General features: G+C 66.6%; 59 protein-coding genes and 1 tRNA gene (1 of these 60 running past the window's edge). 35 read left to right on the top strand and 25 right to left on the bottom strand.

Annotation, left to right across the window (positions count from 1 at the left end; genetic code table 11):
* Nucleotides 1-373, top strand: partial view of a two-component system response regulator gene (locus ACIRON_RS17045; RefSeq protein WP_402993635.1) — the 3' portion only. Its footprint begins 266 nt before the window's first position; only the last 373 of its 639 coding nucleotides appear in the window; its start codon lies beyond the left edge, outside the window; it ends in the stop codon at nt 371-373.
* 16 nt (nt 374-389) lie between these two features.
* Here ACIRON_RS17045 and ACIRON_RS17040 read toward each other — a convergent pair whose 3' ends face one another.
* The 4 genes from ACIRON_RS17040 to ACIRON_RS17025 all read right to left on the bottom strand — a co-directional run bounded on the left by ACIRON_RS17040 (nt 390) and on the right by ACIRON_RS17025 (nt 3467).
* A complete protein-coding gene (locus tag ACIRON_RS17040; protein ID WP_091052544.1) occupies nt 390-626 on the bottom strand; it encodes a DUF6752 domain-containing protein in 237 nt (78 codons plus the stop codon).
* Between the two features lies 1 nt (nt 627).
* On the bottom strand, nt 628-2241 hold the full coding sequence (locus ACIRON_RS17035) for a class I SAM-dependent methyltransferase (RefSeq protein ID WP_402993633.1): 1614 nt from the start codon (nt 2239-2241) through the stop codon (nt 628-630).
* On the bottom strand, nt 2238-2669 hold the full coding sequence (locus ACIRON_RS17030) for an adenylyltransferase/cytidyltransferase family protein (protein ID WP_091052540.1): 432 nt from the start codon (nt 2667-2669) through the stop codon (nt 2238-2240). The genes ACIRON_RS17035 and ACIRON_RS17030 overlap by 4 nt, the downstream gene beginning before the upstream one ends.
* 198 nt (nt 2670-2867) lie before the next feature.
* Nucleotides 2868-3467, bottom strand: coding sequence for a hypothetical protein (locus ACIRON_RS17025; RefSeq protein ID WP_402993631.1), 600 nt, complete (start codon nt 3465-3467; stop codon nt 2868-2870).
* A 107-nt stretch (nt 3468-3574) separates the two neighbouring features.
* Here ACIRON_RS17025 and ACIRON_RS17020 point away from each other — a divergent pair, with 107 nt between their 5' ends.
* Both ACIRON_RS17020 and ACIRON_RS17015 read left to right on the top strand, forming a co-directional pair.
* Complete coding sequence (locus ACIRON_RS17020; RefSeq protein ID WP_402993629.1) at nt 3575-4357, top strand: alpha/beta fold hydrolase; 783 nt, start codon at nt 3575-3577, stop codon at nt 4355-4357.
* Nucleotides 4358-4529: 172 nt separating this feature from the next.
* Nucleotides 4530-5954 (top strand): DUF1254 domain-containing protein, encoded by a 1425-nt coding sequence (locus ACIRON_RS17015; RefSeq protein WP_402993627.1) that lies wholly within the window; start codon nt 4530-4532, stop codon nt 5952-5954.
* Between the two features lie 58 nt (nt 5955-6012).
* Here the strand turns inward: ACIRON_RS17015 and ACIRON_RS17010 are convergent.
* The 4 genes from ACIRON_RS17010 to ACIRON_RS16995 all read right to left on the bottom strand — a co-directional run bounded on the left by ACIRON_RS17010 (nt 6013) and on the right by ACIRON_RS16995 (nt 8454).
* Nucleotides 6013-6091, bottom strand: a tRNA-Gln gene (locus ACIRON_RS17010).
* A gap of 68 nt (nt 6092-6159) precedes the next feature.
* Nucleotides 6160-6843, bottom strand: a complete 684-nt coding sequence (locus ACIRON_RS17005; protein WP_402993626.1) for a type 1 glutamine amidotransferase domain-containing protein — start codon at nt 6841-6843, stop codon at nt 6160-6162.
* Nucleotides 6840-7781, bottom strand: a complete 942-nt coding sequence (locus ACIRON_RS17000) for an acetoacetate decarboxylase family protein (RefSeq protein WP_402993624.1) — start codon at nt 7779-7781, stop codon at nt 6840-6842. Before ACIRON_RS17000 ends, ACIRON_RS17005 begins: the two co-directional genes overlap by 4 nt.
* Nucleotides 7782-7875: 94 nt before the next feature.
* Nucleotides 7876-8454, bottom strand: coding sequence for a TetR/AcrR family transcriptional regulator (locus tag ACIRON_RS16995; RefSeq protein WP_402993622.1), 579 nt, complete (start codon nt 8452-8454; stop codon nt 7876-7878).
* A gap of 62 nt (nt 8455-8516) precedes the next feature.
* Here ACIRON_RS16995 and ACIRON_RS16990 point away from each other — a divergent pair, with 62 nt between their 5' ends.
* From ACIRON_RS16990 to ACIRON_RS16980, 3 genes are all read left to right on the top strand, one after another.
* Entirely contained in the window at nt 8517-9752 is a 1236-nt protein-coding gene (locus ACIRON_RS16990; RefSeq protein ID WP_402993620.1) for an NADH:flavin oxidoreductase/NADH oxidase family protein, read from the top strand.
* Between the two features lie 61 nt (nt 9753-9813).
* On the top strand, nt 9814-10077 hold the full coding sequence (locus ACIRON_RS16985; protein WP_091052528.1) for a GlsB/YeaQ/YmgE family stress response membrane protein: 264 nt from the start codon (nt 9814-9816) through the stop codon (nt 10075-10077).
* 104 nt (nt 10078-10181) lie between these two features.
* On the top strand, nt 10182-10742 hold the full coding sequence (locus tag ACIRON_RS16980) for a DUF1269 domain-containing protein (RefSeq protein ID WP_402993617.1): 561 nt from the start codon (nt 10182-10184) through the stop codon (nt 10740-10742).
* Between the two features lie 14 nt (nt 10743-10756).
* On the opposite strand, the gene ACIRON_RS16975 is transcribed toward ACIRON_RS16980, so the two are convergent.
* Genes ACIRON_RS16975 through ACIRON_RS16965 form a run of 3 tightly spaced genes read right to left on the bottom strand, consistent with a single transcriptional unit; the run spans nt 10757 to nt 12686 of the window.
* On the bottom strand, nt 10757-11563 hold the full coding sequence (locus ACIRON_RS16975; RefSeq protein WP_402993615.1) for an ABC transporter permease: 807 nt from the start codon (nt 11561-11563) through the stop codon (nt 10757-10759).
* Entirely contained in the window at nt 11551-12324 is a 774-nt protein-coding gene (locus ACIRON_RS16970; RefSeq protein WP_402993613.1) for an ABC transporter ATP-binding protein, read from the bottom strand. Before ACIRON_RS16970 ends, ACIRON_RS16975 begins: the two co-directional genes overlap by 13 nt.
* The gene (locus ACIRON_RS16965) at nt 12321-12686 is read right to left on the bottom strand and encodes a hypothetical protein (protein ID WP_402993611.1); all 366 of its coding nucleotides are present in this window, start codon (nt 12684-12686) and stop codon (nt 12321-12323) included. The genes ACIRON_RS16970 and ACIRON_RS16965 overlap by 4 nt, the downstream gene beginning before the upstream one ends.
* 61 nt (nt 12687-12747) lie before the next feature.
* Here ACIRON_RS16965 and ACIRON_RS16960 point away from each other — a divergent pair, with 61 nt between their 5' ends.
* Complete coding sequence (locus ACIRON_RS16960) at nt 12748-13269, top strand: helix-turn-helix domain-containing protein (RefSeq protein ID WP_402993609.1); 522 nt, start codon at nt 12748-12750, stop codon at nt 13267-13269.
* Between the two features lie 11 nt (nt 13270-13280).
* Here ACIRON_RS16960 and ACIRON_RS16955 read toward each other — a convergent pair whose 3' ends face one another.
* A complete protein-coding gene (locus ACIRON_RS16955) occupies nt 13281-14411 on the bottom strand; it encodes an aminopeptidase P family protein (protein WP_402993607.1) in 1131 nt (376 codons plus the stop codon).
* Nucleotides 14412-14587: 176 nt separating this feature from the next.
* Between ACIRON_RS16955 and ACIRON_RS16950 the strand changes: the two genes are divergently transcribed.
* From ACIRON_RS16950 to ACIRON_RS16905, 10 genes are all read left to right on the top strand, one after another.
* Nucleotides 14588-16036, top strand: coding sequence for an APC family permease (locus ACIRON_RS16950; protein ID WP_402993605.1), 1449 nt, complete (start codon nt 14588-14590; stop codon nt 16034-16036).
* Nucleotides 16033-16476 carry a hypothetical protein gene (locus ACIRON_RS16945; RefSeq protein WP_402993603.1) on the top strand — a complete coding sequence of 148 codons (444 nt, stop codon included), beginning with the start codon at nt 16033-16035 and terminating at the stop codon, nt 16474-16476. Before ACIRON_RS16950 ends, ACIRON_RS16945 begins: the two co-directional genes overlap by 4 nt.
* A gap of 7 nt (nt 16477-16483) precedes the next feature.
* The gene (locus ACIRON_RS16940; RefSeq protein WP_402993601.1) at nt 16484-17830 is read left to right on the top strand and encodes a dipeptidase; all 1347 of its coding nucleotides are present in this window, start codon (nt 16484-16486) and stop codon (nt 17828-17830) included.
* Between the two features lie 45 nt (nt 17831-17875).
* Complete coding sequence (locus ACIRON_RS16935) at nt 17876-17998, top strand: hypothetical protein (protein WP_402993599.1); 123 nt, start codon at nt 17876-17878, stop codon at nt 17996-17998.
* A gap of 19 nt (nt 17999-18017) precedes the next feature.
* On the top strand, nt 18018-19628 hold the full coding sequence (locus tag ACIRON_RS16930; RefSeq protein WP_402993597.1) for a recombinase family protein: 1611 nt from the start codon (nt 18018-18020) through the stop codon (nt 19626-19628).
* A gap of 1128 nt (nt 19629-20756) precedes the next feature.
* The gene (locus tag ACIRON_RS16925; RefSeq protein ID WP_402993595.1) at nt 20757-23120 is read left to right on the top strand and encodes an ATP-binding protein; all 2364 of its coding nucleotides are present in this window, start codon (nt 20757-20759) and stop codon (nt 23118-23120) included.
* Nucleotides 23121-23162: 42 nt separating this feature from the next.
* The gene (locus ACIRON_RS16920) at nt 23163-24200 is read left to right on the top strand and encodes a hypothetical protein (RefSeq protein WP_402993593.1); all 1038 of its coding nucleotides are present in this window, start codon (nt 23163-23165) and stop codon (nt 24198-24200) included.
* A 17-nt stretch (nt 24201-24217) separates the two neighbouring features.
* Nucleotides 24218-25288, top strand: a complete 1071-nt coding sequence (locus ACIRON_RS16915; RefSeq protein ID WP_402993591.1) for a phosphotransferase — start codon at nt 24218-24220, stop codon at nt 25286-25288.
* Nucleotides 25289-25292: 4 nt separating this feature from the next.
* Nucleotides 25293-26393: a DUF6923 family protein gene (locus ACIRON_RS16910; RefSeq protein WP_402993589.1), complete on the top strand. Its 1101-nt coding sequence runs from the start codon at nt 25293-25295 to the stop codon at nt 26391-26393.
* Between the two features lie 89 nt (nt 26394-26482).
* A complete protein-coding gene (locus ACIRON_RS16905) occupies nt 26483-27364 on the top strand; it encodes a hypothetical protein (protein ID WP_402993587.1) in 882 nt (293 codons plus the stop codon).
* 285 nt (nt 27365-27649) lie between these two features.
* Here the strand turns inward: ACIRON_RS16905 and ACIRON_RS16900 are convergent, their stop codons facing one another.
* The 5 genes from ACIRON_RS16900 to ACIRON_RS16880 all read right to left on the bottom strand — a co-directional run bounded on the left by ACIRON_RS16900 (nt 27650) and on the right by ACIRON_RS16880 (nt 30817).
* Nucleotides 27650-28219, bottom strand: coding sequence for a TetR/AcrR family transcriptional regulator (locus ACIRON_RS16900; protein WP_402993585.1), 570 nt, complete (start codon nt 28217-28219; stop codon nt 27650-27652).
* 24 nt (nt 28220-28243) lie between these two features.
* Nucleotides 28244-28588 (bottom strand): cytochrome C oxidase subunit IV family protein, encoded by a 345-nt coding sequence (locus ACIRON_RS16895; RefSeq protein WP_402993583.1) that lies wholly within the window; start codon nt 28586-28588, stop codon nt 28244-28246.
* Between the two features lie 5 nt (nt 28589-28593).
* Nucleotides 28594-29208: a cytochrome c oxidase subunit 3 gene (locus tag ACIRON_RS16890; RefSeq protein ID WP_402993581.1), complete on the bottom strand. Its 615-nt coding sequence runs from the start codon at nt 29206-29208 to the stop codon at nt 28594-28596.
* Nucleotides 29209-29221: 13 nt separating this feature from the next.
* Entirely contained in the window at nt 29222-30001 is a 780-nt protein-coding gene (locus ACIRON_RS16885; RefSeq protein ID WP_402993579.1) for a hypothetical protein, read from the bottom strand.
* Nucleotides 30002-30112: 111 nt separating this feature from the next.
* On the bottom strand, nt 30113-30817 hold the full coding sequence (locus ACIRON_RS16880; RefSeq protein WP_402993577.1) for a hypothetical protein: 705 nt from the start codon (nt 30815-30817) through the stop codon (nt 30113-30115).
* Nucleotides 30818-31043: 226 nt separating this feature from the next.
* Between ACIRON_RS16880 and ACIRON_RS16875 the strand changes: the two genes are divergently transcribed.
* The 3 genes from ACIRON_RS16875 to ACIRON_RS16865 all read left to right on the top strand — a co-directional run bounded on the left by ACIRON_RS16875 (nt 31044) and on the right by ACIRON_RS16865 (nt 33483).
* A complete protein-coding gene (locus ACIRON_RS16875) occupies nt 31044-31802 on the top strand; it encodes a hypothetical protein (RefSeq protein ID WP_402993575.1) in 759 nt (252 codons plus the stop codon).
* Between the two features lie 230 nt (nt 31803-32032).
* Complete coding sequence (locus ACIRON_RS16870) at nt 32033-32686, top strand: nitroreductase (protein WP_402993573.1); 654 nt, start codon at nt 32033-32035, stop codon at nt 32684-32686.
* 125 nt (nt 32687-32811) lie between these two features.
* A complete protein-coding gene (locus ACIRON_RS16865; protein WP_402993571.1) occupies nt 32812-33483 on the top strand; it encodes a Crp/Fnr family transcriptional regulator in 672 nt (223 codons plus the stop codon).
* Between the two features lie 55 nt (nt 33484-33538).
* Here the strand turns inward: ACIRON_RS16865 and ACIRON_RS16860 are convergent, their stop codons facing one another.
* Both ACIRON_RS16860 and ACIRON_RS16855 read right to left on the bottom strand, forming a co-directional pair.
* Nucleotides 33539-34276, bottom strand: a complete 738-nt coding sequence (locus ACIRON_RS16860) for a hypothetical protein (protein ID WP_402993569.1) — start codon at nt 34274-34276, stop codon at nt 33539-33541.
* Complete coding sequence (locus ACIRON_RS16855; protein ID WP_402993567.1) at nt 34276-35022, bottom strand: hypothetical protein; 747 nt, start codon at nt 35020-35022, stop codon at nt 34276-34278. The genes ACIRON_RS16860 and ACIRON_RS16855 overlap by 1 nt, the downstream gene beginning before the upstream one ends.
* A gap of 102 nt (nt 35023-35124) precedes the next feature.
* Here ACIRON_RS16855 and ACIRON_RS16850 point away from each other — a divergent pair, with 102 nt between their 5' ends.
* Complete coding sequence (locus tag ACIRON_RS16850; RefSeq protein ID WP_402993565.1) at nt 35125-35871, top strand: hypothetical protein; 747 nt, start codon at nt 35125-35127, stop codon at nt 35869-35871.
* 25 nt (nt 35872-35896) lie between these two features.
* Here ACIRON_RS16850 and ACIRON_RS16845 read toward each other — a convergent pair whose 3' ends face one another.
* On the bottom strand, nt 35897-37471 hold the full coding sequence (locus ACIRON_RS16845; RefSeq protein ID WP_402993563.1) for a phytoene desaturase family protein: 1575 nt from the start codon (nt 37469-37471) through the stop codon (nt 35897-35899).
* A gap of 127 nt (nt 37472-37598) precedes the next feature.
* On the opposite strand from ACIRON_RS16845, the gene ACIRON_RS16840 reads away from it, so the two are divergent.
* The 5 genes from ACIRON_RS16840 to ACIRON_RS16820 all read left to right on the top strand — a co-directional run bounded on the left by ACIRON_RS16840 (nt 37599) and on the right by ACIRON_RS16820 (nt 42101).
* A complete protein-coding gene (locus tag ACIRON_RS16840) occupies nt 37599-38327 on the top strand; it encodes a hypothetical protein (protein WP_402993561.1) in 729 nt (242 codons plus the stop codon).
* Nucleotides 38324-38665, top strand: a complete 342-nt coding sequence (locus ACIRON_RS16835) for a hypothetical protein (RefSeq protein ID WP_402993559.1) — start codon at nt 38324-38326, stop codon at nt 38663-38665. Before ACIRON_RS16840 ends, ACIRON_RS16835 begins: the two co-directional genes overlap by 4 nt.
* Before the next feature lie 27 nt (nt 38666-38692).
* Entirely contained in the window at nt 38693-39307 is a 615-nt protein-coding gene (locus ACIRON_RS16830; RefSeq protein WP_402993557.1) for a TetR/AcrR family transcriptional regulator, read from the top strand.
* Nucleotides 39308-39479: 172 nt separating this feature from the next.
* On the top strand, nt 39480-41120 hold the full coding sequence (locus ACIRON_RS16825; protein WP_402993555.1) for a GMC family oxidoreductase: 1641 nt from the start codon (nt 39480-39482) through the stop codon (nt 41118-41120).
* Nucleotides 41121-41291: 171 nt separating this feature from the next.
* Complete coding sequence (locus tag ACIRON_RS16820; RefSeq protein WP_402993553.1) at nt 41292-42101, top strand: hypothetical protein; 810 nt, start codon at nt 41292-41294, stop codon at nt 42099-42101.
* 4 nt (nt 42102-42105) lie between these two features.
* Here ACIRON_RS16820 and ACIRON_RS16815 read toward each other — a convergent pair whose 3' ends face one another.
* Entirely contained in the window at nt 42106-42750 is a 645-nt protein-coding gene (locus ACIRON_RS16815; RefSeq protein WP_402993551.1) for a TetR/AcrR family transcriptional regulator, read from the bottom strand.
* 76 nt (nt 42751-42826) lie between these two features.
* Between ACIRON_RS16815 and ACIRON_RS16810 the strand changes: the two genes are divergently transcribed.
* From ACIRON_RS16810 to ACIRON_RS16790, 5 genes are read left to right on the top strand one after another with little or no spacing between them, the layout of a single operon-like run.
* Nucleotides 42827-43630: a hypothetical protein gene (locus ACIRON_RS16810; protein WP_402993549.1), complete on the top strand. Its 804-nt coding sequence runs from the start codon at nt 42827-42829 to the stop codon at nt 43628-43630.
* Nucleotides 43627-44220, top strand: a complete 594-nt coding sequence (locus ACIRON_RS16805; protein WP_402993547.1) for a cytochrome c oxidase subunit 3 family protein — start codon at nt 43627-43629, stop codon at nt 44218-44220. Before ACIRON_RS16810 ends, ACIRON_RS16805 begins: the two co-directional genes overlap by 4 nt.
* Nucleotides 44221-44229: 9 nt before the next feature.
* The gene (locus tag ACIRON_RS16800) at nt 44230-44517 is read left to right on the top strand and encodes a cytochrome C oxidase subunit IV family protein (protein ID WP_402993545.1); all 288 of its coding nucleotides are present in this window, start codon (nt 44230-44232) and stop codon (nt 44515-44517) included.
* A gap of 30 nt (nt 44518-44547) precedes the next feature.
* Entirely contained in the window at nt 44548-45258 is a 711-nt protein-coding gene (locus ACIRON_RS16795; protein WP_402993543.1) for a hypothetical protein, read from the top strand.
* A 15-nt stretch (nt 45259-45273) separates the two neighbouring features.
* Nucleotides 45274-46020, top strand: coding sequence for a hypothetical protein (locus ACIRON_RS16790; protein WP_402993541.1), 747 nt, complete (start codon nt 45274-45276; stop codon nt 46018-46020).
* 52 nt (nt 46021-46072) lie between these two features.
* On the opposite strand, the gene ACIRON_RS16785 is transcribed toward ACIRON_RS16790, so the two are convergent.
* From ACIRON_RS16785 to ACIRON_RS16775, 3 genes are all read right to left on the bottom strand, one after another.
* Nucleotides 46073-46684, bottom strand: coding sequence for a TetR/AcrR family transcriptional regulator (locus ACIRON_RS16785; protein WP_402993539.1), 612 nt, complete (start codon nt 46682-46684; stop codon nt 46073-46075).
* Between the two features lie 107 nt (nt 46685-46791).
* Nucleotides 46792-47964, bottom strand: a complete 1173-nt coding sequence (locus ACIRON_RS16780; RefSeq protein ID WP_402993537.1) for a phosphotransferase — start codon at nt 47962-47964, stop codon at nt 46792-46794.
* 64 nt (nt 47965-48028) lie between these two features.
* Entirely contained in the window at nt 48029-49207 is a 1179-nt protein-coding gene (locus ACIRON_RS16775; RefSeq protein ID WP_402993535.1) for an acyl-CoA dehydrogenase family protein, read from the bottom strand.
* A 121-nt stretch (nt 49208-49328) separates the two neighbouring features.
* Between ACIRON_RS16775 and ACIRON_RS16770 the strand changes: the two genes are divergently transcribed.
* Complete coding sequence (locus ACIRON_RS16770; RefSeq protein WP_402993533.1) at nt 49329-50834, top strand: class I adenylate-forming enzyme family protein; 1506 nt, start codon at nt 49329-49331, stop codon at nt 50832-50834.
* A gap of 97 nt (nt 50835-50931) precedes the next feature.
* Here the strand turns inward: ACIRON_RS16770 and ACIRON_RS16765 are convergent, their stop codons facing one another.
* Complete coding sequence (locus tag ACIRON_RS16765) at nt 50932-52425, bottom strand: carotenoid oxygenase family protein (RefSeq protein WP_402993531.1); 1494 nt, start codon at nt 52423-52425, stop codon at nt 50932-50934.
* A 191-nt stretch (nt 52426-52616) separates the two neighbouring features.
* Between ACIRON_RS16765 and ACIRON_RS16760 the strand changes: the two genes are divergently transcribed.
* From ACIRON_RS16760 to ACIRON_RS16750, 3 genes are read left to right on the top strand one after another with little or no spacing between them, the layout of a single operon-like run.
* A complete protein-coding gene (locus ACIRON_RS16760) occupies nt 52617-53585 on the top strand; it encodes an ABC transporter ATP-binding protein (protein WP_402993529.1) in 969 nt (322 codons plus the stop codon).
* Nucleotides 53582-54331, top strand: a complete 750-nt coding sequence (locus tag ACIRON_RS16755) for a hypothetical protein (protein WP_402993527.1) — start codon at nt 53582-53584, stop codon at nt 54329-54331. The genes ACIRON_RS16760 and ACIRON_RS16755 overlap by 4 nt, the downstream gene beginning before the upstream one ends.
* Nucleotides 54332-54340: 9 nt before the next feature.
* Nucleotides 54341-54922: a TetR/AcrR family transcriptional regulator gene (locus ACIRON_RS16750; protein WP_402993525.1), complete on the top strand. Its 582-nt coding sequence runs from the start codon at nt 54341-54343 to the stop codon at nt 54920-54922.
* Nucleotides 54923-54928 lie beyond the last annotated feature (6 nt).

Here is a 54928-nt window from a genome sequence, read left to right as displayed (position 1 = left end):
GACCGCGAACGACTTCGACACCCATCTGGCCTATCGCGGCTACTCGACCGGCGCCGCCGACTTCCTCGCCAAGCCGTTCGACCCGTGGCTGCTGCGCGCGAAGGTGCAGGTCTTCGTCGACCTGTGGCACGCCAGCCGCAAGCTCAGCACCCAGGCGGACCTGCTGCGCCGGTCCCTGGACGAGCGCCGCGCGACGGTGCCCGGCCGGGTCGATGTCGACGTCGTCGCCGACCTCCGCTCCCGCCTCGCCGGTGTCGAGGAGGCGGTGGCCGACCTGGACGTCGGCGCCGACATGGGCCCCGGTGGCGATGCCCGACGTCGGCTCGGCCAGCGGATCGAAGACCTCAGGCAGGCCCTCGAAGCGCTGGGCTGAGTCAGACCAGAAGGAATCAGATCCTCGAGCGGTACTCCGCCAGGATCTTCTCCGCCTTCTCCTTGTCGGCGTCCTGCAGCGGGATGAGCAGCTCGGCGACCACGTCGGTCAGCTCGGCGACACGCCGGTTCAGCTGGCGCTGCTCCTGCACCTCGGCCTCGAGTGCCTCGATGCGGCGCACCAGCGAGGCACGCGTACGGGCCGCGTCACGGGCGCCGCGAGCGATGTTCTTGATGCCGGAATCGTCGGACATGTCAGTTTCCTTCTGCAGACTGCTGTGCCAGATTGTGGGGCGAAGGCCAGGAGGCGCGCAGCCGGGCGACCCGCGGCAGCGGGTCCTCGAACATGTCCCGGCCGTCGATGATCTCGAGGTGCTCGACCACACCGCCGGCCGCCTCGATCTCGGCCTGGACGAGCGTGGGGTCCACGCGGCGTACGAGACCTTCGGGCTTCGGCTCGGGCAGGTTCTCACCGGTCGCCGCGAACTCGAGGTAGAGCTTGCCGCCACCGGGACGCAGCGCCATCTTCGACAGGGTCCAGAGCTGGTGCCGGGCGGCCTTGTCGAGGCAGCCGACCAGGTCGCGGGCGTAGAGATGGTGGGGGTCGCGGGCCAGCCGCGCACCCAGCGTCAGCGTCGAACGGAGCTCGCCGAGGATGAGCTGGTCGGAGACCAGCGGAATCTTGTGGCGCTCGGCCCGGCGGCGTACGGCGGCCACCGCGGCCCGGGAGAAGTCCACCGAGTGCACCTGGTGGCCCTTGCGGGCGAAGAAGCGACCGTCACGCCCGATCGCTCCGGAGCCGAGGTCGACCACCTTCGCGTCCTCGGGCAGCTGCTTGAAGACCCACGTCGCGAAGTAGGACTGCTTGGTCTCCAGCTCGCTGCTGTGGGTGTTGTGGAACTCGGTCCAGAACCCCATGTCGGTGCGGAAACCGCGCAGCCAGCCGTCCAGGCGGCGTACGCCGGCGGGCGGGTCCGCGTACTTGAACGACGGGTCCGGGGTGCGCCACTTCGGGCCGTAGATGAAGGCCAGCATCTCCTCGGGCTCGGCGGGAGCCGGGAAGTCGTAGCCGTGCAGGTTGATCGTCGAGACCGGCACGATCGCCTCGCGGCGCAGCCGGCCGGAGCGGTTGCCGAGCTGGTAGAAGACCGGCTCGCCGTCCTTGTCGGGCACGTAGAACGCCACAAAGATGTCGATGTGCACCTTGCGGCCGTCCGAGACCTGGAGCAGCACCTTGATGTCGCCGCCGGACATCCGCAGGATGCTCCAGCCGCGCTCGCGCATGGTGCGCTCGATGGCGTACGACTCGGTGATGATGTCGGCGGGCACCGTGTGCTTGGAGAGGTAGCAGACGTCGGTGTCGGAGTCGTGGCCGAGCATCCGGCCCTCGCGGATCGCGCCGAGGAGCGCGCCGTAGTTGAGGTACGCCTCGACGCCGACCACGTCACGGAGGTCGGCGAGGACACGCTGGGTGCCGTCGAGGATCTCCGCGCGGATGCTCTCGTCGGTGGCCTCGAACGAGCGGGTCAGGTGACCGACCTTGTCGACGCTGAGCGGGTTGCCGCTGCCGTCGACGATCGAGATGTTGCCTTCACCGGACCCGAGAACGACCTTGTCCTCGAAGAGGACCTCGCCCTCGTAGTCGGCGATGGTGACCGTCGCGGAGCCGTCCAGGAACCGGGTGAGCACGGTCGGCCACGGCACCATGGTGCCTCCGTCGCCCCGGTGGCCGTCGCGGTCGGGAGTGAGGGACCAGACGTACTGGCCGTCGACGGAGAGGATCAGGACCGGCGTCGAGGAGTCCCGGACAAGGACCCCTTCGTCGGAGATCTCGAACTGTCCGCCAGGTGTGGGGGCACTGCCGGTCACGAGACCTGGGCATCCTCTCGCGCGATGGCCTTCCGCAGAGCGGTGCTGCTGGTCTGGAGCGTGTAGGGGAAGTAGACGACCTCGACACCGACCGACGCCATCTTCTTCTCGAGCGCGTCGCCCTTCTCGGTGCCCTTCCAGTCATCGCCCTTGAAGAGGTGGGTGAACCCGACCTCGCGCCAGGAGTCGACCTTGTCGGTGGTGCGCTCGGCGTAGACCGCGTCAACGATCCCGATCGCCTCGACGATCTCCAGCCTCTCGACGAGCGGGACGGTCGGGATGATTCCCTTGGTCGTCTCGCAGACCTCGTCGGAGACCACACCCGCGATCAACGTGTCGCAGCGCTCTCGCGCCTGGCGCAGCATGTTGAGGTGACCGATGTGGAAGAGATCGAACACGCCAGGTACGTAACCGATGATCGGCTCCATGCCCACGCTTCCTCCAAGTGTTTGTCGATTAGTTTGGGCGACTTTACACCCTGCTCCCCCACGACCTTGATACAGGCCAGTATCCATACCACCCTGCGCGTCCCCGCAATCACCAACGCGACACGCGGACGTATGCAGGAAGCCCGGCGACCTTACACGAAGATGAACGGCGCGTGGCCATCAATGACGAAGGCCGCGTCAGCCGGGCGGCATGACCCCCATGGCGACGAGAAGTCCGGGAAGGCCGAGGAACAGCAGCCCGAGGAGGATCGGGCCACCGAGCACCCCCAGGAGAATGGTGACCCTCGTGACTGCGTACCGCCGCAGGTAGGACACCGCGAGCACCCCGAATCCCGCGGCCGAGACGACCGATCCGAGGAGGTACGCCACAGAACGCGGGCCGAGGTCGGCCGGGTCGCCGCTCGCCCCCACGAGGATCGCACCGGCCTCAACCATGCTGCCGACCGCGTCGAGCGCGAGCGTCGCGAAAGCACCCCAGAGAAGCACCGACATGACCCATGGCGTCGCGAAGCGGATCGGACGAACGGCTACCGACAGCAGAGCCACCGCGGCGCCGAGCACCTTCAGACCCGTGACGGTCCAGTTCATGACCGAGAGCCCGACGGCGTACTCGGCGTAGCGGCCCTCGGCGAACCGATCGGTGACCTCGAAGGCGACGTTCGCCCCGGCGAACGCCAGACAGCCCAATGCCATCAGCACAGCGACAGCAACGACGGCAGGACTCGCGGCCCGCGCCGCGGGCGCCACCGGTCCCTTCTGGCTCGCGATCGTCGTCATGGTCCCGACGCTAGAATCTCGGCGCGCCGAGAACATCGGGGGATTCCCTACCTGAACCCGGGTCTCGGGGACGCCGACGACGTCGTCGAGCGCGCTACGGTCGATTCATGGACGTCGTCGAGATCGACGGGTTGCGCATCGCCTGCCGGCGGGCCGGAGACGGTCCCGCGGTCGTGTTCGTCCACGGCGGCGCCGAGGACAGCCGCTGCTGGACACCACAGCTCGACGCCCTCGCCGACGAGTTCACCGTCGTCGCCTGGGACGAGCCGGGCGCCGGCGGCTCCTCCGATGTGCCCGCAGGCTTCGAGCTGAGCGACTACGCGGATCATCTGGCCGGGCTGATCCGCGCCCTGGACATCTCTCCGTGCACCCTCGTCGGACTCTCCTGGGGCGTGACCGTCATCCTCGAGCTCTACCGACGCCGCCCTGAGGTGGCCCGGAGCCTGGTGCTCGCCGACGGCTACGCCGGCTGGCGCGGCTCGCTCGGCGCCGACGAGGCCGACGCCCGCCTCGCGGGCCTGCGAGACCAGCCGGAGGGCGCGTTCGACCCCACCCTGCCGGGCCTCTTCGCCGGCCCTCCCCCGGCCGACTTCGTGCCGTTGCTGGAGGCGATGTCGGCTGACGTACGCCGCCACAGCATGCTCACCGCCCTCACCGCGATGGCCCAGGCCGACCTGACCGACGTCCTCGCCACCATCCAGGTGCCCACCCAGCTCATCTGGGGCGCCCTCGACGCGCGCTCGCCCCTGTCCGTCGCCCACGAGTTCGAGCGCCGGATCCCTGGCGCCGACCTCGCCGTCATCCCCGACTGCGGCCATGTCAGCAACCTCGAGGCCCCGGAGGCGTTCAACGACATCCTTCGCTTCTTCCTCCGCCGCCATGGCGCATGAGTCGCACTCACACTCGTCCTGGACAGTCCTGGTTCGACCCACACCCCCACGCGGCCGGCGTCCCCCCGAACTGCTCCGGAATCACATGGTCCGGAACGGGTGAAGCGCATCGACTCAGGAGCCACACAGGCTTGCCCCCGGGACCAGACAGGCCGAGGTGAGGGGTGGAACAGTGGGCGACGAGAGCATGCTCGAGATGGCGCGGCGGAACATCGCGGCGCCCGACGTGGTGCCCTCACCGTTGGGCGACCTCGAGTTCTTCGACGGGGTGCCGCTTCCGGGGTCAGTCGAGACGATCTACGACCTGCTCGATCTCACCCGGGCGATCGAGGTCTACCTCAACACCATCCCGGGCGCCTCGCTCGTTGCGATGCGCAACGGGTTCCGCAGCGTCGGCCTCGACGGCAACACCATGCTCGGGTTCACCGACCCTCGCGCGAACTCGGGCTCGTTCTTCCTGACGCCGAACACCGCGACGACGTACGGCTCGATGTTCCTCGACCTCCGCGACGGCCCGCTGGTCGTCGAGAACCCACCGAACTCGCTGTGCGTGCTCGATGACTTCTGGTTCCGCTACGTCGCCGACCTCGGCATCGCCGGGCCCGACGAGGGCGCTGGCGGCAAGTACCTCTTCCTCCCTCCGGGATACGACGGCGAGGAGCCGGACGGCTACTACGTGTTCCGCACGCCGACGTACTCGAACTGGCTGGTCGTACGCGCCCTCGGCGGCGTCCCCGACATCAAGAAGGTTCGGGTCTATCCGCTCGCGCAGGCCGATGATCCGCCGGCGATGACCTACCTGAACATGGCCGATCTGACCCAGAACACCATCCACGCGAACGACTTCTCGTTCTTCGAGGAGATCGACACGCTCGTGCAGGAGGAGCCGGCCGACGCGCTTGATCCGGAGCGCGCGGGTCAGTGCGCCTCGATCGGGATCGTGCACGGCCAACCGTTCGAGCCCGACGAGCGGATGCGCGGGATTCTCACCCAGGCCGCGCCGCTCGCGGCCGCGATCGCCCGGGCGCTGGTCTACAAGCCACGCGACCCCGACGCGTACTACTACCCCGGCAGCAACTGGCTGGCCGCGTTCATCGGCGGCAGCTACGAGTTCGAGCGCAACCACGCCCGACTGCTGGACGCCCGCGCCCAGTTCCACTACTTCGCGACCGTGATCACGCCGGCGATGGCGCACGCCCAGGTGGGAGCGGGATCGGCGTACGCCTACACCGCGATGGACTCGACAGGCGCCTGGCTCGACGGCGGCCGGACCTACCGGCTCACCCTGCCCGCGGGCATCCCGGCGAAGAACTTCTGGTCCGTCGACCTCTACGACACCCAGACCCGCTCGCTGCTGGAGACCGACAACCCGTACCCGGCCCTGATGAGCCTGTCGAACACCGTCGCGACGAACGACGACGGCAGCGTCGATCTGTGGTTCGGCCCGACTGCACCTGACGGCCGCGAGGCGAACTGGATCCAGACCATGCCGGGCAAGTCGTGGTTCGCCATGCTGCGGCTCTATGGACCTCTGGAGGCGTGGTTCGACAAGACCTGGCGCCCCGGCGAGATCGAGCCTGCGGACGAAGTCAGCTGACGCGCTCGGACACCAGTCGGACGAGCGGCGTCAACGTGCAGGTCACAGTGACTTCCTGCTCCCCGGGTAGGAGTCGAACCTACGTCGCTAGTCCTGATTCAAAGTCAGGCGGGCCCTGCCGGCAGACCAACCGGGGAACGTACGCCGAAACGCACGGGACAACTGTAGACGGCAGGGCGCGTGCGCCGCGCACTGACGCTGCGAGTCAGAGGAGCGAAGCGACCTTCTTGGCGGTCTCCTTGGCCGACCCCGGGTTCTGGCCGGTGACGAGGTTGCCGTCGACGACGGCGTACGAGACGAACGGGAGCTTGGCCTTCTCGTAGAGAGCGCCACGCTTCCTGGCCTCCTCCTCGGCGTTGTAAGGCACGAGCTCGGAGACCCGGGCGAGGACCTCCTCCTGCCAGGCGAAGCCGGTCATCTTGCGGCCGGCGATGAGGTACGTGCCGTCGGAGAGGCGGGTGTTGAGGAGGCCGCAGTAGCCGTGGCAGACGGAGGAGACGATGCCGCCGCGTTCGAAGATCTCGCGGGTGATGCGCTGGAGACCCTCGCTGTCGGGGAAGTCGTACATGACCGCGTGGCCGCCGGTGAAGTAGATGGCGTCGTAGTCGGCGGAGTCGACCTGGTCGGGGCTGAGGGTGTTCTCCAGCAGCGCCATCCGGTCCGGGGAGGCGCGCCAGGCCTTGGCGGACTTGTCGTAGCTGGGGAACTTCAAGGCCCGCGGCTCGAGTGGCACCGCTCCCCCGGCCGGGCTGACGAGGGTCTGCTGGAAGCCGTGCTCCTCGAAGACCTCCCAGGCGTGGGTGAGCTCGGAGAGCCACAGGCCGGTCGGGTGGGACGGGTCGTCGTAGTGGGCGACGTTGGTGACGACGTTCAGGATGCGCTTGGTCATGCCCTGATCTCCCTCGACGGTTGGACTGATGTCGGCACGGGCATGTGGAGGGCGGCCTGGGCCTCGGTGGCGACGTCGAGGCGAAGCGTACGAATCGTCTTCAGCGACCTGATGTCGTCCGACATCCGGCCCTCGCCGAGCTCCAGCTCGACCCCGCGCGGCAGGCTGGCGCTGCCCGCGGCCAGCACGTTGGTCTGGTTGAGCGTGGACTGCCACCCCTCGCCGACCTTGGTGTAGGAGGTCAGCGAGGAGACCCGCTCGCCCGAGCGGAACGTGGTCTGCGCCGGAGTCGGTGCGGAGAAGGCGACGTCGACCCCGCCGGCGTCGTTGGCGACGCGCGCGGCGCTGGTCGAGGCGTCGATGTCCACGTCGAGCTCGGTCACCCATTTCGGGAAGCCGTAGCCGTCATGGCCACGGGCCTGCGCAATCTCGGTGTTGACCGGCAGCGAGAAGACGTACGAGTGCAGGTGGTCGTTCTTGAGGTCGGCGACGAGGTCGACCAGACCGAGCCGGCCGTGCCGCGCCGGGCGGACCGCGACGCCGACCGCGGCCTCGGTGTAGAAGTCGATGTCGCACACGTCGTAGCGGAAGAAGATGACCGAGGCGAGCCCGATCCCCGGGGCGAGCTCCAGCGGCTCGAGCTCCTCGGGCAGACGCTCCCGGATCGCCGAGGAGCGAGCGAGCATCGTCAGTCGCGCCGAGGACATCCGGTAGTAGAAGTTGGGCGTGTATGTCGGGCCGATCGGTGAGTCGATTCGAGTCTTCGCGAGCGAGCGGAAGAAGTCGACCCCGCTCACCCGCGGGTCACGAGCGATCTCGTCGAGGTCGGGGTTCATCCGGAAGCGGTCGTAGAACCCGCCCTGCGGGACCTGGACCGTACGCTCGCCCAGCTCGGCGCTGACCATCTGCTGTCGGGGCTGTTGCTCGGTGGCAGCCATCGAGACTCCTCCATGTTAACGATGCTTACATGGAGAGCCTACGAGGCAATGTAAGCAGCGTCAACACTGAGATGCGTGGCGAGCGCCACGCCGGCTACCCGGCGCGCACGGCGAGGATCGCGGCGAACGCGGTCCGTACGCGGTCGGCGACCTCATCGACCGACTCCGCCTGGAGCTTGCCGTCCATGTGGAGGTACGCCATCCCGTGCGCGAACGCCCACCCGGCCGAGGCGAGGGCATCCGCGTCGGCGTCCGGAAAGACTCTCGTCATCGCGAGCGCGAGCAGCTCATGGATCTCCGCGGCGGCCTCGACCCGCTCCTCGCTGCCGGTGTCGCAGGCGTTGCCGAACATCACCCGGAACAGCGCCGGACGGCGCAGCGCGAACTCGACGTACGCGACGGCGAACTCACCCAGATCGACAGCGGAGTCCGGGAGCTCTCGACCCTCGGTCAGGTCGGCCTTCAGGTCACGCAGCCCCTGGGCGGCCAGCGCGGACTCCAAGGCATCACGGTCCTTGAAGTGGCGATAGGGGGCCGTCGGCGAGACGCCCGCCTCGCGCGCGAGCGCGCGCAGCGAGAACGGCTCACCGTCCTCGAGCATGCGCATCGCCGCCGTCAGGAGCGAGGCCCTGAGGTCGCCGTGGTGATAGCCGCTCTTCTCGGAAGTTGACACTGCTTACATCCCTTTCTACGCTCATGTGAGCACCGTAAACATACCGCATCCAGGAGCAGTCCATGTCATCCGTCTTCGAGCAGTTCACCCTCCCCAACGGCTCCGTGCTCCCGAACCGGCTCGCCAAGGCCGCCATGGAGGAGAACATGGCCGCGGCCGGCCAGCTCCCCGACGCCTCCCTCGCCCGGCTCTACCGCCGCTGGAGCCAGGGTGGGGTCGGTCTCATCATCACCGGCAACGTCATGGTCCACGCGGAGGCGCTCACCGGACCCGGTGGTGTCGTCCTCGACGCGGAGGCGCCGCTCGCGCCCTTCCGCGAGTGGGCGACCGCCGCGAAGAGCGGTGGCGCGCAGGTGTGGATGCAGATCAACCACCCCGGCCGCCAGGTGCGCGCGGACATGCCCGGCATCGCCTGGGGCCCGTCGGCCGTACGTGTCGACCTCGGCAAGAACACCAAGCGGTTCGCCCAGCCCGTCGAGATGACCACGACGCAGATCGAGGAGACGGTCGCACGGTTCGCCGAGACCGCCCGCCGCGCCGAGGAGGCCGGGTTCGACGGCGTCGAGGTCCACGCCGCCCACGGCTACCTGCTCTCCCAGTTCCTCTCGCCGCTGGCCAACCAGCGCACCGACCGGTGGGGCGGCGACCTGGTCAACCGCGCCCGCCTGCTCCTCGACATCGTCCGCGCCGTCCGTGCCGTGGTCTCCCCCGGGTTCGCCGTCGCCGTCAAGCTCAACTCCGCCGACTTCCAGCGCGGCGGCTTCGACGCCGAGGACGCCCAGGCGGTCATCGAGATGCTGGCCCCGCTGGGCGTCGACGTCGTGGAGCTCTCCGGCGGCAGCTACGAGGCCCCGGCGATGACCGGACAGGCCGCGGACGAGCGGACCCAGGCCCGGGAGGCGTACTTCCTGACCCTCGCCGAGGACCTGGCCCGAACCAGCCCGCTGCCCCTGATGCTCACCGGCGGCATCGTCCGGCGCCCCGTCGCCGAGGAGGTCCTGGCCGGCGGCGTCGATCTGGTCGGCATGGGCAGCGCCCTCGCGGTCGACCCCGACCTGCCGAACACCTGGCGCCACGACGCCGAGGCCCGCGTCGACCTGGCGCCGGTCCGGATAGAGGACAAGGCCGTCGCCTCGGCCGCGAGCATGGCCCGCGTACGCCAGCAGCTGCGCCGCCTCGGTGCCGGCCGCCGCACCCGCCCCGGGATGGACCCCAAGCTCGCCCTGGCCAAGGAGACCCTCCTCCAGCGCCGCGCCCTGCGCCGCTACCGCACGTGGCTCCAGACGCGCGTTGCCTGACCCGTCGAGCAGTGTCGTTCAACGCCGGATAGAGAGCGTTTGGATGCGGTAGGTTGCCAATATGCTCATCATCGCGATCATCCTGTTCGGCATCGTGGCAGGCGGCGTGGCACAACTCGTTCTCGGTCGATCGATGAAGGAGATCGATTGGACCACCGCGGCGGTGACGGGCCTGCTGGGCTCCTTCGTCGGCGGCCTGGGGCTCAGCCTCGCGACCGGCAACGGCCTCGACCTCCACCCGACCGGGTTGATCGGGTCGATCCTGGGAGCCCTGCTCCTCACCTGGGCGTGGGGGTTCTGGCGCCGGTCGCGTCAGGGCCAGTGATCATCGGATCCTCCGGGCGGCACGCCCACCCCACCCGCTACGGGTGATGCCGCCGAGCCATGACCGTTCGAGAGTGGAACCTCAACCACCAAGGAGCGGATGTCATGGCAGACGAGACCAACCCCGACGTCGAGGTGAGCGCGGCCTCCGTGTCCGACGGCGCCTACACCCTCATCATCGCGGACTTCAGCGACACGGACATGGCGTTGGAGGCGTACGAGGCCCTCAAGTCGGCCGAGGACGGCCGCACCGTCGAGATCGAGGGCGTCATCGTGGTCAGGCGCTCGGCCGAGGGCAAGCTGGAGATCCAGAAGGCAACCGACCACAGCACGAAGTCAGGACTCAAGTGGGGCGTCGTCGGCGGCGTCGCGCTCGGCGTGATCTTCCCGCCGTCGATCCTCGGCAGCGCGGCAGTGGCCGGCGGGGCCGGAGCCCTCGTCGGAAAGCTGCGGCAGCGCCACCACAACCGCGAGATCGAGCAGAAGCTCGAGAATGCGATCACACCAGGACACTCCGGCCTGCTCGCCCTGGTCTCTGACCCCGGCGAGGTCAAGATCCGCAAGGCCCTCGAGCGTGCGGAGACCATCGTCGAGTCCACCGTCGCGAAGGTCGAGGCAGACGACATCAAGGCAGCAGCCAAGGAAGTCCAGGGCGGCCACGCCTGAGCGCCGGGCGTCGCTCAGGCGACGTCGCGGCGCAGCGACACGGCGGCAGCCAGGGCCGAGGAGGCCAGGGCGTAGCCGAGGAGCACGAGCGCACCCACCAACGGCGCTTGTACGACAGGGCCGTTCACGCCGGTCTCGGCCGCGATCATCTCCACCAGCGCGGTCGACCCGGTGAGCGCGGACGTGGCTCCACCCGGAAGGAACGGATAGACGATGTTGACTCCCGGGAGAATCATCATCAGGTTGTCCACGAAGTAGAAGTACCCCAAGGTGATCCCGATCGCGAGCAGCTGGTGCCGCGCGACAGCCCCGATGCCGACACCGAGCAGCATGTAGATGGCTGCGGCGGCGCCGTACCTCGCTGTGGTGCCGAGAATGGCACCGAGCCCGAGCCCGGGCTCGATCCCATGCGCGAAGGTCCCCGCATAGATCCCGGCGACCGCGGAGAGCGCCATGACCAGCCCGTACGCCAGGCCGAGACCCCCGTAGGCGATCAGCTTGGCCACCAGTACCCGGCCGCGATTCGGGACCGCGAGGAAGGTGGTGGCTACCGTGCGATGCCGGTATTCGCCGGTGATCGCCACGGTGCCGATCAGCGCAGGTACGAAGAGGGCTACGCCGAGAAGGCCCAAGACGCCGGAGACGCCCGCGGCCGTGTCCAACCCGGGCATCGGCGGGGTGGCGTTCTCCGGCCCGGTCAGGGCGACGAGACCGGTGAGCAGGCCCCCACACGCCGCCGCGGCCGCCAGCGTCCACAGGGGCAGTCGGGTCCTGGTCAGCCGGACCACCTCACCTCGGATCGCGTCCTTCAGCTGTCGCATGCCATCTCCTCCTCGATCATGCTCAGGTAGGCCTCCTCGAGCGAGGCGTGTTCACCGGTGAAGTCGCTCAGCGAGCCGGACCAGCGCGTACGGCCGCCCTCGACGAGCACCAGATCGTCGATGACCTGTTGCAGCTCGGTGAGCACATGACTGGACACCAGCACGGTCCCGCCGGCATCGGCGAAGGCTCGCAGCAGACGGCGCAGCCACACGATGCCCGAGGGGTCCAGGCCGTTGGTCGGCTCATCGAGGATCAGTCCGGACGGTCGGCCCAACAGAGCTGTCGCCAATGCCAGCCGCTGGCGCATCCCGGTCGAGAAGCCGCGGACTCGTCGGCGCGACACCGAGCTCAGGCCGGTCTCCTCGAGCACATGCTCGACCCGAGCGCCGGGTACACCGATCAGGGCGGCCTGAGTCTGCAGGTGCCCGCGCGCGGTCATCCCCGGATGGGCGCCGGCCAGGTCGCCGACGACACCCAGAACCCGGGACGGAGAGCTCAACGCACCGTAGGGCACCCCATCGATCGTCGCGGTGCCCTGATCCGCCCGGGCGAGTCCAGTGAGGATGCGCAAGGTCGTGCTCTTGCCCGCGCCGTTCGGCCCGATGAAGCCGGTCACCCGCCCCGGCCGGGCGACCAGATCGACCCCGGTCAGCGCCGACACCGATCCGAAGGACTTGGCCAGACCTTCAGCCCGCAGCGTGGGGCCGGACAGCACCTCACTCCCCTGCACCGCGACACCAGGGGCCGCAGCGGCACTCAAGACCGAGCCAGGGTGTCGAGCTTCGAGGCCAGCCCGACGGCCTCCGGATGGCTGACCAGCAGCTCGTCGAAGCCGGCACCGACCTCCCTGTCGCGCATCCGGATCCGCAGCAGGGGCAGCCCACGCGTCATCGAGACCAGCCTGCGGGTGCCATCGGGATGCCGGAAGGTGCCCAGCTTGCGAAGACCGGAGATCACCATGCCAGAACGCCAGCCCAAGATCTCAGAGCTCCAGCCCGGCAGCACCTCCACCGAGTCGACGGCACTGACCGCGACGGAGTAGCCCGCGCGGCCGACCATCAACCGCTCCCAGCCCGGAAAGGCCAGCATCAGCACGCCGTCCTGGACATTGAGGATGGTCATCTCATCTCCTAGAATATACTCAGATCAGGAACATTCTAAGAATGAGAATAATGGGAGCCAGATGCCTCCGCAAGGCAATATCTCTGAGGTCGTTGCCCATCCCGTACGACTGCGGGTCCTGCAGGCGGTAGGGGGTCGCGATCTGACCACCGCCCAACTCCGGGACCTGCTGACAGATGTCCCCCAGGCAACGCTGTATCGACACATCGCAACGCTCGTCGAGGCCGGCTTCCTCGCCGTGGCCTCGGAGCGGCGGGTGCGCGGCACGGTCGAGCGCACCTACACGCTGGGCGAGCGGATGGCTCACGTCGAGAAGGCCGAGCTGGCGACGCTCTCCGACGAGCAGATCCAAGCCGGTTTCCTCGCCTTCATCGGCGAGCTGCTTCGTACGTTCGAGGGTTCACTCGCACTCGGCGAGGTGACCCGCAGCCACATCGGGTTCGGCACGGGCGCGCTGTACGTCGATGAGGAGGACCTTGCGCGGATCCAGCAAGGATTCAACGACCTCATCGCCCCGTACCTCGGCGAGGCGCTCGGGAAACAGCGCGTGATGCTGTCCACGGTGCTCCTGCCCACCGAGTAGCGCCGTATGTCTCAGCCGACGACCTTCAGGGAGCGCTCGGTGTTGTTCAGACGTCGGCCACCCTCCTCGGTGACCGTGACGATGTCCTCGATCCGGACCCCGAACTCTCCGGGGAGGTAGATCCCGGGCTCGACGGAGAAACACATCCCGGGCACGAGCGGCTGCTCCTCGCCCTCGATCATGTACGGCGGCTCGTGCGTCGTGGTGCCGATGCCGTGCCCGGTGCGGTGGATGAACCGCTCGCCGTACCCGGCCTCCGTGATCACCTTTCGAGCGGCCCGGTCGATCTCCTGGCAGGCCACGCCCGGGCGTACCGCTTCGACTCCTGCCTGCTGCGCCGCGCGGACGACCTCGTGGACCTCGCGGATCAGCGCGGAAGGTTCGCCCACGCACACCGTGCGAGAGGTGTCCGAGCCGTAGCCGTACATCAGCCCACCGAAGTCGAGGACGACCGCGTCGCCGACCTCGATGGTGCGGTCGCCGGCCTCGTGGTGAGGGTTGGCGCCGTTCGGTCCCGAGCCGACCACCGTGAAGTCGACCTGCTCGTGCCCGGCCTCCCGCAGCAGGCGGGCCAGGTCGGCAGCCACGTCCGTCTCCTTCCGGCCGGCGAACCGGACGCCGAGGATCTGCTCGTAGACCGCGTCCGCGGAAGCACCGGCAGCTGCCAGCCGAGCCAGCTCCTTGGAGTCCTTCACCGCTCGCAGCATGGGAACGGCCTGCGTCAGCGACCGATAGGAGGATTCGGGCAACGCGCCCTGCAGTCCGAGCAGGTGCATCGCCCATGCGGAGTCGGCGATTCCCAACGTCGCATCGGCCGGGATCAAGGCGCTGGCGCGTACGAACGGATCCTCGCCGTCCGCCCAGTCGACGATCGAGAGGCCCGGTGCACCCACGGCACTCTCGACGTCCGGCCGCTCCAGGGTCGGCACCAGCAGCGTCGGCTGCCTGCCGGGAGCGAGGACGAGCACCGTCAACCGCTCGGTGATGGCCGTGGGCTGGTAGCCGGTGAGCCACACCAGGTCAGGACCGGGCGTCACGAGGAGCCCGTCCAGCCCCGCATCGGTCGCGTCGGCCACCGCACGGCTCATCCGAGCCGCGTAGTCCTCGGTCGTGATCGGCACTGGTGACTGCGTCGTGGTCATCGTGTCCTCCTGGTACGGACGATAACCACAGCGGGTCAGGCACGAATCATCCGTTGGGGATGATCCACCTGCGCGAGTGCCATTCCTAACCTGAGCCATCAGCGCCGTCGCTTTTGGCAAGGAGTGATGAGGATGTCCAGATCTTGCAGGATCCCCGCGCCGTTGCGGTGGTCACCATGAGCGCAGGGGACGCGGCAGCGGACCTGGCAACGCGAGCCAAGATCCCGCCCACCGCCTGGATCTCATGGGTGGCGCTGGCGATGATGACCACGAGCTCGGTCGCCAGCCTGCGGGCGGCCCCGACGATGGCGGTCTACGGCCTGGCCTGCGTCTTCTTGTACCTGCTCCCGGCCATCGTGTTCCTGCTGCCGACCTCGCTGGTCTCCGCGGAGCTCGCGTCGGGCTGGGAAGGCGGCATCTACAAGTGGGTCTCGGAAGGTATCTCCAAGCCGATGGGCTTCCTGGCGGTCTGGTGCCAGTTCGCCATGACGATCTTCTACTACCCGAGCCTGCTGGGGTTCGTGGCGAGCACCCTCGCGTACGTGTTCAATCCGGAGCTGGCCAGCAGTGGGGTGTGGACCGCGTGCGTGATCATCGTCGTGTACTGGTCCGGTGTCTGGATCTCCTCACGCGGCACCAAGGGAGTCGCGGGCCTCGCCAGCGGCGGCCTGATCATCGGAACCCTGATCCCGGGCGTCGTACTGGTCCTTCTCGGCATCGTCTTCCTCGGACAGGGCAACGAGTCCGCGGCGCCGATGACCGCCGAGAACATCTTCCCGGTGTGGGCCGGGCTCGCGAGCCTCGTGCTCATCGTCAACAACTTCCTCTCCTACTCGGGCATGGAGATGAACGCGGTTCACGTGTCCTCGCTGAAGGACCCGGGCAAGGAGTTCCCGAAGTCGATGTTCCTCGCCATGGGCCTGGTCCTGGCGATCTTCATCCTCCCGGCGCTGGCGATCAGCTGGATCGTGCCCGCTGAGGAGCTGTCCCTCACCGCTGGTGTGATGCAGGCCTTCGACGCGGTCTTCGCGAACTTCGGCTGGCAGTGGCTGACCCCGATCGTGGGCATCATGCTGGTCACCGCATCCCTCGGCGGCATGCTGACCTGGCTGGCCGGGCCGTCGAAGGGCCTGCTGCTGATCTCGCGCCAGGAGGGCTATCTTCCGCCCTTCCTGCAGCAGCTCAACAAGAACGGTGTCCAGCAGAACATCCTGGTCGTCCAGGGGCTGATCACCACCGTGATCGGTCTGGCGTACGCGTTGATCCCGGACGTGTCCAGCGCCTACTGGATCTTCTCGGTCATCACCACCCAGGTCTACCTGATCATGTACCTGCTGATGTTCGTGGCCGCGATCCAGCTGCGCCGTAAGCATCCCGACCACCCGCGCGGCTACCGCGCGCCCATGCTCGTCGGGATGTGCGGCGTCGGCTTCGCCGCCTCCCTGGCCGCCCTCCTGGTCGGCTTCATCCCGCCGTCGCAGTTCGCGTCCGGAAACTCCGGTCTCTACTTCCTCATCGTCGGCGGCGGCGCACTCGGGCTCGGGCTCCTCGTGCCGTTCTTGTTCTACCGCTTCCGCAAGCCGTCGTGGAAGCAGCCTGAGCCGCAGGAGGTGACCCCGTCATGAGCACCCCGATGGAGACGCAGAGCAAGCGCGAACGCAGCTGGATCTACATCACCGCCCTGGTCCTCCTCGGCGTCCTCGTCGTCGCCGGGCTGATCGCCTTCAACTCGGCCCGGGAGACCCGCAACGCCGAGGAGAAGGCCGACGAGCTGATCGCGGCCCTCGAGGACGCCGGCGCCACCGCCCCTGACAGGGACCAGATCGTGCGGGTCCTGGGCGAGGACGGTGGGGCGACCTGCGAGGACCCGAACGACGCGCTGAGCCGCTCCGTCCTGCTGGCGCAGCTCGCGAACGGGGCGACCGGCCCCGGATCGCGCCCGGTGGTCGCCGACAGCCGGGTCTTCCAGGGCCAGAAGCTGATCATCGAGATCTACTGCCCCGACGAGCTGGAGGAATTCAACGAGTTCGTCGACGATCTCGAGACCGATGACGTGGCGGGGTGAGCGAGAAATGGATCTGAGGGGCCGCATCGCTGACCTCATGCCCCGGGCGCGGGAGGAGCTGGCCGAGCTGGTCGCCATCAAGTCGGTCGCCGACCCGCGCCAGTTCCCGCCCGAGGAGTGCCACCGTGCCGCGCAGTGGGTGCTCGACCACTTCGCGGCTCTCGGGTTCGACGATGCCCGGCTGGCGGAGACCTCCGACGGCAGCAACGCCGTCGTGGGCTCTCGGCAGTGCAGCCGACCCGATGCACCCACGGTGCTGCTGTACGCCCACTACGACGTGCAACCGCCGCTCGACGACGCCGCCTGGCAGACGCCGCCGTTCGAGCTGGTCGAGAAGGACGGGCGCTGGTACGGCCGCGGCACGGCTGACTGCAAGGGCAACATCCTCATGCACCTCCTGGCGCTCCGCGCCTTGGGGCCGGACGTACCGGTGAACCTCAAGCTGGTCGTGGAGGGGTCCGAGGAGCAGGGCACCGGGGGTCTGGAGGCGTTCGTGGTCGACAACGCGGATCTGCTCCGCGCCGACACGATCCTGGTCTGCGACACCGGGAACGCGGCCGTCGGCCAGCCGGCGGCGACCGTCAGCCTGCGTGGCATGGTCAACGTGGTCGTCACCGTCGAGGCCCTGGCCTCGGAGGTGCACTCCGGCATGTTCGGCGGTGCCGCCCCGGACGCTCTCGCAGCCCTGATCGCGATGCTGGCCGGTCTGCGGGACGCAGCCGGCAACACCACCATCGAGGGGCTGGACAACACCCGACGCTGGGAGGGCGAGCCGTACCCGCCCGAGCAGTTCCGCAGCGACGCCGGACTGCTCGACGGGGTCCAGTTGCTCGGTGACGGCTCGGTGTCGGACATGTTGTGGGCCAGGCCATCGGTCACGGTGCTCGGCATCGACTGCCCGCCCGTGGTCGGCTCGGCGGCGGCGATCGTGCCGAAGGCCGCCGCGCGGCTGAACCTCCGCATCCCACCCGGGCTCGCGCCGGACGTGGCACAGGAGGCGCTCGAAGCGCACCTCCACCGGACCGCACCCTGGGGTGTCCACGTCACCATCGAGGTGGAAGCCACCGGCGCGCCGTTCCGGGCCACCATCGACGGACCGGCCTACCGGGCGATGGGCGCGGCGATGCTGGAGGCCTACGAGAAGCCGATGGCAACCCTCGGGCAGGGCGGCTCGATACCGTTGTGCAACGTCTTCACCGACACCTACCCCGACGCCGAGATCATCCTGATGGGCGTGGAGGAGCCGCAGGCGTTGATCCATGCGCCGAACGAGAGCGTGGACCCGCGTGAGATCTCGAGCATGGCACTGACCGAGGCACTCTTCCTGCAGCGCTACGCCGCCGCGACGACCTGACCGGTCTTCCTCCCACGGCTGGATCGCGCGCTTAGGCTGAGCGACGTGGACCTTCCTGTGATGCCGCCGATCCTGCCGATGCTCGCGAAGCCCGCGAAGGGCGTGCCGACCGACGGCGGCTATGCGTTCGAGCCGAAGTGGGACGACATCGGTTCTAGTTGTACGTAATTGGCGCTACGCTGCAAGAGTGAAGGCACGGCGGAACGACGGCGGGCCGCAGGCGCGGCGCGGAGTTGGTTACACGCGCTACTCAACCGACGAGCAAGGTTCCACGGCTGAGCAGCGCGCGATCAACGATGCTGTCGCCTCCGAGTACGACATCGTGTTGGTCGGCTCGTTTGCGGACGAGGGTGTGTCCCGCAGCCTTGCTGACCGACCCGGCCTACAGGAGCTCTTCGACTACCTGGAAACCAACCTGGACGTGCGCTACCTGGTCGTCAATGAGCTCGAGCGGCTCACCGCCGGCGTTGGACAGCGTCAGCAGATCACGACCGTGTGCAAGCGACTGAGCATCACGCTTGTCACGGAGGACATGGGGTTGATCGACCCGCACGACGAGGACGCGATGTACGACGCCGATGTGCGCGCCGTGAACGCGAAGGGTGAGGTGCTCAAGGTCAGGCGCCGCACGCGCCGGAATCTGCGAGCCAAGGTCGCCGCCGGCTCCACCGTCGCGATGCGCCCTGCCTACGGCGTACGCATGAAGCCGCTCGTGGTCGATGGCATCGAGCTTCCCAGTGGAATGCCCGCCTTCGTCGGCGGACGCAAGGTCCGCTCTGGGCAACTCGAACTGCACCCAGATGAGTACCCCTGGCTCAAGCAGATCTTCGCCTGGGCCGACGAGGGCGTGCCCTCGGACGAGATCGCCCGCCGCCTGAACGCCGAAGGAGTGCCGACCAAGACACGGAAGTCCGCCTGGGGCGGCAACACCATCAACGGGATCCTCGACAACCCGCTCTACAAGGGTGAGTTGGTATGGGGCCGACGGCAGGTCCTTCGTGACGAGAACGGCAAGACCTTCCTGGAAGCCCGCGCTGACGACGATCCGGGACGGGTCATGAAGCTGTCCCCGCTCGGTCCGATCGTGGATCCCGACCGCTGGGACCGGGTGCACAACCAGCGCATGGCTCGACGCGGCGAGCGCCGCATGAAGAAGCGCGTCGTTCCAGAGCATGTCCTCGATCGCTTCGTCTACTGCGCCCGCTGCGGCCACCGGATGTATGCACGAGTCGACAATCCCGGCAAGTCGAACATGAAGATACGGATCAGGTTCTACTGCCCTGGAACCCGACCAGGAATGGTCGCCAAGGACGGCTACTCGGGCACGTGCAAGAGCGTGAACAGCATGCTGGCTGACCGCATCATCAAGGGCGTCGGATCACAGCCGATCCGAGGCGGCACCAAGGTCCATGTGACGGTCAGCCGAGGCGTCTCCAAGAACGAACATGCTCGCAAGAAGGCTGTTCTTGATGCCCGCATCACGGAGTCTGAAGCCGAGTGGAAGAACGCTAAGCGCCTGGCGATCAAGGGACTCCTCGACGACAACGATCTCTCGTCCACGAAGCGTCACACCGACGAGGCCGTCGCTGCCGCACGCGCCGAGTTGGCAGACCTCGGCGAGACGGCGCAGATCGAACTCCTGCCGTTCGCCGGCGAGATAGCCGAACGGTTCACTGAGTTGGCCCGAGGCCTTGAAGACGAGTCCACACCTGTCGCCCTCCGGCAGAGACTGCTACGCGACTTCGGCATCGACCGAATCTACGTGGACAACCCAGACGTCCGCGTCGAGCTGCTCTAACGGCACTCCGGCCTTGAAGGCCTCACGCTTCGCCTTGAACGCCGCCAAGGCCCGCACCGCCCGGGCATCCTGTTCTGCGGTAAGCGTGGTCGCCCGCCAACCATCGCGGGCGCGGAGCTGCAGACGCGAGGCCGCCGCCGGATCCACTGGCGCACGGCTCGCTGCCAATCCTCGACGCGCGCCCGTTCCCTTGTCCCCCACGGCAGATTGCACCCCCTGACGCCGTCGACACGGCGCCCCGCGCCGACACTCCCCAGGGTCGACGACGGGTTGCGAGTGGCCACCACACCCGTCCATCTCCCGCAGCGACCTTCAAGTCCTACATGGCGTACTCGGAAAACTCGCCTCTGACCTGGTCGAACTAGGTCAGAGGCAAGTTTCGATTTGCCGCGTGGGAACGCTACGGGAACACCGATCGGCCAGCAGAATATTGCCTCCCGGTCAGCAGTTATTGCTCCGGTCCATGCGCGGGACATGACGACCTGGCCGCGAGCCCCAACAGCGCCTTCGGACCCATTGCCCCCTGCGCTGTTGCACAGATTCTCGACGCCTTGGGAACTGTCGGCGTCGCAGCCGTCCAGTTCCCAAGCGTCGTCGACAAGGTCTCGACCGATCTCGTACGGCTCCTGATCCGCAAATTGGTGCAATTCTGGGCTCCCTGAATCCAGCAGACACCCCACCAGAGCGCCAGCACCCAGGCACACATGCGGCAACCTACTGCGACGCCTGACAGCCCAGCCCAGGCGGGCGGTGCTCGCCACGACCGGCAACCGACCACGCCCCGGCAGGCCTAGCCGGGCGTATCCGCCATCAAAGGTGACCTGATCGCACACTCAGCACAGTCGCCACGAACGAGAGATACCGAGAGACCTCTAAGAGTTCCTGACCCATGGCACTGCCACGCGACAGGCAACAACCAACCAATGTCATTCCGCTTGTTCTGACACCCCTTCCATCCACAGTCCTCCAACCTCTAATATTTAGAGATACAATGTCTCAATTAACGGTGCGGGCAGGCCACCTCGCCGACCGAGCCGGGCCGAACTCGAACGGAGCAAGCGTCATGATCCTCCGAACTTCCATCCACCCGGAGAATCCGGCGAGCCTGATCCCTGGCTGGTGGCGTACATGACCGTAAGCCACCTCTCCGGATACACCGCGATGCAGACGCGGCAGCCAGAGGCGACGGAGCCCGTGTCCGAGTCCTCCATGTCCCATGGCAACCTTCCGTCCGCCTTGAGCACCATCATCGGACGGCACGCCGAGTCGTCGGAGGTCAGTCGGCTTCTCGCCTCTTCTCGCCTGGTGACGTTGAGCGGCCCCGGCGGGGTCGGCAAGACACGCCTGGCTCTCCATGTAGCCAGCACCTACGCCGAGCCATATCCCGATGGCGTCTGGTGGATACGTCTCGAGGACCTCGCGCAACCCACGCTCCTGGGACCGATTATCGCAGGTATCGTGGGCGAACCCGGGCAACAGACCCAAGACCCGGCACTGACGATCGGTAACCGGCGCATGCTCTTGGTGCTGGACAACTGCGAGCACATCGTCGACTCTGCAGCAACGGTCTGCACCAGCCTGCTCGAGCACTGTCCCTTCCTCACGATCCTGACCACGAGCCAGGAACCACTGCACGTGGAAGGCGAGTCGACGTACGCAGTGCCTCCACTTCCCCTGCCGAAACGCTCGCACGCAAGTGGCGATGGCGACCCACATCATTCCGACGCCGTCGCTCTCTTCCTGGCCCGCGCGGTGGCAGCCAACCCCCGGGTCCAGTTCAGTGAGGCCGACATCGGACTCATCCACTCGCTCTGCAAACGCCTTGACGGGTTGCCCCTGGCTATCGAGATGGCGGCGGCCGCGACACGATCGCTTCCGCTGTCCGCGTTGGCCACACAGCAGGAGATGCCCCACGACCTACATGTGGAGGGCTACAGCACCGCGACCGCACGGCACCACACCCTTCGAGCGACCCTGGACTACAGCTATGAACGTTGTGATGAGGCCGCTCGCAGCCTCTGGCGCTCGTTCGCGGTGTTTCGTGGGGGCGCAGACCTGGCTGCCATCGAGAGTGTCTGCTCCACCCATGAGATGACCGAGAGCGGCGTCCAGAAGACACTGACGTCCCTGGTCGACAAGTCCATCGTGTCCTTCGACGGTCGCCGGTACCGCATGCTCGAGACCATTCGCGCCTACGGCGACGAACGACTGCGGGAGCATGGGAGCGAGCAAGAGGTCAGCCGATCCCATCACCGCCACTTCGCGACGTTGGCCAAGGAACTGGAGACAGGATGGTTCGGCCCGGACCAGACCGCGCTTCTTTCCCAGGCGGCAGGAGAGCTGGCCAACATCCGCGTGGCCATGGAACACAGCATCGGCGACGAATCGTGCTCATGCAGCGGTCTGGAGATGGCCAGCAGGCTGTGGCCCCTCTGGATCGGCTCTGGCCTTGTCGTCGAAGGACGCCACTGGCTCGATCGTTTGACCGAAGCACATTCCGATGTGTGCAACGGACACGTCTTCGCGCTCTGGGTCGGCGGCTTGCTGCGCGCTACGGGCGGCGACAGCTCCGGCGCGCTACCGATACTCGAGCGATGCCAGGACCTCGCCACAGAGCTCGACGATTCCGCGGCTGCGGCGCATTGCACCCAGGTCCTAGGCCTGGCGGAGCTGCTCGACGGTCGTAGGGCCACGGCGATCGAGCGGCTCGACGAAGCAGTCACCCTGGAGCGTCATATCCCGGAGTTCAACGCGTACCTTCCCTTCGCCTTGGTCAACCTCGGCGCAGCGCTCTGCTACGACGAACGCGTCCAGAGAGCCGTGAAGATCTTGGACGAGGCACGCGAGCTCTCAATGAAGCATGCCGAGCAGCTGTTGCTCTCTTGGAGCGAGGCCTATCTGGGCCTCGCTGCCCTCCTCGACGGGCGCGCCTCGAGCGCTGTGGCACCCTTGACATCTTCCCTGGCTCGCAAACGCAAGCTGCAGGACAGCTTGGGCCTGAGCTTCGTGCTCGAGCTGCTCAGCTGGGCAGCGATTGCGCACGGCGACATCCACCGCGCCGCACGCCTGATCGGCGCCGTGGAAGCTCTTTCTCAACCGTTGGGTACCCATCTGGCGGGCCTCGAGCAGATGCTGCAGTGGCACTCCGAAAACGCGGAGAAGGCCCGCGCGGCAATCGGAGAGAAGGCGTTTGAGGCTGACGTGGAAGCCGGCCGGGCGCTCTCGCTGGATGATGCCATCGCCTTCGCCACAGGCATCAGACGTGAGGCGCCTCGCGACCATGTGGCGATCGAACGCCTGACCCCCCGCGAGCAGGAGATCGCCGCGCTCGTGGCCAGGGGCATGACCAACAAGGAGATCGCCGCTCAACTCGTGGTGTCGTCACGGACGGTGAGCACTCATGTCGAGCACATCCTCGCCAAGCTCGGTTTCCGCTCCCGGACCCAGATCGCAGTGCTCTTCCGGACAAGCACACCGGACAAAGCTACGTAAACGCGCCACCACATATACGTCATGAGATCCGCCATTTGACGTATGCGAGAGCGGCCCGCATTTACCAGTCTTGTGACTCCCATCACTTCTACAGAGGAGTCGCAGATGACCTCCCAGCGCGACGCGCTGTATCCCACGGAAGAAGGATTCGTACAGCCGTTCCCGGCCGACGAACTCCTGCACAACGACGTCCCCCCCGACGCGGACTTCACCCTGTCAGAGACCTCGTACTTCGGGTTCAACATCCCCGAGGCAGGTATCGACTGCGAGATCTACGCGTGGTTCCATCCGACGCTGCGCGTCGTGAGCGGCGGTCTGATGATCTTCCAGGGCTACAAGACCGTTGCCGGACAGGCCGATTTCCTCGACTACCGGAACACGATGCCGTATCCGGACGGAGACATCGACGACGTCCACTACCCCACCGGTGTGCGGATCAGGGTGGTCGAGCCCCTCGAGCACATCGAGATCCAGTTCGAGTCTCCGGACGGGCAGACCAAGCTCGACGTGACGTGTCGAGCCATCATGCCTGCGGCTGGACGGACCGATGGTCGGCACTTCGTCCAGGCGATGAAGTGCAACGGCGAGCTTCTCCTACGTGGCGAGCGGCACGTCATTGACAGCTACTTCACCCGCGACCGTTCCTACCTCCTCCCCCGGGCCGAGGTCGAGCACCCCGTCGAGCCCTTTTCCTGGGCGGCAGGTGTCTTCGGCGACGATCTCGCCTTCCACGTCGTGGGGGGCGACTCCGAGGAGATGTCCCCGAAGGCTGCTCACTGGGGGTACATCTGGCGCGACGGCGAGCTCAGGGGACTCTCGCAGATGCGGAAGAAGACGCTTCGCGAGGCGGACGGCATTTGGCCCACGAGTGTCGAGATCGACCTGGTCGACAGCCGTGGCGACACCTACGAGATCCGTGGTACAGGGCGCTCGCTTCTGCCGTTCCCGTTCTGGCCGAACATGATCACAAACCTCATGTTCACCCGGTGGGAGCTCAACGGGCGAGTGGGCCACGGCGACTACCAGGACATCCATTTCGGCCACACGCTGCGGGAGATCCCCTCCCCGGTCCGCGGCTGACCACGAGGAGAACAGACATGAACAACCAGATCCAATTTCCGAAGTCTGTCGACGATGTGACTGCTGACTGGCTCACGCAGGCGCTGGCGAGTCGGTACCCCGGCACGCGCGTCGCGCGGGTCGTCAATTCGAACGTCATCTGGGGCACGGCAACGAAGATCCTCCTCGAGGTCGAGTACGACCAGGCACCCGCCGAGGGTGGCCCCGGTACGAAGCTCTGCGTCAAGGGCGAATTGGACGAGCGCGTCCGCGAGGCGATGAGTTCGTGGGAGTCCACTCCGACTCAGCTCGAGGTCACCTTCTACGACGACCTGCTGCCGCGTCTGTCCGTACCTGTCTCGCCTGTCTACTTCGGGCTGACGGAGCCCGGAGTCGGCGGCATCCTCATCATGGACGACCTCAATGAGCAAAGCGTTCGGTTCGGCGATCCGCGGACCACGTGGTCCGTCGACGAGGTCGCCAGCGGACTGGACACTCTGGCCGCCCTGCACGGCAGTACCTGGGGGAAGGACTTCTCCGACGTACCGCAGATCAAGGTGGGATCCCCGACCGTGAGGAGCGCCGTCGCGGCGTTGTTCTCGGAGGAGAGCTGGGAGAGCACGATGAGCGCTCCGACCGCACCACCCCTGCCGGAGACGTTCGATCGTTCGCGCATCCTCCGCGCCTACGAGGCATCGTTCAAGTACGACGACGCGGCTGACCTGAGCCTGGTGCACGGCGACGCACACCTGGCGAATGCCTTCTTGACCCAGAAGGGCGAGGCCATCTTCCTCGACTGGGCCGGGCCGTGCATGGCTCCGTGGTCCTTCGACGTGGGCTACTTCGTCACCAGTGCTCTGGATCCTGAGGTCCGCCGGGCTTCCGCGCGCGACCTGCTCGACCACTACCTCGCGGCGCTGGCGCGCCACGGCGGCCCCGTTCTCGATCGAGAAGAGGCGTGGGTGGACTTCCGGCGTCATCAGCTGCATGGCGTCATCTGGGCGATGCTCCCCACGACGATGCACCCGACCGAGAGCGTGCATGCGATGACCGAGCGGTACGCATCCGCCATCGAGGACTACAACACTTTCGAACTTCTGGAGGCCTGAAAACATGAGTACAACGCAGAACCGACGAGCCCGCCGGATGTGGCTCGCAGTCACGGTCGCCTCCGTGCTAGCACTGTCGCTGGCACCGTCAGGTCCGGCCCATGCCGAGGACGGTGACGGCTACCACTTCGACGAGATCAAGGTCTCCGACACCACTGACCTCATTTGCAATCAGAAGGGCGGACCTGACGGCGACATGTGGTTCGTCGAGGAAGGTGCGACCCGGATCGGGCACCTCGACCTCGAGACCGGTGATGTCAAGAAGTTCCCACTGCCTCCGATGGTGACCGTCCCCTTCCTCGGGGACATCGCCTTCCCGTCGACCCTTGCCGTCGGACCGTGCGATCTCGCCTTCGACGAGGACGACAAGCTGTGGTTCAACTTCCAGCAGAAGAACGTGGTCGGCTATCTGGAGACGTCGCCACCGTACGAGATCAAGACCTTTCCGTTGCCGCCGGCATCGGTCCCCATGAGTATCGCTGAGGGCGCCGACGGCTACATGTACTCCACCCTCCTGGGGCAGAACAAGATCGCAAAGATCAACCCGACGACCGGCCACATCGACTACATCAGTGTGCCGACGCCGGCCTCGGGGATCATCGGAGGAACCGCGGGCAAGGACGGCTACCACTACTTCGTGGAGTGGTTCGGAAACAAGGTGCTTCGGCTCGACTACGAAACCGGCGAGATGCGTGAGTACCCGATTCCGTCCCCCGCGTCGCTGCCCATCGTCATCCGTTGGATCGATGGCGCTCTGTGGTTCACCGAGATGACCAGCGGCAAGATCGCACGCTTCGACCCCACGACTGGCGAGATCGAGGAGATCCCCGTTCCCAATCGCCTCGGCGTCCCGATCAGCCTGACCGAAGGTAAAGATGGCGACATCTACTTCGACAACTCTGTCGGCGACACGATCGGCCGGCTGGACCCGCAGACCCGAACAATCGTCGCGGACTACCCGATCCCGAGGAAGATCACCTTCCCGGAGGAGATCACCACCGGTCCCGACGGCGCGCTGTGGTTCCCACAGACCTTGTCCGGGCACCTTGGACGGCTCTGGGTGGACTCCTTCGGCACCGACCCCGGCGCGCCCCCGTCCAACTGACGACAGCTTCATTCCGTCAGAAGCCAGGTAAGGCGGGCGCTGGTACCGAGGTGCCAGCGCCCGCCTCACCTGGCCCAGTGGGCGCCCCGTTGGGCGCCGACCCACGAACCACTCCCCCGCCGACGCGTATCCCGTGGACGGCGATTCGACCCACCGAAAGGGTTCTGATGCTGACTTCTCAACGACTCGCACTCGACCTGCCGCCAACCGATGCTCCGATGCCTCAGACGACACAGGGCGTTCTCATCGCGGTCACCATCCTCGCCACCGTCGCGATGGTGGCGTGGGTGGTGTGGCTCCGACAGCACTCCGGAAGCACAGCTCCGCTGTTCGTTCTGGTCGGATCGCTTCTGGTCGTGTTCTATGAGCCTCTCGGCGACTCGCTCCTGGGGGCCTACTATCCCGAGGCCGGGCAAGTGACAGCCATCCACGCCTTCGGCAGGGACATGCCGCTCTTCGTCCTTCTGCTCTACCCTCCCTACTTCGTCCCGTTCGTCGTCGCGTTCCTCGAACTCGCACGTCGTGGCTTCACCGTCCGCTCCTGGTGGACGCTCTGGGTCGTGACCCTCGTATCGGGCGGCCTCATGGAGATGGTGTTGATGCAGTTCGGGAATCCGTGGCTCTATTACGGGCGGCAGACGTTGATGATCTTCGAGTTCCCGCTGTGGGTGACGGTCACCAACGTCACCTTCCTCTTCGCCACGGCCGTCGTCGTGCGCTTGATCGTGACGCGACTCGACACTCGGCACCATTGGATGGTGATCCCGGCTGTGCCCATCATGACCATCTCTGGTCATGCGGCGGTCGCGCTCCCCGGGGCCGCAACCAGGGAGAGCTCCAGCGATCTCGTCATGCTGGCCGGCGGGTTGGGATCCATCGCGGTCGCGGTCCTCATCGGCTACGCGTTGAGCCTGGCGTACGTCGGTAGAGGAGCCCCCGCGGTGGAGCCGACGGTCGACGCCACGCGATAGTCGTTGTCCACCTGCGCATAGTGTCGGCACTCGCTCGCCGAGCCGCTTCTGAACGAGCTCGCCGAATCGCGTGACTCTCGCGGTTGCCCCATCGACGCCGCTCGCGAGCAAGTAATGGGCCCCAGCCCCTGATCGGCGGCGGGAGTAGAGGCCCGCCCCGACAAGGAGTCCTAGGCAGCGTCGCAACAGATTCAGTGGTGTCAAACCGAGAATCGGAGTGAGCCGAGTACGTCCACTAACAATCGAGGTTGAGGCAGCACTCGACCATGGCGCCTCGATCACGGCTTATCGCTCGGCGAGCACCGAAGGTAGCGCGAAGGTCCGCAGCACCCGCCCTAGTTCGTCAGACGTGGTTCGATCGTCGTGCAGAAGGGCAAAGGTGAGGATCCCCTGAATCCATCGCCCCGCCTCGTCGACCGTCACACCCGGCCGTAGTCGGCCGGCGGCGAGGGCCCTCTCCAGCACCGGTCGCGCCGTCTCGCGGATCAGCTCCTCGATCGGGTGGGAATGGCCGAAGATCTCCTCGACCCGAGCCGGCGGCAGCGCGGCGTTCAGCTCGCTGAGCTCGGTGTGGGCGGACGCCATCGCGACCGCTCGCATCAGGAAAGCCAGCAATGCCTCGTCGATGTCGTCTGGGTCGTTCTCGCCGGCCGCCAACAAGCTCTCCTTGAGCTCCTCGCAGCACTGCACGATGGCGATCTCGATGAGCTGCTCCCGACTCGAGACCGTGTTGTAGACCGTCTGCCGTACGACGCCAGCGGTCTGAGCGACATCGGCCATGGTGGCCCGCCGAACGCCGTACCGCGCGAAAGTCTGACGGGCGGCTCGAGCCAAGGTGGCGGTGGCAGCGTCCATGCTTAGATGCTAATCAGGTCGCGGTCATCCGGCGAGGTAGAAGCCGATGGTCAGGCAGCAGACCACCAGGCAGTAGACCTCGATCAGCACCCGCAGCGGCAGTGGCGCGTCCTTGAGCTCCATGAAGTACAGCCCGACGAAGCGGACCTTCACGAACGCGACCACCAGCACGATCAGGCTGGCCGTACGGACGCTGTCGACGAAGCCGTGGTCGGTGCCGAGCGCCCAAGAGACGACGGTCGCGATCACCAGGAACAGCCAGACGGCGCTCGCAGACGAGCGCAGGAGCTCGGCCGGCGTACGGATGTCGGGGTGGGTCGCGTTGAAGTTCTCAGCCGCGGACGTTGTGGAGTCGGTGCTAGTTTCCATCGGGTTCACCTCACCAGGAAGATCAGCGGGAACAGGACCAGCCAGAGCAGGTCGACCATGTGCCAGAAACACGCGCCGCCCTCGAAGAATGCGAACTGGCCGCGAGACAGAGAGGGCTTCCGGGACATCACGAACAGCACCGCCAACACTGCCAGGCCGAGCACCAGGTGGAAGGCGTGCAGCCCGGTCAGCACGAAGTAGTACATGAAGAAGTCGCTGGTCTGCGGGGTGATGCCGTGGTGGACCTTCTCGGCGTACTCGAAGACCTTGATGACGAGGAAGCCGGCCCCACACAGCCACGCGGCGGCGATGAGGACGGGCGCCTTTGCGCGCATCACCACGTTCGAGGAGTGGATGACCCGCATCGTCAGCACGATGAACAACGAACTGACCAGCAGCAGCACCGTGTTGACGGCGCCGAAGTTCTGATTGAGCTCTGCCTGATCGCGTGCGAAAGCGAGCGGGCCAGAGATCCGGGCGTGCAGGAACACACAGAAGAAGACGGCGAAGACGCACATGTCGCCGAAGATGAAGATCCAGGTGCCCTCCTCGCCGGGGATGCGGCGAGTCGTGCGCGCAGGCGCGGTGTCCACCCGTGTCTTGAGGTCGTTCTGGGTCATGGTCGGTCTCCGCTCAGAGCAGCGCTTCGGCAGGTTCGCTGGCATGCGCGCCCGTGCTACCGGCCGCGAGCTTCTCGGCCTCTTGGCCACGCAGAGCGCGGAAGAGGAGCCAGGACTGGACGGAGATCCACACACCGAACAGGGACAGCGGCGACCAGAAGACGAGCAGGCCGTTCCAGGACAGCAGGCCGCTCTTCGGGACGAAGGCGAAGGCGCCGGCCTCGAACATGATCGTGATCCACAAGGACAGGTAGCCCCACCAGCGCGGGAACGGGTTGTGCTTGACCAGCTGCGTCGCCGGGCGGAGGCAGAGGACGGTCACGCCGACCCACAAGAAGATGTAGAACTGGTCTGTCGTCACCAGGGTGAGCAGTCCGATCTGGTGCGCCAGCGCTGTGATCTCGGGGTTGCGATCTGCGGTGAAGGCCGCGGCGCCCCAGAAGATCGGAGGCAGGGCCAGCCAGATCGACATGACCGCACCGCTGACCAGCGACAGTGCGGCCCAGATCTTCGCGCCACCGGTCTCCACACGGGCCATTTGGATCGCGACCACGGCGAGGATCGGCATCATGAAGGCACCGGTCCAGCCGCTGATCACGGCCCCCCAACGGATCGACAGGCTGTTGTCGCGGTAGAACTCCGCGACTCTCTCGGCCGGCCAGTCGGCGGCCGGCGGCGGGACCATCTTCATCAGGAAGATCAACGCGATGGCGTACGCGACGGCGAGGCCGATGCCCCACCAGAGGATGGCTCGCTGGCTCTTCTCGGAGAATGAGCTGATGGCGGCTGGCATGACGCGCCTCCTGGGAGATCGACAGAACGTGGCGCTCGTCACGGTACGACAACTGGACACCACTTGTCGAGACGTCGTATCTCAAAATTACTGGGTGCCGACCTCACGGGCTCAGCCCGGCTCAGTGCCCTCAGCAATCTGGACAGTCAGGGCGCGATGAGCTTCGTAGCTGATGCAGCCCATCCAGATCGCGAAGGCGGCGAGCGGGATGTAGATGCCGACGATGCCATCCCACGCGAACGGCCCATCCCTGAAGAAGAGGACCAGGCCGGCCGGCGTGATCAGGATCGCCGCCCAGGCGGTGAGGTAACCGAGCCACCTCGGCAGGATCGGCTCGGCCCGCCGGTCGATGAAGATGGCCGCGACGATGCACCACATCTGCATCCACAGCGACCAGATCACGGTGACGAAGAGGATCCAGCCGAGGTCGTGCAGCGCCTGAGTCACAACGGCAGGGCGGTCGTCATACCGGAACGCGGCAGCCATCCAGACGCCGATCGGGATGATGAACTCCAGTGAGAGCAGGCCACAGGAGACCAACTGGGTCGAGGCGAGGACGCGGGCGCCGTCGATCCGCTTGAGCTGGCCAGAGATCGCCGCAGCCCACGGGACCAGCAGGGCCGAGGCGGCCATCACGATCACGAGCCCGACCCGGATCAGGGTCGGGTCGTCCGCGTACAGCCGCTTGATCTCCTCAGCACCCGCGCTCGGCGCGGACGGCGGAAAGAAACCCATCACGAAGATGAATGTGGCGAACCAGATGACCACCATCAGCGGGCCGGTCCAGATCAGGACGCGGTGCACTCGAGCTTCCACGGCGCTTCACTCCTTCAGAAAATTCGCTGCCCTCAAGGATGGACAAGCGAGTCTTTTTGAGACGACACTATGCATAAAAGCGACGTCACATGTACATCCTTTGTCCAACCGTCGCCTGCCCGGAACGAGACTCCCGCGACCGAGAACGGCGCTCGGGCACATGGCGGAAGGGCGTGACCCGCGCTACATTTTTGACATAGTTCATCTCAATATTTAGGAGAGCGCCGTGACCCCATCGCAGTTCATCCATCACAAGGTCCAGCTCGCGCTATGGGCCTGTGGCATCGGATTCGGAGTGTTGTTCTTCGTGGGACTCGCCCCACTCTCTGGATTCATCCCCCCGCCGTCACCCGAGATGTCAGGGAGCGACCTGCTGGCGAAGTACGCACCGCACATCAATCTGGTCAAGCTCGGCATCATCGTGGGTCTGCTGGGAAGCTCACTCCTGGTGCCGTGGTCGGTGCTGGTCGCCGCCCAGATCGCCCGCATGGAGGAGGGGCGCCGATTCCCGATCTGGTCCATCTTCTCGATCTGCTCGGGCACCGTGAACGCCGTCGCGTTCATCCTGCCGTTCATCTTCTGGGCCGGGGCTTACTACCGGGCCGACCGGTCACCCGAACTGGTGCAGCTGATCAGCGACATGACCTGGCTGGAGTTCCTGCTCTTCTTCCCCACCTTCAGCATGCAACTGATCTGTCTCGGCATCGCCGGCCTGACTCAGCGCCAAGGCGTCCAGGTCTTCCCGCGCTGGTTCTACTACCTGAACCTCTGGATGGCCGTCGTCGGTTCCACAGGGATCCTCTGCATCTTCTTCTTCTCCGGACCGTTCGCCTGGAACGGCGCCATCGGCTTCTACCTCCCGGTGGGCTCGTTCGTCCCGTTCCTGCTGATCACCTGGTGGCAGTTCTTCCGGGCGATCAAGGCCGAGAAGCGGCACTACGAGGAGTTGTCCGCCAGCGAACCAAACGTGCTGATGTCCACCTGAGACCGGACTTGGCGGCTAATGCTGCGCGAGGCCGTCCCGCAACTTTCCTACGTCGCCCGACAGGAGGACTCCAGCATGAAGCTGATAGCCGCAACCAAGGAGCACCTCGACGCAGTCGGGCCGACCGAGCTTCGCGAGCGAGGTCCTGAAGACATCGCACGGGACTTGCGCACACTCGGCCTGACCATCGATCGAATTGACCGCCGATGATAGCTCCGACCAATGACACGGTGCTCGAGCAACTTCTAGATGCGCGCCACAGCTGCCGCGCGTTCACCGACCGCGCGGTCGACGACGCCACCATCCAACGGCTCGTCCACCTTGCCCAGCGAAGTCCGTCGTGGTGCAACACACAGCCATGGCAGATCCATGTCACTCGACCAGCGACCACACGGCGCCTTGCTCGCGCCTTCGTCGACCACGCGTTCGCGTACGACCCGATGCCCGACATCCCGTTCCCCACAGAGTATCCCGGCATCTATGGCGAGCGCCGCCGAGCCTGCGGCTGGCAACTGTACGAGAGCGTGGGCGTCGTCCGCGGCGATCGTGCGGCTTCCTCGGTCGAGGCACTTCGCAATTACGCCCTCTTCGGTGCACCTCATACCGCGATCGTGACCACGGAACGGGCCCTTGGCACCTATGGTGCGATCGATTGCGGGGTCTTCCTCGGCCACTTCCTTGTCGCCGCCACCAGTTTGGGACTGGCGACGGTGCCGCAGGCCGCCCTGGCGGCAGTCGCGCCGGTCATCCGCACGGAACTGGGCCTTCCGGACAATCGCACAGTGGTCTTCGGTGTCTCCTTCGGCTACGAGGCTGATGGCGACCCGGTGAATGCTTTCCGGACACAGCGAGCCGCCATCAACGACGTACTCACCTTCGTGTGAACCATTCCCAACACCGCGATCCGGCACCGGTTCATGGCCGATCTCCCCGGCCACCTCACCGAGGAGTGGGCTCCGAGCGAGCCAGCCTCGCCACCCCCATCGATCTCGGCAGTCGCTTCGGCCGCGTGGAGAGCGGAATCCTGGCAGCGATACGCACCGATCGGCGCGGCCAGGAGGCCGTGATCGGCCTGCGCGGCGCGGGCGCCACCCTCGGTGAGGAAAGCCTGCTCGGGCACGGATTCGCTGACCCGGACATACGCTTCGAGGCCCTCGTGCCGTCGCAGGTCCGCTGGATGCCGTGGCCCTCCCCGGGCGATGACACCCAGACCGGCTTCAACAGCATCGAATGGGCGGCGACGTCGGTGATCGCCGCACGGATCCGAGTCCAGCTGGACCGTACCCACCGCAACCGCCTCCAGAGCATCGACCAGAAGGTTGCGGAGGCCCTCGTACTGCTCTCTGCGGAGACGGTGCACGGCAGTGACGAACCCGTACTGCACCACATCACACGGCAAACCCTCGCTCGCATCATCGGCCTCAATCGCTCGGTTGTGAGCACGATCTGTGCGAGCTTCATACGCCGCGGTTGGTGCCTTCTGGACGGCCGAGCGATCGTCGTGCTCGACGCCGACGCCCTACGAACCCATGCCGCGGGCAGGCTGTCGACCGCCACCGACTCACTCCATAAGCGGCTTCAACTCAGCCAACAGAGGCTTGTTACCCTCGTCGCCGAAGTTCGCCTCCACCGTGGAGCAGCAGCACCTTCGCCGACGAGCAGTGACCGAGTGGCATCATGAGCCGACCGGTCTGCCGGCGACCTAGGTACCGACCCGCTCGCGGCGTCGTCGCGGTTCAGGGCTCCATCTCCTGGACGTCGTTCACGGTTGGCGCCTCGATGTCCACATCTTTGCCCCACCCGTCCATGGTCATCACCATCGTCTGTCCGGCGACGGTGATCTCGACCTGCCGCATCAGATTGTTGCTGTCGAGGAGCGTGGCGAACTCCATCTCAGGCAGGTCATTGCTCGCGAGCGTGGTCGGATCCGCCCCAAACTCCGCGGCCTCCTCGCCGACCTGCTTCCGCACGTACTTCTCGTCGAGGGTGAGCCGGTAGGCATGCAGCTGTGCTCCCTTGATCTTCTCCTCGCCCTCGTAGTCGAGGCCAACAAGACTCTCGGCGTAGTCCGTTGCCATCGACTTCGGCGAGACGTCGTCGAGAAGCGAGGTCATCATCGTGCTGAATCCGGCCGGCATCCGGTCCCACTTCGACGCCCCGCCCTGGCGTAGATAGAGATTGCCGTCGACCAGTAGCACCTTGGTGTCGCCCAGGTCGCCCTTCATGGCAGCCTCCTTGCCGCCGACCTCCATCCACAGATCAAGGTCCTGGCCCTCCATGTCGCCGCTGACGTGGACCGTGTCGTTCTCGGCCATCGCCTTGCTGACGGCTGGCCCGAAGGTCTCCTTCGTCAACGGCTTGTACGGCGCCTGCTCGGTCTCGTCAGACTCACCACCGGAGCACGCGGAAAGAGCTGCGAGCAGCGAGACTGCGGCGGCGGCCAGCCAGCGGCGCCGAAACGCACGGCGGCCCATCACAGGACCCCACGAGCTGCCCGAGGAGCGAGGCTCGAATGTCGCGGGAGTTCTTTCACGACATGCTCCGGCATGCGGTTGTAGACGACGAGCATCGTCGCCGCGAGCGCCATGCAGACCGCGCCACCGAGCAGGAAGACCGTGTCCGCGAACGGACCCCGGAGCACGATCGAGGTCAGTCCGACGTAGAAGACACCGATGCCGAGGTAGGCCCAGAGCTGCCCCGCACCGACGCCACGGCGATCCCCGCGGCGGACCATCAGCCCGAGCGTGGCGGGGGCACACATCCCGAACGTGACGAGGAACGTCATGAGGTAGAGCGGGTCGTCGAGATAGGTCCGCACGACGGACCAGAAGACGACGCCGGTGACGAGCGCCCCGAGGCAGTAGGCCACCCACTGCGGCTGCGACATGCCTGGCGCGTTCTCCTCTCGGCCGTAGCGCACGGTCTGCACGAAGAAGATGCACTCGAAGGTGAAGGTCACGATGAGCCCGACCCAGAAGAGCTGCGGGAACCAGTGGTCGTACCGGTTGAACCAGTCGTCGTAGTTGAGCAGGTAGCTGCCGTCGTGGCCCATGAAAGCCGTCGTCGCCCACAATGCCATCGGTGCACAGCGGTCGCGCCGCGCCAGACGCTGACACTCGAAGAAGTAGTACCAGTTGCAGGCAAGGGCCAGCGCGCCGAGCGCCAGGAACAGAACCGTCCTGTCGTCCACGGCGGCGAAGACTGCATCAACGTCGTACATGGGACCTCTATTCATCAGGGCTATATTTTTCAGCCTAACGGTCTCATAATGTGACTACCGTCGCAACGCCAGTTACCGTCCAACCAAACAAAGGTCCCGCCCATGTACGACCCACAGACCATCCTCGCCGCGATCGACTCGCACACGCTGCCCATCATGCTCGGGTTCGGACTCGCCATGGTGCTGCAGAACATCGCCATGGTGACCGCGGTCGTGATGTCGCACCGCGAGCACTGGATATCGATCCCCCTCCCCTGCACCTTCCTCTGGTTCGCCCACGATCTCGGCGTCGTCGTACGGTTCGACACCTGGTTCAACACCTATGACCACTGGTTCCTGAAGTTGTTCTGGGTCGGTCTCGTCTCCGCCTTCCTCCTCGAGCTGGTCTTCCTCGCACAGGCCGTCCGGTACGGCCAGAAGGAGTTCCTGCCACGCGGGTCACGTGCCCAGTGGGCCACCCTCGTCCTCGCCGGCGCCGCGCTCACCACCCTGTGCTGGGAGTACCAGAAGACGATCTGGGACGACCCGCTCTACCAGGCGCTCGCCTCGACCACGATGTACGTCATCCCGCTCTTCGTGGTGCCGCTCGTCCTGAGGCGCGGCTCAGCCGTGGCACAGTCGCCCATCATCTACGGCTGCTTCGCCGGGATGGTCATCCTGTGGACGGCCGTCACCGCCGGTGCGTACGGTGACGCCTTCCGCACCTGGCAGTACCTCGCCTCCGCTGTCGCCGCCTTCGTGAGCCTGACTGCGACCGCCGCCTGGATCCACACGCTCCGCCGCGGCGAGATGCCGACTCCCACCAGGCTCGCGGCCGCCACACAGCAGCCGAACATGGCGACCCCGTGATCGCTCAGACTGCTCTCGTGCAGCGTCAGCGCCGCGCGAGAGCAGCCTGAGCGGCCAGCCTGCCTGGCCAGCCACTGACACCGCCGCCAGGGTGAACACCGGAGCCCGCGAGGAAGTAGCCCTCGACCGGAGTGACATAGCCCCCGAGGCCGTGCGCGGGCCGGTTCATCCCGAAGCGGAACGGCGTCATGTCGACGTGGAAGTAGCAGCCCGAGGGCGCGCCGTACGTGCCCTCGAAGTCAGCCGGCGACGTCACGATGCGACCGATCTCCGCGTCGAGGCCCGACATGTAGCGCTCGACCGAACCGAGCACGGCCTTGGCCACGCGATCCTTGCCATCGGCCCATCCGCCGGCGAGCACCGACGGCACGTTGGCCGCCAGATAGACGACGTCTTGGCCCTCCGGGGCGATCGTCGCGTCCGATGCCGACAGGACGGCCATGTAGACGGGCGGATTCTCGATGATCTCGCCCCGCCTGATCGCGGTCAGGTTGGCGATCTGGTCAGCGAACGTTCCGGTCATCAGCGCCGTACGTCGGATGTCGGCGCCGTCGTAGCGCTCGCGCAACCTCTCCCCCAGCGGGTAGCCGGCACGGCCACCGACCGCCATGTCGATCTTCATCGTGGCCGAGTTGTTGGAGGCCGCCGGCAACATGGCCGCCTTGGCACGCGTGCCCTCGTCGAGCACTCCGTCCGGCACGAGCCGGCCGAGAGAGAGCTGCGGGGCCGTCGTCGTCAGGACTCCCCAACCTGCTCGGACGATCTCGCCGCCGACCAGCCGCACTCCGGTCGCCCGGCCCTTGTCGACGATGATCTGCTCCACCGTGACGCCCGTGCGGACCTGGCCCCCACGGGCCTCGAGGTGCCGACCGAAGGACGCCGCGAGCGCCCCCATCCCGCCCTTGGGCCGAAGGACACCGGACGGCCGCGAGACCGCTGCCAGCCCGACGCAGTAGAAGCCGGTGGCATCCGCGTCGACAGGGCCGATCATGCTCGACCAGTAGGTGCAGAGCGCCCGCATCTGATCGCTCTCGAAGGTGTCCGCGACGAAGTCGACGAGGTTGGACGAGATCAACCGGCCGACCTGACGACGCATCGCCCGGTCCGGGGCGAGCTTGAGCAGCTTGCGCAGGATCGCGCGCTTCGGCAGGTCGTCGGGCTGGCTGGTCATCACCATCGACTGGACGTCGAGGATCCAGTCGAGCGCCGGCCGAAGCCCCGCATAGGCCCGGGCGTCGCGAGGTGAGAAGCGACGGATGTCCGCCTCCGTACGCGCGGCGTCATGGAAGAGCAGCAGTGTCGACCCGTCCTCGCCGATCCAGCCATAGGGATTCTCGAGGCGCGTCGAGGAATAGCCGTAGTCGGCCAAGCCGAGGTCACGGGCCAGGGAGGTCGAGGCCATGAACATGTCGTCCATGGCGCCGATGGAGAGGACATGGTCCGGCGCTTCCGGAAGGTAGGCATGGCTGTTCGCCAATCCGCCGAGCACGTTCTGCTTCTCGAGCACGAGCACAGAAGCGCCCTCCGCCGCCAGCGTGCAGGCGGCACTGAGGCCGTTGTGACCTCCGCCGATGACCACGTAGTCCCACTCGTCGCGCATGATCGCCACCCTAGGCCGACTCAATCTTTTTGGTCAACGATGTCTCATAATTTGCCCCGAGGTCTTGATCGGCGTTCACTCAACCCCTACTTTGAAGAGTATTCACTCTCTAGGCGAGGGGTCTCCCTTGGACGTACAGGCCACCTTCGACGCGCTCGACGACAACATCGTCCCGGTCTTCGCGCTCGCGTCGCTTGCCATGCTCGGCAACTACATCTGGTTCTTCGGCGCCATCTCGGCCGGCAAGCGAGATCGGGTCTTCACGATCCCGCTCTTCCTCACCTTCTTCTGGTTCGCGCACGACTCGTCCTTCGTCCTGAGCTACGACAGGTGGTTCAACACCTACGACCACTGGTTCCCCCAGCTCTTCTGGGTGCTGATCATCTTCACGGTCGGCTTCGAGCTCTACTACATGCGCCAAACGCTCCGCCTGGGACAAGCGGAGCTCGCACCCGGCCTCACTCCCCTGCAGTTCCGGATCGGGTTCATCATGTGCCTGGCCGCGATGTACATCGCCTGGATCTGGCTCAAGCAGTCCATGCAGGATCCGGTCTACCTCGACATCTTTGCGCTCACCATCCTCAGCTACCCATGCCTGGCGATCGGGATGATGCTGCGCCGCGGCGACCGCCGTGGCTTCAACGGCGTGATGTGCGCCGGCTTCCTCATGATGACGTTTTGTTACTTCACCGCCTCGACCATCTTCTTCGGTCCGTACTTCCAGCGCCCGTCCTACTACCTGGTCGCTGTCGCGTCCTGCGTCACAGCCGCCGCGATGACATGGGTCTACCTGCACCTGCCGCCCGCCCCAGCGTCCACCAGCACCGCCTCGGACCGCTCGGAGGTGACGGCATGAACGCCCGTACCGCGCTGACCGTCCATCGCCTGGCCCTGGGCGGCGTCGCCCTCCTGGCTCCACGCTTCGCCGGCCGCCTCTTCGGACTGGACTTCGCCGCACATCCCCTCGGCGCAGTCCTGACGCGACTGATGGCTTCGCGCAACCTCTTGCTCGGCGTCGGCCTGCTGGCCAGCGACAGCCGGCAGATGCTCAAGCTCAACCAGGCCGTGGACCTGATCGACCTGGCCACCGTCGCCGACGAGACGCGTCGCGGCGCGATTCCCCTCAGAGCCACGGTGATCGGCGGCCTGACCGCCGCCTCCGCGACGGCCCTCGGCGCTGCCGCCCTACGCTGATCGGACCCCGGCACTAGGGTGCTTTTCGTGAGCCCCAGCAACCCCGACACCCCTCCGCGCAGGCAACGACGTAGCTCGGACGAAGTCCGGCGCCTGATCCTCGAGGCCGCCGTACAGCTCTTCGGGGACAAGGGCTTCGCCGCAACGACGACGCGCGAGATCGCCGAGCGCGCCCAGGTGCGCGAAACCACGATGCTCCGCATCTACGACTCCAAGGAGCACCTCTACAACGAGGCAGTGCTCCGCCCTTTCACCGACTTCCTGGACACCTTCAGCACACACTGGCTGGACACAGTGACCCCAGGCGGGCACCCGGACGAAGTTCTCGAGCAGTTCGTCACCGAGCTCCATGACCTGGTCCGCGAGAACCGCGCGCTGATCGCCGCACTCGGCTCACAGCAGGCGTCGGCTCGCCACACCCAAGAGGCGCTCGACCATCTCGAGTCCGTCGGCAACGCGATCGCCGAGCGCTACGACCTCGACTTCGATGTGCCGGTCGCCATCAGGATCGCCACAGCCTCGGTCATCGCGACCACGCTGCTCGAAGACTCGCTCTTCCCTCCGGAACTACGGGGCGACCGCCTGCGCGCCGAGCTGAAGCGGATGCTCGTCGGCGCGACTCTCTACCGGGCGGATCGGTGACCCCACCGGGTCGGCGACACCACTCGGCCGACCACCCGGAGACCCCAAAGGTGTGACCCAGGTAGCGCTTCCTGATTTTTTCGACGTATCATCTCAATAATAGTGAACGTCGACATGGCACGTGACCACCATCACCACGCCATGCACAATCAGCCCCCGAATGGAGCCCACCATGGCCAAGCGCCCGACCTACAGCAATGAAGCCGACTACGTAGTCATCGGCTCCGGCAGCTCCGGTGCAGCCGTCGCCAGCCGCCTTGCCCAGTCGGGCGCCAGCGTGATCATGCTCGAGGCCGGCAAGTCCGACAACAAGGGCATGCACGGCTACATGACCAAGAAACCCGGGATGTGCGCGCCCATGCACTTCGACGAGCGCCTGGAGAAGGGGTTCGACTGGGGCTACAAGTCCACGCCGCAGGCTCACGCCGGTGGGCGCGAGATGCTCGTGACCCGCGGCAAGGTCATGGGCGGGTCCAGCTCGGTCAACGGCATGGTCTACGTACGCGGCAACCGAGCCAACTTCGACTCCTGGGCCGCCGAGGGCAACACCGGCTGGTCCGCCGACGAGGTCAACGCTGCGTACAAGCGCTCAGAAGACTTCGAGGACGGCGAGAACGCCTACCGCGGCTCCGGAGGCCCCATCAAGGTGACCCGCAGCAAGATCACCCAGGAGGGCACCCTCCAGTTCATCCAGGCCACCTCCGAGACCCTCGGCGTCAAGATCAACGACGACTACAACGGGGCCGAGCAGGAGGGCATCTCGATCATGCAGGAGAACGTCCGAGACGGCGTTCGCTACTCCTCAACCCGCGGCTATGTCCACGACCTGGCACCGCGCACGCTCGAGGTGCAGACCGAGGTCCTGGCCACAAAGATCGTCATCGAGGCCGGTCGGGCCGTCGGTGTCGACGTCCTCGACCAGGGCAAGGACGGCGGCCGCCGGACGATCCGCGCCGGCAGGGAGGTCATCGTCTCCGGAGGCTTCATCAACAGTCCGCAGCTGTTGATGCTCTCCGGGATCGGACCCGCGGACCACCTCCGCTCCCTGGGCATCGACTGCATCGCAGACCTGCCGGTCGGCGACAACCTGCACGACCACATGTTTCACCCGCTGTCGTTCCAGCTCTCCACGATCACGCACAAGTCGACGCCCGGCTTCTTCCTCAAGGGCATGGCGAAGAACTTGATGGGCAAGGACACGTTCCTCAACCACTCGATCTTCGAGTCGGTCGGGTTCGTTCGCAGCTCGATGGCCACCGACGTTCCCGACATCCAGCTGCACGCCATCCCGTGGAGCTACCCGGACCCGGGCGCCGGTGACCACGGCGAGCAGAAGCCGGACCCGCGCCCGTCGCTGGGTGTCTTCTCCACGCTCATCTACCCGAAGAGCCGCGGCACGATCCGCCTGGCGTCGGCCAACCCAACCGTCGCACCCCGCATCGACTACGGCTACCTCTCCGAGCCCGACGACCTCAAGATCCTGGCCGAAGGCACTGAGATGATCCGCGCGATCATGTCGAGCTCGACGTTCGGCGGCGCGGTGAGGGAGGAGATCTACCCCGGCAACGACGTACGCAAGGACAGCATCGAGGCGATCCGCCGGCGTGCGGTCTCCGTGATGCACGCTGTCGGTACGTGCCGGATGGGTGTCGACGAGCGTGCCGTGGTCGGGCCCGACCTCAAGGTGCGCGGCGTCGAGGGCCTCCGGGTCGTCGACGCCTCGATCATGCCGAGCATCACCGGCGGCAACACCAACGCCCCCTGCTACATGATCGGCGAGCGCGCCTCCGACTTCATCCTCGGTCGCGCCTGACGAGCACGAACGAGCGCCCGGTTCCTCCCCCAGAGAAACCGGGCGCTCGTTGCTCTCAGGAGACTCGTCTACGCGCGCAGGACCCGGTCCTCGGCGGGTCGACAGCCTCGCGGTCACCCCAGCGCCCCAGCATCCCCTTGACACTACTTAGAGAGTGTTTACACTCTAATCATGGCCTCGCTCGTCGCGCCCCATCGCGCCACCTCGTCCTTCATCCCCACGCCGTCGCGGCTCCCCCAGAAGCTCTGCATCTGGGCGGGACCGGTGATGGGCGTCCTCTTCGTGATCGGCTTCGTGATCGCGGGGTTCTTCCCCCCGCCGTCGCCCGACCAGACCGCCGCCGAGGTAGCCGCGATGATCGACCGCGACCGCACGGCCATCCGGTTCGGCATCGTGCTCTGCCTCGCCTCGTGCGGCCTCTTGATGCCGTTCATGACCGCGTTCACGATCCAGATGCGCCGCATCGAGGGGACACGCCCGATCCTCGCCTACACCCAGCTGGCCCTCGCCACGATGGCGACCATCGAGTTCGTGATCCCCTACGTCTTCATGCTCGTCTCGACCTACCGTGCCGACACCGACCCCGAGGTCACCCGGGCCCTCTTCGACATCAGCTGGTTCTTCTTCCTCGGCGTGATCTGCACCTTCGTGCTGCAGCTGGCGATCTTCGGTGCGGCGATCCTCATGGACAGGCGAGAGACCCCGATCTTCCCGCGCTGGCTCGGCTACACCAACCTCTGGCTGTCACTGATGTTCACGCCGGCGAGCACCATCGTCTTCTTCAAGGACGGCCCGTTCGCCTGGAACGGCGTCTTCGTCTGGTGGGTCCCGGTGACGGCGTTCCTGGTCTGGTTCCTGCCCAACTTCGCAATGCTGCTGAAGGCCGTCGACGCGGACGACCTGACCCCGAGCGAGCGCGACCGGGGCCTCGTCGACGAGGTCGCCGAGCTGCGCCGCCGACTAGACCTGCTGGCCGACTGAGGACTCAGTCGTCTCGATCCGCCGGCCAGGCCCCATGGATGGTCAGCATGGCCATCTCGTGGATCAGAGCATCCACCGAGGGCCTCCCGCCGGCAGCAGAGGGATAGAGCAGATCCGCGAAGATGGTCTGACTCATGACCAGACCGGCCACCAGCCGCACCACGATGCGGGTGTCGAAGTCACGGAACCCTCGCTGCTGCTGCTCGACGTCGAGCAGCTCGGCGAACCGGTCGAGGGCCGGCGCGAGCGCCGCGGAGACCGCTTCCCCTGACCCAGACTGCGGATCCTGGGTCGAGACCAGGGCCGTGAGCAACGCACGATTCTCAGCGAAGACGTCATAGAGACCCCGGTAGAGATCCGAGGCCTCCTGCACCGGATCACGTACGCCCGAAGCACGCTCGCTCCACACCTTGACGTAGTCGTCGAGGTGCTCCACGAACGGCGCGACGGCGGCCGCCTCGAAGAGCTTCGCCTTGGACCCGAAGTGCCGAAAGATCATCTGCTCTGAGACCCCGGCGAGTTCAGCGATCTGCCGAGTGGTCACGGACTCGTAGCCCTCGGCAGCGAAGAGGTCACGTGCCGCTCGCATCAGCAGATTGCGCCCGTGCCCCCAGGCCGGACTCGCCGCCCTGCGGGAGTTCGTCGTCATCGGTCCCCACTGTCGATCGAGAGTTTTGCCATTCTAGGTGGTGTAGTGCCACTACACCATGGTGTACCGTTCATGTATGATAGTGACGCAGGCCACTCCGGCGCGCCAGGCAGCAACACCCCGCAGCCGGCGGATCATGCCGGTCGGCCGACTCCAGTGGTGGTTCCTCGTCGCGGGCGGCCACACCCTGACGGTCCTGTTCATCGTCGGCTGGTTCGGCCTCGCCCGGTTCTTCCCACCTCCCTCGCCCGAGCTCTCCGCCACGGCGATCGCGCAGCGCTATGCGGAGGACAAGGACGGCATCCGGCTCGGCGCGACGCTGATGTTCGCCAGCTTCGCCCTCTGGGCGGGCTGGGGCGCCGTCATCATCACGTGGGTGTGGCGCCGGGTCTCGGGCGGGCGGATCCTCGCGATCGCGATGACGATCAGCCTGACCATCGCGGAGATGGTGGGCGTGCTCTGCGCGTTCTTCTGGGCCATGGGCGCCTTCCGGCCGGGAGAGGTGAGCGCCGACATCACCATGACCCTCAACGACGCCGGCTGGCTCATGTTCGTCCTGCCGTGGCCGCCGTGGAGCTTCCTCTGCATCTGCCTCGCCCTCGCGATCTTCCGAGACCGCAGCAGCGAGCCGACGTTCCCCCGCTGGGTCGGCTACGTCAGCCTCCTGACCGCGCTGCTCTTCGTCCCCGCCGGCCTGCCACTCTTCTTCAAGAGCAGCGAGATGGCCTACGACGGCGTGCTGGGGATGTACGTGCCCTTCATCGTCTTCTTCGTCTGGGTCGAATCGGTCACCTGGGCCATGGGCCGCCGCGTCGCCATCGAGAATCCGGACGCACCGTGCGATCAGAGCTTCACGCTCGTAGAAGAAGGTGTCGCATGAGTGTGTCCGTCCACGATCCCGTGCCGCCCGCCACGCGTCGCCGGATTCCCGGCGAGGCCGGCATCTGGGTCTTCATCCTGGGCGACCTCGCGATCTTCGCGCTGTTCTTCGCGACGTTCGTCGTCGACCGGTCCAAGCAACCCGACCTGTTCAACGCCTCGCGCGCCGAGCTCCACATCTCTTGGGGAGCTGTCAACACGCTGCTCCTGCTGACCGCTTCCCTGTTCGTCGCCTGGGCCGTGCACGCCGCCCGGGACGGGCTGCCGGCCGTCGCCTCGCGTTTCCTGCTCTGGGCCATGGGCTGCGGCGGCCTCTTCGGCATCAACAAGGTCATCGAGTACACGGACAAGATCTCCTCGGGGCACGGCCCCGACACCAACATCTTCTTCACCTACTACTTCTGCTTCACGGGCCTGCACGCGCTGCACCTGATCATCGGGCTCTGCGTCCTCGCCCGGATGCGCTGGCTCCTCGCCCAGCCCGACTTCGGGCCGGACGACATCGGCACTCTCGAGAGCGCGGCGACCTACTGGCACCTCGTCGACCTGCTCTGGATCGCCCTGTTCGCGCTGCTCTACCTGATGACCTGAGGGAATGCGATGACCACTTCGTACGCCGCCAAGATGCTGCGGCATCAGTCCACGATCGTCTGGGCGCTGCTCATGATCGCCACCATCGCCTCGTGGCACCTCGGCACGGATCACGCATTCGCCGGCGGTGCGCGCGTCGCCACGGTCGGCGTAATCGTCATCGCGTTCATCAAGGTCGCCATGGTGACCACCAGCTTCATGGAGGTCGCTCACGCGCCACGCCTGCTGCAGTCCCTCGTCCACGGCTGGACCTTCCTCGTCTGTGCCCTGCTCGCCCTCCTCTACCTGGCGCTCTGATCCGAGCCCTCACCTCACCGGGAGTCACGTATGCGTCGAACCATCAACCTGGCCACGGTCTGGACCGGACCGCTCTTCTTCGTCCTCTACCTGCTCGCGTTCGGCGTCATCGCCGGCTACCTGCCACCGCCGTCACCCTCGCTCACGGCGAACGAGGTCGTGCAGCTCTTCACCGAGGACGGACAACGGATCCGGTTCGGGCTCATCCTCGGGATGATCTTCTGCACGTTGATGTTCGGCTTCTTCGGGGCCTTCTCGGTGCAGATCGCGCGCATCGAGGGGCGCGTCCCGATCCTGGCGATGCTTCAGTTCGGCGCCGCCGTCCTGCTGATCGTCTTCTTCTTCGTCTGCCACATGCTCTGGATCGCGATGACGTTCCGGGACTACAGCGCACCGGCGATGCAGCAGATGAACGACCTCGCCTGGCTGATCTTCGTGATGGTCTTCCCCACCTACGTGCTGCAGATGATCTGCATCGCTCTGGCCGCCTTCATGGACACCGAGGAGCAGGCCTTCCCCCGCTGGTACGGCTGGTTCTGCCTGTGGGTCGGCATCAGCGGCAGCGGAGGCGCGATCGCTGTCTACTTCAAGTCCGGCCCCCTCGCCTGGAACGGCGTGATCGGCTTCTGGATCCCGATCGTCATGTTCGCCATCTGGCTGTGCGCCTCCGTCCCGGTCCTGCTCCGGGCGGTCCACAGCCAGTTCGACCAGCTGGACGCGGCAGACGCCGCGGCGGCCTGAGGCTGGAGGAGCATCGTGGAGGCTCGTACGCAACGCATCCTCATCTGGTCGGGACCACTCATGGTCCTGCTCTTCCTGGTCTCGTTCCTCTTCATCGCGGGCTATATCCCACCCTCGAGGCCGAGCGAGAGCGCCGACGGACTGGCCCGCATGTACACCGACCGCTCGAACGCGATCCTCGCCGGAATGATCGTGGCCATGATCGGGTCCACACTGCTGACACCCTGGGGCGTCGCCATCAGCGGCCAGATCAAGCGGATCGACGGAGCGCGTGCCCTCGCCGACACCCAGATGCTGTCGTCCGGCCTCGGCGCGCTGACGTTCATCATCCCGATCACCCTGTGGATCGCCGCCGCCTACCGGCCCGACCGCGATCCGGGCATCACCCAGGTGCTCCAGGACATCGGCTGGCTCCAGTTCGTCTGCGTGGTCTGGGTCGTGTTCCTGCAGATGATCGCGATCGGCTGGGCGATCCTCATCGACCGGCCGGAACGTCCGGTTCTCCCCCGTTGGGTGGGCTACGTCAACCTCTGGTGCGCGGCGGGCGTCTTCCCTGCAGGGTTGGTCCCGTTCTTCCACGACGGACCCTTCGCCTGGAACGGCGCCATCGGCTTCTTCGTGCCGCTCCCGTGCTTCTGCATCTGGATGCTCTGCACGAGCTGGGGCGTGTTCCGCGCCGTCAACCAGCAGGTCGAAGACGGCACCGAGCCGAACGTTCCGGCCCGCACCTGCGGCTGCACCGGCTGCGGACGGCAGGCATGACGGAGAGCGTCGTACGCCGCACCCCGAGTCGTCCGCGGTGCCCCGGGTGACCTCAGCGCCCCGCCTGCGCCATGAACCCCGCGTAGACGAACTGGACGACGGCCTCGGTGAGGCGCTCCGGGTCGCGGTTGGGACTGTCGGTCGCGAAGATGAGGTCACCGAAGGTCGCCACCGACAAGATCACGCCCAACGCCAGCGAGACCGCCATCTCGGCGTCGTCACCACCTTCGCCGACCAGCGTCAGCGCGAACCTGCGTACGGCCTGGCCGTGCGTGCCGTCGGTGGCGATCTCCTGGGGCCCGCTCTCACGCTGGGCCAGCGCCCATGCGACGAGCAGGCCCTGGTGCTCGCTCACGAAGGCCAGCAGCTGAACGACGAAGACCCGGACCTTCTCCTCGAGCCCAGGGCCGCCTTCCTGCTCCTCCCAGTCGACCAGAAACCCATCGACGAAGGTGCGCGCCGGCGCGATGATCGCCTCCTCGAAGAGGCCTGACTTCGAACCGAAGTAGCGATAGACGAGTGTCTCGGAGACCTCCGCACGACTGGCGACCTCGGCGAGGCGAGCGGCGTGGTAGCCGCGTTCGGAGAATACGGCCCGGGCGTGCTCGAGGACGGCCGCCCGCGCTTCCCCGCGTCGGTACGGACTGCGCCTGATCCCTGCCATGTCGTGTCCACTCTATCGGCGAGCCACGGTCGGCCCGGGAACGTCAGAAGGCGTCTGCCGCTATCGTGCGGGCGAGTGCGAGCACGGCCGGGGCGCCACCGGACGCCTCAGACCCCGACAGCGGCAAAGGCATCGAGGTCATCGATCGCTGTCGCGATCCGCTCGATGATCGCCAGGCTGATCTCGTCGGGCTGCATCTTCGGCTGGTACCACGCCCGACCGATCGTGAAGGTCCACGCCGAGAGTGGGTAGAACAGGCTCTGCCGGTAGCGCAGCATCGCCTCGTCGATGTCCGGCGCCTCACCTCCGGCCGCCGCCAAGTGCTCCAGATAGTGCTCCAGGAGGTCTCGCTCCCACGCACGCCGGTCCTCGGGCCGGCACGCGGAGGAGATGAAGTACGCAACATCGTAGGACCAGCCACCACGCATCACGACCTGCCAGTCGGTGATCCCCATGGCGCCATCGGCGGTGATATAGGTCTGGCCGGCGTGCGAGTCCCCGTGTAACAGCGTCGTGGGGAGGTCGTCGGTGCAGGTCCGGAGGCCCTCCTTCGTGCCTGCCCAGAGCCGGTCCGCCCGGCCCCGGAGCGCTGCTGGGATCACGGCGTCGGCCCGCTCCATCCCGACCTTGCAGCGGGCCTCGAAGTCGAGCATGTCCGCGACGTTGTTGTAGTGGTCGGTCGGGGTCTTGAGGACCTTGAGCTCCGGTGCGCCCCACCACGCGCCGTGGTAGGCCGCCATGTTGCGCAAGACGTCCTCGACCTGGCCGCGCGTCAGCGGCGCGGTCGGATGGACGAAGGTGGCGCCCTTGGAGGCGTCGATGTCCTCGAGCACGATGATGCTGCGCCAGGACTTCTCGTCGACCGCTCCCCAGTAGCCCCGCGGCGCCTCCATCTCCACCTCGGGGCGGAAGGTCAGGAAGAACTGCGTCTCCCCGTGAAGCACGTCGGCCCCTCCGAGCAGGAGCCGCTGGGTGAAGCTGGCCGACGACTTGGTGAACAGCTCCGTCGGCAGGCCAGCGGCTCGCCCGGCAGCGTTGTAGACCACCCGGAGTGCGGCGCGCTCCGACGTACCGCTGGAGCCGCCAGGACTGTGCCAGGACACCACCTTGGCACCGGGCACGCCCCTGCAGAGGACAGCGGTCAACCACTCCGGTGTGAGAGCGACACCGGAGGTCGGGACGTCGGCCGCCGCGCGCGGCGGCACGGTCCGGATCTTCTCCGAGAGGACATGTGCGCCGACGGTTGCGGCCCGTCCGGCCAGCCACACCTTCTTGTTCATGGCCGAAGTTTAGGCACACTCAACTATCTTTGTGAAGCATGCCGTATCAAAAACCCGGCGCCGCTCAGTAGGAGCGCGGCAGCCCCAGACTGTGCTCGGCGACGAAGTTGAGGATCATCTCCTTCGAGACCGGCCCCATGTTGAGCATGCGCACGATCCAGAAGTACGTCGCAAGCTGGTACTCACGGGTGACGCCGTTTCCGCCATGCACCCCGATCGCGGCATCCAGCGCCCGCAGACCCGACTCCGCACCCAAGAACTTGGCCGTGTTCGCCAGCTCGCCGACCTCCTGGCCGGCGTCATGGAGACGGCAGGCCCGTTCAGTGATGTCGATCGCTGCCACCATGTGGATATGAGCAGCAGCGAGCGGGTGCGCCACCGCCTGGTGCGCTCCGATCGGCACCCCCCAGACCTGACGTTCACGCGCATAACGGACCGCTTTCTCGAGCGCGTAGCGCCCGATGCCCGTGCAGATCGAGCTGGTCAGGATGCGCTCGGTGTTGAGACCGGTGAACGCCACCGCGAGCCCCCTGCCGTCCTCCCCGACCCGATCAGCCACAGGCACCCGGACGTCGTCGAAGTGGAGCTGCCAGCTCTGCTCGGGCTGGTTCATGACGGTGGGGATCCGCGTACGCGACAGCCCCTCCGCATCAGCGTCGACCACGAAGACAGAGAGCCTTCCCCTGCCGGCCGAGTCCTCTCCGGTCCGCGCCACCACCATGATCCGCGTCGACGCCTCGACGCCGGTGATGAACACCTTCTCCCCATTGAGCACATAGGTGTCACCATCGCGACGCGCGGAGGTCGCCATCCGATGAGCGTTCGAGCCGGCATCCGCCTCGGTGATCGCAAATGACCACCGCTCCTCACCGGAGGCGAGCTTCGGCAGCCACCGGGCCTTCTGCTCCTCGCTGGCACTGCGAGCCAGGATCGTGCCGGTCACGCCCGGCGAGAAGAGGATCGCGAGTGCCGGCACCCCAGCCATCGCGGTCTCTTCGACCACCATGGCGAGCTGGCGCAGGCCCGCTCCCCCACCGCCGTACTCCGTAGGCAGATGTACACCGAGGTAGCCGGCCCCGCCGAGCTCCGCCCACAGATCCCGTGCCGCGCCGCCGGCGTCGACCTGACTCTGGAAATAGTCCGGCCCGTAGCCGCGCGCGATCCGGCGCACGGCCTCCCGCACCGCGACCTCCTCGTGCATCGACTGATCGAACCCCACGGGCTCCGCCTGCGTCATCGTCATTCCTCCTTGCCTCGAGGCGCCCGTGGCGCCGTGAACGTCCTGCATCTCAAGAACGTTGACAGTTTATGAGGCAACCTGTCTACTAATTCCGTCTCGCATTGGACACCCAGGGAGGAAACCCATGCCCACGATCGGCGGACTGGTCCTACAGAACGGCCTCCGAGTTCCCGCGCGGGAGGCCATGGTCGCCGGGAAGGACCGCCTGACCTGGGAAGAAGTGTCGCTTCGCGCCCGCCAGCTGGCCACCGTCCTGTCCAAGCAGGGCGTGGAGCACGGCGACCGGGTTGCGATCGTCGCCACCAACTCCGGGCCGTACATCCTCGCGGAGTACGCAACCTTGCTGCTCGGCGCCATCGTCGTCCCCGTCAACGCGAAGCTGACCGCCCCCGAGATCGCCGTGATCCTCGAGGACTGCGAGCCGGTGCTCGTCCTGACCGACGACACCACGAGCGCGCCGGTCGCGGCCGCCAGGAACGAGACGACCCGCGACTGCGTCGTGCTCGCGCTCGCGCTCGACGACGCCATCGCCTCGGCCCACCAGACCGACCCCATCGACGGCGACCGGGCCACAGAGTCGGACGATGCCTTCATCACCTACACCTCAGGCACGACGGGACGACCGAAGGGCGTGCTCGCCGACCACCACCGAGCGCTGTGGGCCGGACTCGCGCAGATGGCGTCGATCGGCTTGCGCGACGGTGACCGCTACCTGCACCTCTCCCCGCTCTACCACTCCGGCGGCGTGGTCTTCACGACCGTCGTGACGCTGCTGGGCGGGACCCATGTGCTCGCCGGGGCCTTCGCGCCCGGACCGGTCCTCGAGCTGATCGAGACAGAGGGGATCACCGCGTTCCTCGGTGTCCCGACGATGTATCAGCAGCTCCTCCGACACCCGGACTTCGACGATCGCGATCTCGGCTCGCTCCGCGTGGCAACCTTCGGCGCTGCCGCCATGCCGGGCGAGACCGTCGAGGAGCTGCTCGCACGTCTACCAGCCATCGACCTCTATCAGCTGTGCGGCCAGACCGAGGCCGGCCCGACCGGCCTCTTCTCGACGACCGCCCAGGTGCGGGAACGCCCCGACTCCACCGGCCACCAGTCACAGCCGTTCCTCGCCCACAGGCTCGTGGCGCTGGACGGTGGCCCGGTCGGCGAGGGTGAGGTCGGCGAGGTGCTCTTCCAGGGCGAGGCGGTGATGAAGGGCTACTGGCGCGCACCGGAGGCGACGGCGGAGACACTGACGGACGGATGGCTCCACACAGGCGACCTCTTCCGCCGGGATCCCGACGGAACGCTCGTGCTGGTCGACCGCCGCAAGGACGTGATCATCACGGGCGGACAGAACGTCTACTCCGCCGAGGTCGAGCGAGTGGTCCTCACCCATCCGGCCGTCCTCGACTGTGCGGTGATCGGTCGCCCCCACGACGAGTACGGCGAGACGATCGTCGCCGTGGCGCAGCTGGCAGCGGGGACGTATCTCGATCTCGAAGAGCTGCGCGCACACTGCGCCTCCTCCTTGGCGCGCTTCAAGATCCCGCGGGAGCTGACGGTGGTCGACACGGTCCCGCGCAACGCGGGCGGCAAGCTGCAGAAGCATCGGCTCCGTACGTGCCTCGAAGCGGACTGAGACGGCATCCGCCCAACGACGAACGCCGGTGACGCCGCAGAGCGGCATCACCGACGTGTCACCGGCCGAACCGGTGTGTCACCGGCCCGAGATCAGATCAGCGGAAGTCCATCCAGTGACCATGAGGCGTCCAGCCCATCAGGAACGGGAGCTCGACCTTGCAGACCGGCCCGGCGCTGATGTCGTCGGTGTCGAAGATCTGATACTCACCACGCTTGTCGGCCCACCACGAGACCGGGACGATGATGTAACCGTCACCCTCGGGCGAGTCAGGCTTGCGCGGGGCGAAGGTCGCCTCCAGGACGGCCGCCGGCTCGTTGTCACGGATCTGATAGGTCTGCTCCGAGAGCGTCTTCATGTTCGTGACGGTGAGGTTGTTCATCTTCATACCACCGCGCTTGACGATGCCGCCGACCGAGTAGCCCCACTCGTAGCCCTTGCCGTAGTAGCGCTCATCGACCTTCGGCAGCTCCGAGGGACGATCGGAAAGCTGCTCGGCCTTCGACCTGCCCGTCTTGAGGTCGATGATCCAGCGCCCCAGGTGGCTCTTCGCGATCGAGAAGAAGAGTGCGATGTCGTCACCTTCCTCGAAGTCCTGCTCGAACGGGAACGGAGGGCGGTTGAAGATCGGGCCGTCGAGCTGGAGCTCGTCCCCGACGACGTTCGCCGACATCGTGTGCATGATGTACTGCGCCGGGAGATCGGTCTTGATCCAGCGGATCTCGCCGTGCAGATCGTGACGCGGAATGAGCGCGATCACGATCGGCAGCTCAGGGTTCCACTCCCAGATGTTCTTGCCGGCCTTGATCCGCTTCTTGTCCGCGAGGAACGGCTGGAACGGCATGACGACCCACTCCGGCGTGAGCCAGATGTCGTGGGCGACCGTGTTGTACGGCGCATCCCACAGCTCGCGGGTGTCGACCGTGCCGTCGGGCTGCACATAGTGCATCACGACGTACGGCGCTTCGTCACTGTAGGTCCAGCCGTAGAGGACACCCGTGTCCGAGTCCCACTTGGGGTGCGCAGAGAAGGTCGCGTCACCGTAGGCCGCCGGCGTGTGCAGGCCGGAGGTCAGCCGCGGCGACCACGGAACGATTCCCTTGGTCTCCAGCGTCATCGGGTCGATGGCGATCGGCGGGCCACCCTGCTCGCTCGCCGCGAGCATCTCCCCCTGGAACGGGAAGATGTTGATGTTGGAGACACCGCGCGAGACGCCTTGGTTGCCCAGGTCGCGCTTCACTTCGCCGTAGGCGGTGTCGCGCCAGTCGCCGAACCCGCCATCCTCCCACTCGAACATGCCCTGCTTGCGGGCCTCCTCGAGGACGTACTTCGGCGTACGGACCCAGCGGTTCTTGAAGTTGGCGACCCCGTCCTCGAACGTGATCGCCTGCACCATGCCGTCCATGCTCAGCAACGGATTGGTGCCCTGCCGGGTCGGGCGCTTCCACGTCGGGCCTACGCGGTAGAAACCGCCGGCAAGGTCCTTCGGGATCTCACCGTGGGTGACGATGCACTCGTCGACCGTTGCCTCGAAGCGCATCGGCTGGAACGGGCCGCGCAACGAGTTCTCGACGGGCAGGTTGTAGCTCATCTCTGCTCCTCTGATTCAAGACTGGCGTGAACGATCGTTCACATGCAATTAATGAGACGGTACCACTCAGAAAGTGCGATGACCAGCGCTCAGGCTATTGACGCAGGGTCGGCGAGCATTGTTTTATGGACAACGCGTTTCAAAATTGTCTCAGGAGTCCGGTCCGGTCCGGGCGCGTCGTCGGGAGTGTCATGGGTGTTGAGATCAAGATCGAGGAGCTCACCAAGAGCTTCGGCAAGCAGCTCATCTGGAAGGACGTCACGCTGACGGTCCCTGCCGGCGAGATCTGCGTGATGCTCGGGCCGTCCGGCACAGGAAAGTCGGTCCTCCTCAAGACCCTGATCGGCCTCCTCAAGCCCGATCACGGCTCGGTGACCATCGAAGGCACCGACATCGCCCACTGCAGCGCCGCCGAGCGCTACGAGCTGCGAAAGCTCTTCGGCGTCCTCTTCCAGGACGGTGCGATGTTCGGCTCGATGAACCTCTACGACAACGTGGCCTTCCCTCTCCGCGAGCACACCCGCAAGTCTGAGTCCGACATCAGGAAGATCGTGATGGAGAAGATGGACCTCGTCGGCCTCACGGGCGCCGAGTTCAAGCTCCCCGGCGAGATCTCCGGTGGCATGCGCAAGCGTGCCGGCCTGGCCCGCGCACTGGTGCTCGACCCGGAGATCCTGCTCATCGACGAGCCGGATTCCGGCCTCGACCCCGTGCGTACCTCGTTCATCAACCAGCTCTTCGTCGACCTCAACGCTCAGATCGAAGCGACCTTCCTCATCGTCACGCACGACATCAACACCGCCCGCACCCTGCCGGACAACATCGGGCTGCTCTACCACAAGCACCTGGCGATGTTCGGTCCGCGCGAGATGCTCCTCAGCTCGGAGGAACCGGTCGTGCGTCAGTTCCTCAACGCCCAGACCGTCGGCCCGATCGGCATGTCGGAGGAGAAGGACGCCGACGAGCTCGCCGCGGAGATGGGCCTGGAACTCCCGCCCCTGCCGCCGATCCCGCTCCAGCTCCAGACGTCCAGCGGCATCCCGCGCAAGACGCAGCCGACCCCGGGCGAGTGGTGCCGCCTCAACGGGGTCACCCCACCTCCGGGCTCCTTCGCAGGCAGCGACGGCCTCGGTATCGCTCCGGAGACGATCAGCGCGTGAACATCTACAGCCCCGAGGGCACCCTCGACGCCATCACCGACAACTGGATCGGAGTCGTCGCCATCGGCGGTGTCTCGATCGTCGCCATGTGGGTCTTCTTCATCGAGGCTGCCCGGATGAGCCACCGCGACCGGGTCGCACCGATGGCGCTCTGGATGACCGCACTCTGGTGGCCGCACGACGGCAACTATCTGCTCGACTTCGACCTGTGGTTCGGCACCTACGACCACTGGTTCATGAAGCTGTTCTGGTTCGCGATCATCGTCACCTTCCTCTCGGAGACGACCTACGTCGTCCAGACCGTCCGTTACGGTCGCGATGAGCTGTCACCAGGTCAGTCACAACGCGCGCACACGTTCCGCGTGCTCGGGGCCGTGGCCGCGGGAGTGATCAGCTGGTCCCTCCTCAAGGGCGCACTGCACGACCCTCTCTATCTGCTCAGCTTCATGGGCACCCTCCTGTGGGGGCTCCCGTCCGCCTCCGCGCTCCTGCTGCGACGTCGCTCGGCAGCCGGCCAGTCGCTCCTGGAGTGGCAGGCCTTCGCCGTGATGACGTTCTGCTACAGCGCTGCGTCCATCTTCTTCTTCGGCGGCGGCTTCTTCCACTCGTGGCAGTACGTCGGGATCTGTCTCGCAGCGTGCATCTGGAGCATCGTGGTCGTACAACGACTCAAGGCCGTCGGAGCAGTGCCGAGCTCCTGGTCCCAGGTACCTTCCTCCACGCCACGCACGGCCACCGTTTCCTAGACTGGAGCGATGAGCCGCGACCAACGCATCCTCCGCGCCGCGGAAAAGCTCTTCCACGAGCGGAGCTTCGACGGCACCGGCGTCGATGCGATCGCCCGCGAGGCCGGGATCACCGGCTCGGGCGTCTATCGACACTTCGGGAGCAAGGCCGCCATCCTCCTTGCACTCATGGAGGAGGTGGCCGACACCCTTCTCGAGCGTGTCGGCTCGCCCCTCTCCGATCACCGCGAGGATCTCGAGCTGCTGCTCACCACACACGCGGCCGTCGTCGACGAACAACCGCGGCTCGTCGACGTGTGGCGACGCGAGCAGCACAACCTGGCCCCGCCGGACGCCGCGGAGTTCCATGCCCGCCAGCGCCTGTACGTCGACCGCTGGGTGCCCACCCTCGACGCCTGCCATCCAGGGCACACGCGGTCCGAGCTCGTGACGGCCATGCACGCCGTGCACGACCTGCTGACCTCGGACAGCTCGCGCCGCCGCGACGGTGCTGGGTCAGGGGCACCGGCACAGCAGCTGCTGGTCCACATGGCGCGGGCAGCGCTCGACGCACTCAGCCTTGATCCGGCGGTGCCAGCACCCCGGACATGACAGCAG

The organism is Nocardioides sp. NPDC101246, from assembly GCF_044767415.1.
Classification (GTDB): domain Bacteria; phylum Actinomycetota; class Actinomycetes; order Propionibacteriales; family Nocardioidaceae; genus Nocardioides.
This window is presented reverse-complemented; position numbering and strand designations above follow the sequence as displayed.

Excerpts from the sequence above, each read along its gene's own strand:
- ACIRON_RS17040 (WP_091052544.1), bottom strand. The coding sequence starts at position 626 with ATGTCCGACGATTCCGGCATCAAGAACATCGCTCGCGGCGCCCGTGAC.
- ACIRON_RS17030 (WP_091052540.1), bottom strand. The coding sequence starts at position 2,669 with ATGGAGCCGATCATCGGTTACGTACCTGGCGTGTTCGATCTCTTCCAC.
- ACIRON_RS17025 (WP_402993631.1), bottom strand. The coding sequence starts at position 3,467 with ATGACGACGATCGCGAGCCAGAAGGGACCGGTGGCGCCCGCGGCGCGG.
- ACIRON_RS17020 (WP_402993629.1), top strand. The coding sequence starts at position 3,575 with ATGGACGTCGTCGAGATCGACGGGTTGCGCATCGCCTGCCGGCGGGCC.
- ACIRON_RS17005 (WP_402993626.1), bottom strand. The coding sequence starts at position 6,843 with ATGACCAAGCGCATCCTGAACGTCGTCACCAACGTCGCCCACTACGAC.
- ACIRON_RS17000 (WP_402993624.1), bottom strand. The coding sequence starts at position 7,781 with ATGGCTGCCACCGAGCAACAGCCCCGACAGCAGATGGTCAGCGCCGAG.
- ACIRON_RS16990 (WP_402993620.1), top strand. The coding sequence starts at position 8,517 with ATGTCATCCGTCTTCGAGCAGTTCACCCTCCCCAACGGCTCCGTGCTC.
- ACIRON_RS16985 (WP_091052528.1), top strand. The coding sequence starts at position 9,814 with ATGCTCATCATCGCGATCATCCTGTTCGGCATCGTGGCAGGCGGCGTG.
- ACIRON_RS16980 (WP_402993617.1), top strand. The coding sequence starts at position 10,182 with ATGGCAGACGAGACCAACCCCGACGTCGAGGTGAGCGCGGCCTCCGTG.
- ACIRON_RS16975 (WP_402993615.1), bottom strand. The coding sequence starts at position 11,563 with ATGCGACAGCTGAAGGACGCGATCCGAGGTGAGGTGGTCCGGCTGACC.
- ACIRON_RS16965 (WP_402993611.1), bottom strand. The coding sequence starts at position 12,686 with ATGACCATCCTCAATGTCCAGGACGGCGTGCTGATGCTGGCCTTTCCG.
- ACIRON_RS16960 (WP_402993609.1), top strand. The coding sequence starts at position 12,748 with ATGCCTCCGCAAGGCAATATCTCTGAGGTCGTTGCCCATCCCGTACGA.
- ACIRON_RS16955 (WP_402993607.1), bottom strand. The coding sequence starts at position 14,411 with ATGACCACGACGCAGTCACCAGTGCCGATCACGACCGAGGACTACGCG.
- ACIRON_RS16950 (WP_402993605.1), top strand. The coding sequence starts at position 14,588 with ATGAGCGCAGGGGACGCGGCAGCGGACCTGGCAACGCGAGCCAAGATC.
- ACIRON_RS16945 (WP_402993603.1), top strand. The coding sequence starts at position 16,033 with ATGAGCACCCCGATGGAGACGCAGAGCAAGCGCGAACGCAGCTGGATC.
- ACIRON_RS16940 (WP_402993601.1), top strand. The coding sequence starts at position 16,484 with ATGGATCTGAGGGGCCGCATCGCTGACCTCATGCCCCGGGCGCGGGAG.
- ACIRON_RS16925 (WP_402993595.1), top strand. The coding sequence starts at position 20,757 with ATGACCGTAAGCCACCTCTCCGGATACACCGCGATGCAGACGCGGCAG.
- ACIRON_RS16920 (WP_402993593.1), top strand. The coding sequence starts at position 23,163 with ATGCGAGAGCGGCCCGCATTTACCAGTCTTGTGACTCCCATCACTTCT.
- ACIRON_RS16915 (WP_402993591.1), top strand. The coding sequence starts at position 24,218 with ATGAACAACCAGATCCAATTTCCGAAGTCTGTCGACGATGTGACTGCT.
- ACIRON_RS16910 (WP_402993589.1), top strand. The coding sequence starts at position 25,293 with ATGAGTACAACGCAGAACCGACGAGCCCGCCGGATGTGGCTCGCAGTC.
- ACIRON_RS16900 (WP_402993585.1), bottom strand. The coding sequence starts at position 28,219 with ATGGACGCTGCCACCGCCACCTTGGCTCGAGCCGCCCGTCAGACTTTC.
- ACIRON_RS16895 (WP_402993583.1), bottom strand. The coding sequence starts at position 28,588 with ATGGAAACTAGCACCGACTCCACAACGTCCGCGGCTGAGAACTTCAAC.
- ACIRON_RS16890 (WP_402993581.1), bottom strand. The coding sequence starts at position 29,208 with ATGACCCAGAACGACCTCAAGACACGGGTGGACACCGCGCCTGCGCGC.
- ACIRON_RS16885 (WP_402993579.1), bottom strand. The coding sequence starts at position 30,001 with ATGCCAGCCGCCATCAGCTCATTCTCCGAGAAGAGCCAGCGAGCCATC.
- ACIRON_RS16860 (WP_402993569.1), bottom strand. The coding sequence starts at position 34,276 with ATGGGCCGCCGTGCGTTTCGGCGCCGCTGGCTGGCCGCCGCCGCAGTC.
- ACIRON_RS16855 (WP_402993567.1), bottom strand. The coding sequence starts at position 35,022 with ATGTACGACGTTGATGCAGTCTTCGCCGCCGTGGACGACAGGACGGTT.
- ACIRON_RS16850 (WP_402993565.1), top strand. The coding sequence starts at position 35,125 with ATGTACGACCCACAGACCATCCTCGCCGCGATCGACTCGCACACGCTG.
- ACIRON_RS16845 (WP_402993563.1), bottom strand. The coding sequence starts at position 37,471 with ATGCGCGACGAGTGGGACTACGTGGTCATCGGCGGAGGTCACAACGGC.
- ACIRON_RS16835 (WP_402993559.1), top strand. The coding sequence starts at position 38,324 with ATGAACGCCCGTACCGCGCTGACCGTCCATCGCCTGGCCCTGGGCGGC.
- ACIRON_RS16825 (WP_402993555.1), top strand. The coding sequence starts at position 39,480 with ATGGCCAAGCGCCCGACCTACAGCAATGAAGCCGACTACGTAGTCATC.
- ACIRON_RS16820 (WP_402993553.1), top strand. The coding sequence starts at position 41,292 with ATGGCCTCGCTCGTCGCGCCCCATCGCGCCACCTCGTCCTTCATCCCC.
- ACIRON_RS16815 (WP_402993551.1), bottom strand. The coding sequence starts at position 42,750 with ATGACGACGAACTCCCGCAGGGCGGCGAGTCCGGCCTGGGGGCACGGG.
- ACIRON_RS16810 (WP_402993549.1), top strand. The coding sequence starts at position 42,827 with ATGATAGTGACGCAGGCCACTCCGGCGCGCCAGGCAGCAACACCCCGC.
- ACIRON_RS16805 (WP_402993547.1), top strand. The coding sequence starts at position 43,627 with ATGAGTGTGTCCGTCCACGATCCCGTGCCGCCCGCCACGCGTCGCCGG.
- ACIRON_RS16800 (WP_402993545.1), top strand. The coding sequence starts at position 44,230 with ATGACCACTTCGTACGCCGCCAAGATGCTGCGGCATCAGTCCACGATC.
- ACIRON_RS16795 (WP_402993543.1), top strand. The coding sequence starts at position 44,548 with ATGCGTCGAACCATCAACCTGGCCACGGTCTGGACCGGACCGCTCTTC.
- ACIRON_RS16785 (WP_402993539.1), bottom strand. The coding sequence starts at position 46,684 with ATGGCAGGGATCAGGCGCAGTCCGTACCGACGCGGGGAAGCGCGGGCG.
- ACIRON_RS16780 (WP_402993537.1), bottom strand. The coding sequence starts at position 47,964 with ATGAACAAGAAGGTGTGGCTGGCCGGACGGGCCGCAACCGTCGGCGCA.
- ACIRON_RS16775 (WP_402993535.1), bottom strand. The coding sequence starts at position 49,207 with ATGACGATGACGCAGGCGGAGCCCGTGGGGTTCGATCAGTCGATGCAC.
- ACIRON_RS16770 (WP_402993533.1), top strand. The coding sequence starts at position 49,329 with ATGCCCACGATCGGCGGACTGGTCCTACAGAACGGCCTCCGAGTTCCC.
- ACIRON_RS16765 (WP_402993531.1), bottom strand. The coding sequence starts at position 52,425 with ATGAGCTACAACCTGCCCGTCGAGAACTCGTTGCGCGGCCCGTTCCAG.
- ACIRON_RS16760 (WP_402993529.1), top strand. The coding sequence starts at position 52,617 with ATGGGTGTTGAGATCAAGATCGAGGAGCTCACCAAGAGCTTCGGCAAG.
- ACIRON_RS16750 (WP_402993525.1), top strand. The coding sequence starts at position 54,341 with ATGAGCCGCGACCAACGCATCCTCCGCGCCGCGGAAAAGCTCTTCCAC.